The organism is Micromonospora sp. NPDC023633 (genome assembly GCF_040640035.1).
Classification (GTDB): domain Bacteria; phylum Actinomycetota; class Actinomycetes; order Mycobacteriales; family Micromonosporaceae; genus Micromonospora.
Map to the genome: position 1 here is coordinate 1 of NZ_JBFABB010000024.1, position 57,446 is coordinate 57,446.

Annotated in this window: 50 protein-coding genes and 3 pseudogenes (1 of these 53 running past the window's edge); 26 read left to right on the top strand and 27 right to left on the bottom strand. The window is 71.5% G+C overall.

The genetic code is table 11. The annotated features are described in order from the left end of the window. From AB0G13_RS10170 to AB0G13_RS10240, 15 genes are all read right to left on the bottom strand, one after another. Positions 1–1,854: hypothetical protein (locus AB0G13_RS10170; RefSeq protein WP_357871703.1), on the bottom strand; the 1,854-nt coding region annotated here is incomplete at its 3' end. Positions 1,855–2,362: 508 nt separating this feature from the next. After that, positions 2,363–2,617 (bottom strand): hypothetical protein, encoded by a 255-nt coding sequence (locus AB0G13_RS10175; protein WP_357871875.1) that lies wholly within the window; start codon positions 2,615–2,617, stop codon positions 2,363–2,365. A 5-nt stretch (positions 2,618–2,622) separates the two neighbouring features. Continuing rightward, positions 2,623–3,363 carry a hypothetical protein gene (locus tag AB0G13_RS10180; RefSeq protein WP_357871706.1) on the bottom strand — a complete coding sequence of 247 codons (741 nt, stop codon included), beginning with the start codon at positions 3,361–3,363 and terminating at the stop codon, positions 2,623–2,625. A gap of 88 nt (positions 3,364–3,451) precedes the next feature. Further along, complete coding sequence (locus AB0G13_RS10185) at positions 3,452–3,883, bottom strand: hypothetical protein (protein WP_357871709.1); 432 nt, start codon at positions 3,881–3,883, stop codon at positions 3,452–3,454. Positions 3,884–3,969: 86 nt separating this feature from the next. Beyond that, positions 3,970–4,308, bottom strand: coding sequence for a hypothetical protein (locus AB0G13_RS10190; RefSeq protein WP_357871712.1), 339 nt, complete (start codon positions 4,306–4,308; stop codon positions 3,970–3,972). Next, positions 4,308–4,964 (bottom strand): hypothetical protein, encoded by a 657-nt coding sequence (locus AB0G13_RS10195; protein ID WP_357871715.1) that lies wholly within the window; start codon positions 4,962–4,964, stop codon positions 4,308–4,310. The genes AB0G13_RS10190 and AB0G13_RS10195 overlap by 1 nt, the downstream gene beginning before the upstream one ends. 119 nt (positions 4,965–5,083) lie before the next feature. Next, on the bottom strand, positions 5,084–7,306 hold the full coding sequence (locus AB0G13_RS10200) for a hypothetical protein (RefSeq protein ID WP_357871719.1): 2,223 nt from the start codon (positions 7,304–7,306) through the stop codon (positions 5,084–5,086). Between the two features lie 98 nt (positions 7,307–7,404). Then, complete coding sequence (locus AB0G13_RS10205) at positions 7,405–9,075, bottom strand: hypothetical protein (protein WP_357871722.1); 1,671 nt, start codon at positions 9,073–9,075, stop codon at positions 7,405–7,407. Positions 9,076–9,181: 106 nt separating this feature from the next. Next, positions 9,182–10,543 (bottom strand): hypothetical protein, encoded by a 1,362-nt coding sequence (locus AB0G13_RS10210; RefSeq protein WP_357871725.1) that lies wholly within the window; start codon positions 10,541–10,543, stop codon positions 9,182–9,184. Continuing rightward, on the bottom strand, positions 10,540–10,917 hold the full coding sequence (locus AB0G13_RS10215) for an RRQRL motif-containing zinc-binding protein (RefSeq protein WP_357871728.1): 378 nt from the start codon (positions 10,915–10,917) through the stop codon (positions 10,540–10,542). Before AB0G13_RS10215 ends, AB0G13_RS10210 begins: the two co-directional genes overlap by 4 nt. Then, a complete protein-coding gene (locus tag AB0G13_RS10220) occupies positions 10,914–11,405 on the bottom strand; it encodes a hypothetical protein (RefSeq protein ID WP_357871731.1) in 492 nt (163 codons plus the stop codon). The genes AB0G13_RS10215 and AB0G13_RS10220 overlap by 4 nt, the downstream gene beginning before the upstream one ends. Beyond that, positions 11,405–11,899, bottom strand: a complete 495-nt coding sequence (locus AB0G13_RS10225; protein ID WP_357871734.1) for a hypothetical protein — start codon at positions 11,897–11,899, stop codon at positions 11,405–11,407. Before AB0G13_RS10225 ends, AB0G13_RS10220 begins: the two co-directional genes overlap by 1 nt. Next, complete coding sequence (locus AB0G13_RS10230) at positions 11,896–12,561, bottom strand: GGDEF domain-containing protein (protein WP_357871878.1); 666 nt, start codon at positions 12,559–12,561, stop codon at positions 11,896–11,898. Before AB0G13_RS10230 ends, AB0G13_RS10225 begins: the two co-directional genes overlap by 4 nt. An 11-nt stretch (positions 12,562–12,572) precedes the next feature. Continuing rightward, positions 12,573–13,148: a histone-like nucleoid-structuring protein Lsr2 gene (locus AB0G13_RS10235; protein WP_357871737.1), complete on the bottom strand. Its 576-nt coding sequence runs from the start codon at positions 13,146–13,148 to the stop codon at positions 12,573–12,575. Beyond that, positions 13,145–13,693: a sigma-70 family RNA polymerase sigma factor gene (locus tag AB0G13_RS10240; protein WP_357871740.1), complete on the bottom strand. Its 549-nt coding sequence runs from the start codon at positions 13,691–13,693 to the stop codon at positions 13,145–13,147. The genes AB0G13_RS10235 and AB0G13_RS10240 overlap by 4 nt, the downstream gene beginning before the upstream one ends. Positions 13,694–13,964: 271 nt before the next feature. Between AB0G13_RS10240 and AB0G13_RS10245 the strand changes: the two genes are divergently transcribed. Beyond that, complete coding sequence (locus AB0G13_RS10245) at positions 13,965–14,735, top strand: GntR family transcriptional regulator (RefSeq protein WP_357871743.1); 771 nt, start codon at positions 13,965–13,967, stop codon at positions 14,733–14,735. Positions 14,736–14,743: 8 nt separating this feature from the next. Continuing rightward, positions 14,744–15,538, top strand: a complete 795-nt coding sequence (locus tag AB0G13_RS10250) for a protein phosphatase 2C domain-containing protein (protein ID WP_357871746.1) — start codon at positions 14,744–14,746, stop codon at positions 15,536–15,538. 108 nt (positions 15,539–15,646) lie between these two features. Here the strand turns inward: AB0G13_RS10250 and AB0G13_RS10255 are convergent, their stop codons facing one another. Together AB0G13_RS10255 and AB0G13_RS10260 are read right to left on the bottom strand one after the other, a co-directional pair. Further along, a complete protein-coding gene (locus AB0G13_RS10255) occupies positions 15,647–16,153 on the bottom strand; it encodes a hypothetical protein (RefSeq protein WP_357871750.1) in 507 nt (168 codons plus the stop codon). 74 nt (positions 16,154–16,227) lie between these two features. After that, positions 16,228–17,100 carry a hypothetical protein gene (locus AB0G13_RS10260; protein ID WP_357871753.1) on the bottom strand — a complete coding sequence of 291 codons (873 nt, stop codon included), beginning with the start codon at positions 17,098–17,100 and terminating at the stop codon, positions 16,228–16,230. 158 nt (positions 17,101–17,258) lie between these two features. On the opposite strand from AB0G13_RS10260, the gene AB0G13_RS10265 reads away from it, so the two are divergent. From AB0G13_RS10265 to AB0G13_RS10285, 5 genes and pseudogenes are all read left to right on the top strand, one after another. Then, a complete protein-coding gene (locus tag AB0G13_RS10265) occupies positions 17,259–17,531 on the top strand; it encodes a recombinase family protein (protein ID WP_357871756.1) in 273 nt (90 codons plus the stop codon). 297 nt (positions 17,532–17,828) lie between these two features. After that, on the top strand, positions 17,829–18,128 hold the full coding sequence (locus AB0G13_RS10270) for a hypothetical protein (protein WP_357871758.1): 300 nt from the start codon (positions 17,829–17,831) through the stop codon (positions 18,126–18,128). After that, positions 18,128–18,664, top strand: a pseudogene (locus AB0G13_RS10275) (hypothetical protein); the annotation flags it as partial. The gene AB0G13_RS10270 and the pseudogene AB0G13_RS10275, both read left to right, overlap by 1 nt. Before the next feature lie 685 nt (positions 18,665–19,349). Beyond that, a complete protein-coding gene (locus AB0G13_RS10280) occupies positions 19,350–19,763 on the top strand; it encodes a hypothetical protein (RefSeq protein ID WP_357871881.1) in 414 nt (137 codons plus the stop codon). Between the two features lie 95 nt (positions 19,764–19,858). Beyond that, on the top strand, positions 19,859–25,627 hold the full coding sequence (locus AB0G13_RS10285) for a helicase-related protein (protein ID WP_357871884.1): 5,769 nt from the start codon (positions 19,859–19,861) through the stop codon (positions 25,625–25,627). Between the two features lie 1,003 nt (positions 25,628–26,630). On the opposite strand, the gene AB0G13_RS10290 is transcribed toward AB0G13_RS10285, so the two are convergent. Next, complete coding sequence (locus AB0G13_RS10290; RefSeq protein ID WP_357871761.1) at positions 26,631–27,911, bottom strand: hypothetical protein; 1,281 nt, start codon at positions 27,909–27,911, stop codon at positions 26,631–26,633. 65 nt (positions 27,912–27,976) lie between these two features. Between AB0G13_RS10290 and AB0G13_RS10295 the strand changes: the two genes are divergently transcribed. Then, a complete protein-coding gene (locus tag AB0G13_RS10295; RefSeq protein ID WP_357871764.1) occupies positions 27,977–29,401 on the top strand; it encodes a hypothetical protein in 1,425 nt (474 codons plus the stop codon). Between the two features lie 212 nt (positions 29,402–29,613). Here AB0G13_RS10295 and AB0G13_RS10300 read toward each other — a convergent pair whose 3' ends face one another. From AB0G13_RS10300 to mobC, 3 genes are read right to left on the bottom strand one after another with little or no spacing between them, the layout of a single operon-like run. Next, the gene (locus AB0G13_RS10300; RefSeq protein ID WP_357871767.1) at positions 29,614–30,570 is read right to left on the bottom strand and encodes a hypothetical protein; all 957 of its coding nucleotides are present in this window, start codon (positions 30,568–30,570) and stop codon (positions 29,614–29,616) included. A 16-nt stretch (positions 30,571–30,586) separates the two neighbouring features. After that, positions 30,587–32,080 carry a relaxase gene (locus tag AB0G13_RS10305; RefSeq protein ID WP_357871770.1) on the bottom strand — a complete coding sequence of 498 codons (1,494 nt, stop codon included), beginning with the start codon at positions 32,078–32,080 and terminating at the stop codon, positions 30,587–30,589. Continuing rightward, positions 32,080–32,439 carry a plasmid mobilization relaxosome protein MobC gene (mobC, locus tag AB0G13_RS10310; protein WP_357871773.1) on the bottom strand — a complete coding sequence of 120 codons (360 nt, stop codon included), beginning with the start codon at positions 32,437–32,439 and terminating at the stop codon, positions 32,080–32,082. The genes AB0G13_RS10305 and mobC overlap by 1 nt, the downstream gene beginning before the upstream one ends. 499 nt (positions 32,440–32,938) lie before the next feature. Here mobC and AB0G13_RS10315 point away from each other — a divergent pair, with 499 nt between their 5' ends. Continuing rightward, positions 32,939–33,277, top strand: coding sequence for a hypothetical protein (locus AB0G13_RS10315; RefSeq protein WP_357871775.1), 339 nt, complete (start codon positions 32,939–32,941; stop codon positions 33,275–33,277). A 71-nt stretch (positions 33,278–33,348) separates the two neighbouring features. On the opposite strand, the gene AB0G13_RS10320 is transcribed toward AB0G13_RS10315, so the two are convergent. Together AB0G13_RS10320 and AB0G13_RS10325 are read right to left on the bottom strand one after the other, a co-directional pair. Then, positions 33,349–34,488, bottom strand: coding sequence for a M23 family metallopeptidase (locus tag AB0G13_RS10320; RefSeq protein WP_357871778.1), 1,140 nt, complete (start codon positions 34,486–34,488; stop codon positions 33,349–33,351). Next, a complete protein-coding gene (locus AB0G13_RS10325; protein ID WP_357871780.1) occupies positions 34,485–34,967 on the bottom strand; it encodes a hypothetical protein in 483 nt (160 codons plus the stop codon). Before AB0G13_RS10325 ends, AB0G13_RS10320 begins: the two co-directional genes overlap by 4 nt. 453 nt (positions 34,968–35,420) lie before the next feature. On the opposite strand from AB0G13_RS10325, the gene AB0G13_RS10330 reads away from it, so the two are divergent. From AB0G13_RS10330 to AB0G13_RS10370, 9 genes are all read left to right on the top strand, one after another. Beyond that, positions 35,421–35,762, top strand: coding sequence for a hypothetical protein (locus tag AB0G13_RS10330; RefSeq protein ID WP_357871783.1), 342 nt, complete (start codon positions 35,421–35,423; stop codon positions 35,760–35,762). Further along, positions 35,759–36,073: a hypothetical protein gene (locus AB0G13_RS10335; protein WP_357871786.1), complete on the top strand. Its 315-nt coding sequence runs from the start codon at positions 35,759–35,761 to the stop codon at positions 36,071–36,073. The genes AB0G13_RS10330 and AB0G13_RS10335 overlap by 4 nt, the downstream gene beginning before the upstream one ends. Positions 36,074–36,090: 17 nt before the next feature. Next, positions 36,091–36,840 (top strand): hypothetical protein, encoded by a 750-nt coding sequence (locus tag AB0G13_RS10340; RefSeq protein WP_357871788.1) that lies wholly within the window; start codon positions 36,091–36,093, stop codon positions 36,838–36,840. 41 nt (positions 36,841–36,881) lie between these two features. After that, positions 36,882–38,117 (top strand): hypothetical protein, encoded by a 1,236-nt coding sequence (locus tag AB0G13_RS10345; protein ID WP_357871791.1) that lies wholly within the window; start codon positions 36,882–36,884, stop codon positions 38,115–38,117. Further along, positions 38,114–39,583: an SCO6880 family protein gene (locus tag AB0G13_RS10350; RefSeq protein ID WP_357871793.1), complete on the top strand. Its 1,470-nt coding sequence runs from the start codon at positions 38,114–38,116 to the stop codon at positions 39,581–39,583. The genes AB0G13_RS10345 and AB0G13_RS10350 overlap by 4 nt, the downstream gene beginning before the upstream one ends. Before the next feature lie 10 nt (positions 39,584–39,593). After that, the gene (locus AB0G13_RS10355; protein ID WP_357871796.1) at positions 39,594–41,072 is read left to right on the top strand and encodes an ATP/GTP-binding protein; all 1,479 of its coding nucleotides are present in this window, start codon (positions 39,594–39,596) and stop codon (positions 41,070–41,072) included. Next, positions 41,069–42,850 carry a TraM recognition domain-containing protein gene (locus AB0G13_RS10360; RefSeq protein ID WP_357871799.1) on the top strand — a complete coding sequence of 594 codons (1,782 nt, stop codon included), beginning with the start codon at positions 41,069–41,071 and terminating at the stop codon, positions 42,848–42,850. Before AB0G13_RS10355 ends, AB0G13_RS10360 begins: the two co-directional genes overlap by 4 nt. Continuing rightward, positions 42,847–43,344: a DUF4913 domain-containing protein gene (locus tag AB0G13_RS10365; protein ID WP_357871802.1), complete on the top strand. Its 498-nt coding sequence runs from the start codon at positions 42,847–42,849 to the stop codon at positions 43,342–43,344. Before AB0G13_RS10360 ends, AB0G13_RS10365 begins: the two co-directional genes overlap by 4 nt. A gap of 677 nt (positions 43,345–44,021) precedes the next feature. Then, the gene (locus AB0G13_RS10370; RefSeq protein ID WP_357871805.1) at positions 44,022–45,071 is read left to right on the top strand and encodes a HupE/UreJ family protein; all 1,050 of its coding nucleotides are present in this window, start codon (positions 44,022–44,024) and stop codon (positions 45,069–45,071) included. Between the two features lie 18 nt (positions 45,072–45,089). On the opposite strand, the gene AB0G13_RS10375 is transcribed toward AB0G13_RS10370, so the two are convergent. Then, positions 45,090–45,449, bottom strand: coding sequence for a metalloregulator ArsR/SmtB family transcription factor (locus tag AB0G13_RS10375; RefSeq protein ID WP_357871808.1), 360 nt, complete (start codon positions 45,447–45,449; stop codon positions 45,090–45,092). Between the two features lie 99 nt (positions 45,450–45,548). Here AB0G13_RS10375 and AB0G13_RS10380 point away from each other — a divergent pair, with 99 nt between their 5' ends. Together AB0G13_RS10380 and AB0G13_RS10385 are read left to right on the top strand one after the other, a co-directional pair. Continuing rightward, positions 45,549–46,976 (top strand): MFS transporter, encoded by a 1,428-nt coding sequence (locus tag AB0G13_RS10380; RefSeq protein WP_357871812.1) that lies wholly within the window; start codon positions 45,549–45,551, stop codon positions 46,974–46,976. Positions 46,977–47,357: 381 nt separating this feature from the next. Further along, positions 47,358–48,566, top strand: a pseudogene (locus tag AB0G13_RS10385) (IS110 family transposase); the annotation flags it as partial. Between the two features lie 203 nt (positions 48,567–48,769). Here the strand turns inward: AB0G13_RS10385 and AB0G13_RS10390 are convergent. After that, positions 48,770–49,204, bottom strand: coding sequence for a recombinase family protein (locus AB0G13_RS10390; protein WP_357871815.1), 435 nt, complete (start codon positions 49,202–49,204; stop codon positions 48,770–48,772). Between AB0G13_RS10390 and AB0G13_RS10395 the strand changes: the two are divergent. The 3 genes and pseudogenes from AB0G13_RS10395 to AB0G13_RS10405 all read left to right on the top strand — a co-directional run bounded on the left by AB0G13_RS10395 (position 49,143) and on the right by AB0G13_RS10405 (position 52,837). Then, positions 49,143–50,414: pseudogene (locus tag AB0G13_RS10395) on the top strand (DUF4913 domain-containing protein). The gene AB0G13_RS10390 and the pseudogene AB0G13_RS10395 sit on opposite strands and share 62 nt — an antisense overlap. Positions 50,415–50,844: 430 nt before the next feature. Beyond that, positions 50,845–52,176 (top strand): potassium transporter TrkG, encoded by a 1,332-nt coding sequence (locus AB0G13_RS10400; protein WP_357871887.1) that lies wholly within the window; start codon positions 50,845–50,847, stop codon positions 52,174–52,176. Then, the gene (locus tag AB0G13_RS10405) at positions 52,169–52,837 is read left to right on the top strand and encodes a TrkA family potassium uptake protein (RefSeq protein ID WP_357871818.1); all 669 of its coding nucleotides are present in this window, start codon (positions 52,169–52,171) and stop codon (positions 52,835–52,837) included. The genes AB0G13_RS10400 and AB0G13_RS10405 overlap by 8 nt, the downstream gene beginning before the upstream one ends. A 68-nt stretch (positions 52,838–52,905) precedes the next feature. Here AB0G13_RS10405 and AB0G13_RS10410 read toward each other — a convergent pair whose 3' ends face one another. Next, positions 52,906–53,865, bottom strand: a complete 960-nt coding sequence (locus tag AB0G13_RS10410) for a tyrosine-type recombinase/integrase (protein ID WP_357871820.1) — start codon at positions 53,863–53,865, stop codon at positions 52,906–52,908. 155 nt (positions 53,866–54,020) lie between these two features. Between AB0G13_RS10410 and AB0G13_RS10415 the strand changes: the two genes are divergently transcribed. The 3 genes from AB0G13_RS10415 (at position 54,021) to AB0G13_RS10425 (ending at position 57,273) form a co-directional block, all read left to right on the top strand. Continuing rightward, positions 54,021–55,883, top strand: coding sequence for an AAA family ATPase (locus AB0G13_RS10415; protein ID WP_357871823.1), 1,863 nt, complete (start codon positions 54,021–54,023; stop codon positions 55,881–55,883). A gap of 314 nt (positions 55,884–56,197) precedes the next feature. After that, positions 56,198–56,368, top strand: coding sequence for an Rmf/CrpP fold protein (locus AB0G13_RS10420; RefSeq protein WP_357871827.1), 171 nt, complete (start codon positions 56,198–56,200; stop codon positions 56,366–56,368). A 134-nt stretch (positions 56,369–56,502) separates the two neighbouring features. Beyond that, positions 56,503–57,273 (top strand): hypothetical protein, encoded by a 771-nt coding sequence (locus tag AB0G13_RS10425; RefSeq protein WP_357871830.1) that lies wholly within the window; start codon positions 56,503–56,505, stop codon positions 57,271–57,273. 16 nt (positions 57,274–57,289) lie between these two features. Here the strand turns inward: AB0G13_RS10425 and AB0G13_RS10430 are convergent, their stop codons facing one another. Further along, positions 57,290–57,446, bottom strand: the final stretch of a protein-coding gene (locus AB0G13_RS10430; RefSeq protein ID WP_357871832.1) for an ATP-dependent DNA ligase. The gene runs 911 nt beyond the window's last position; the window shows 157 of its 1,068 coding nt (coding positions 912–1,068); its start codon lies off the right edge, out of view; its stop codon occupies positions 57,290–57,292.

Genomic DNA, 57,446 nt, shown 5'->3' on the forward strand with positions numbered 1-57,446 from the left:
GCGGCTGTCCCACTCGGCGCGGGCGGCGTCGCGGGCGGCGGCCGCCGCGGCGGCCTGGTCGACGACGTCGCGCCGCCGCGCGGCGGCGACCTGGGCGCGGTGCTCGTCGTAGCGGCGGGCCGGGTGCGGCGGCTCGACGTTGCCGGTCAGCGACTCGTCGAGCAGCGACCGCAGGTAGCCCAGCGGCTGCTTCGGCGCGTCGAGCAGCTCACGGCCGCCACGGCTGCGCTCGATCCAGTCGAGCAGCACCGGCATCGTCCAGCCCGGACCGAGCCGGGACCCGAGCGTGGCTGCCACCCGAGGCAGGGGCACGTTCTCCAGCCACGGCCAGGCCCGCTGTGCGGCTCGTGCCAGGTCGTACGCGCCCCACTGCATCCAATCTGGACGGCGCGGTGCTCGTGACGGTGCACAAGCCCTCTCGATCGGCCTAGGACGCCGTACGGATCGTGGCACCCCCTTCGTTGGTGAGCGCGAAGCGCCATTCTCCCGCCGACTCGGCCCCACCGACTGAGGGTGAGTGATCGTCGGAGGTTGGGAACCCCGAACCACGAGCCAGGAGTAAACACTCATACCTGTAGACGCTGCGCGGGGGTGGCAGATATTCAGCGCGTGCCGGGCGAGGTCCTCGGCGCCCTCGATGGCGGTGTCCCGGGCGGTCGCCACGGCCTGGCGAAGCTGGGCACGCCGGGCCATCGCCTGCATGTCCATCACCGCGCCGGTGCGGGCGTGCAGCGCGTCAACGTCGTCCTGGGCGGCCTCCAGCAGCGCCACGGCGTGCGCGAGTAGCCCCTCGATCACCAGCAGCGCCACCGGCAGGTACGGCTCCCGCGCGACGGCACGCTCCCGGCCGCCCAGGGGCGCCAGGTCAAATTCCGCCCGGTCGTACGTGCGGCCCAGCCGGGTCCGCTCCTCCATCGACAGGCGGCGGCCCTGAGCGGTGCGCTCCATCCACTCCAGGGCCTCCGCGCGGGCCCAGCAGCCGGTGACGGTGCGCGGCTGGCAGTCGGCCAGCTCGGCGGTACGCAGCCGACCCGGCCGGGTGATCCGGGCGTTGGCGTCCACGGCCAGCACGCCGGCGACGCGGGCCAGCACCGACGGGCGACCACGCTTCGACGCCTTCGCCGACGCCTGGCGGGCCAGCAGATCGGCCAGGTGCACCACCGCACGGCCACGGCGACGGCCGGCGGCGAACGCCTCGATGACCTCCCGCAGCCGCTCCACCCACGCGGTCAGCTCCGCCACCCGCTGCTCAGCCTCGGTGATCTCGGCGAGCTGGCCGAAGCGGACCTCCACCGCGACCCGCTCCGCATGGACGACGGCCGCTGCGGTGGCCTGCTCGGTCTCCTGCTCTAGGGCGACCTCCTCGCGGATGGCCGCCAGCCACGAGTAGCCACACAGCCAGCACGCCGGCGACGGCTCCCACTCACCACACGCCGCACAGCCCTCCATGACGTCGTCGACGTCGTCGAGTACCCCGGCGCGCAGCTCGACTGCCTGGCGGCGCTGCTCCCGCTCCGTGCGGCTGCGCCAGCACGGAATACACAGCGGTTCCGACCCGTCACCGTCACGGGGCAGGCCCTGCGTGTCCCGGCCCGCACTGGCACAGGACACGCACGGCGTCTGCACACCGGTCGGATACACCGGCCGTCGGCGAGCACCCGCCGGAGCGACCAGTCGGGCCTGCCCGGTGCGGGTCGTCTCCACCAACAGAGCGGGCCGGGCCAGGTGCACCGTGCAGCGGTCGCGGCCGGGAGCGGCCAGCACCGCCCGACCGACGGCGGCGCAGACTGGGCAGTGCCCGGTCGCGGCCACCCGGTCGGCCGACAGCGTGGTCAAGTTCGGTGCCGTGATCATCGCGGCACCGCTGCAGGCCGATCAGGGGTACGCCCTGAGCCAAGGTGATCTGCCGCAAGGGCGGCAGAGACATGCGAGGGGACTGGGCGCGCAAAGGCGTTGCCGCGACACGCAGAAAAGGTGTCGAGAGACAAGAGTGCACCCAGCCCGGAGGTGGGTGCTATGGTGTCCTCCGAGCTTGTTGGAGCCTCAGACCCTCTCCTCGCCGCCAAGCAAAAAGGAGGGTGTGGGGCTCTCTTGCTGTCTGCAGTTAGGGGTTGAGCGCGGGCGCTCCCTCTCAAGATCAGATCGGGGTTATAACCCGTGGATCTTACGGCGACGGCCAGCCGTGCAGGGGGCCCAACACGCACCGAAACCAGGCGTCCCCGAGTATCCTGTGTGGATTCCCCGGGAAAATCTGGACATACCGTCACGAGCCGGGCGGCATTTGTAACCAAGGAAATTTGAATACATGCAGCCGAATGGGCGGCCCGGTCAATTGGGCCGCCCATTCGGGTCCTTTGAATGGTCACTCGGGCCGGTGAATGGTGTCGCAGTAGACGGCGGTGCCATCGCCGTCGTGGGCGTACAGCTCGCCGTAGCGGTCGGCCGGGCCGTCGACCGCGTCGAGCAGCCGCTGCGCCTGGCGGCACGCGGCGTCGAGGTCGACGGCGGTGAAGAAGGTGACGAACTGCGGGGTGTCGGGCTCGGGGTCGGTGACGACGTCAAGGCGGTACTCGTCGGTGGTGCCGAGCACGAGCAGCTCGAACGGGCGGCCGGTCATGGTGCTCACCGGGCCCAGATCGCCAGGGCGGCGGTAACGGTGGCACCGGCGTACCCGGCCAGCAGCAGCGGCACCGCGCGGGAGATGGCCCGATACCTGGCGCGCAGGGTGCGGGAGCGCCACCACAGCTCGCGGGCGCGGGCCAGCGGAGTCATCTGCGCGACCTGCTCGGCGTCGCCGGTGACGAGGCGGGCGAGCACGTCCTGGGCGCCGTCGCAGTCGGCGTAGACGGGAAACCCGAAGTCACCGCCGAGACGGGGCCAGGAGACCGTCAGCAGCAGCACCACGGCGGCCAGCACCACCGCGGCGGTTCCCGCGCCGGCCCACAGGGCGGCGGTGGGCAGGCGGCCGACGGCTCCGGCGCCGCCGAGCACGGCCAGGCCGGCGCCGAGCAGCACCCCGGCCATCTGGAGGTAGCCGGCGGCCTTGGGGTCGACGCGCAACATCTCGGCGCGCACGGTGGCGATCTCGGCGTCCAGAGCGGCGGTGGCGGTGCCCCGGCCGCAGGCGGAGGCGTGCGCGCCGGCACGGGCGAGGATCTCCAGCTCGCTGAAGTCCGCGTCGGTGGTGCCGCAGCCGGTGCAGCGAGAGGTGCTGTTGGCGAGGCTGGTGGAAATCTCGACCAGCACCGCGAAGGCACCGGCGGTCGGGATGCAGAAGTGGCGACGCGGGCCATGTGGGCCGCGCGGCTCGTAGGTGCTGGCGTACGCGATGCCGAGGTAGGTCGGGTCTCCGGGATCAGGCACGATGAGGGTGCTCCTCTGGCTCGATGCGGGCTGGGTGGGGTGGCGGGCGGCCCCGGGCTTGGTAGGCAGGGGGGCCGCCCGCGCGGCGTTATCGGCTGGTCGGGTTGTAGGTGGGGGAGTCGGGGCGCGGGTACGCCTCGGGTCGGCAGGCGTCGTCGTAGCCGCACCAGTCCCAGACCGCGAGGCCGGGGCGCAGCGAGACGGTGCGCTCGTCGGCGACGATCTGCTCGGCGTCGTCGGTCCAGTCGACGCCGGTGGCGATCGCGGCGACGGCGGCCTGGTCGACGTGGCGGGCGCACAGCTTCTGGGCGATGGCCTGGCCGCTGGGCAGGTGGGTCAGGCTGTAGCGGCCGTCGAGGCGCTGTCCGTCGTCGTCGACGGTGACGTTGACGGCCAGGCCGGGCGCGACCGGCCAGCCGGTCACGACCCGCGCGACGATGCGGGGGGCCTCGGGGTCGTTGTCGCTCAGGTACAGCCGCACCGGGGTGGTGGTCGGCGCGGCGGTGGTCGTGGTGGTCATGAATCCTCCTCAGCGAGTGCTATCGACGGGCGGGCGGAAAAGGGTGGGCGGCGGTTCTCCTTTCGGTGGGTTCGAGCGGACGGTGGTCAGCGGCGGGCGGCGAGCATGGCGGCCAGCCACGCGCCGGCGGTGCCGGCGGTCGCGGTGAGCGCCTGGGTCCATCCGCCGGGGGCGGCGATGCCCATCAGCACGGCGGCTGCGGCGGCGGCGTGCAGCACGTACAGGGCGGTGCGGGAGCGGCGGCGGGCGAGCACGCCCTGGCCCACGGCGGCGAGGGATCCGGCGGCCCAGCCCGTCCACAGCGCCCAGCCCCAGATGCCGTGGGCGCCGGCCCAGGCGGTGGTGGCCGGCAGCAGCAGCGCGTGCACGGCGACGACGGCGGCCAGGGCGAGCAGGAGCCAGGCGGTGTAGCTGGCGGTGTGCATCAGGCGGCGGCGGTCGGCGAGGACGGTGCCGACGGTCGTGACGCGGTTGGCGGGCGGCCAGCGGTCGCAGCAGCGGCGGGGCCAGAGGCCGGAGTCGTGCTGATGGCGGTGGACCGGCTCGTTGCCGGGAGCTGCGGGCTGGCGCATGACGTCTCCTGGTGGTGGATGGCAAGAGGGCGGACCGGGGTGATCGCGCGGGCGTGGCTGGCCACGACAGCGGCGTACTGGTGCTGGGCGGCGTGCATGTCCGCCTCGGCGGCGGCAGCCTCGCGGGCGTCGTGGGCACGCTCCGCGGCGGTCAGCGCCAGCGCCGCCGCCGCCGCGGTGAGCAGCACCCCGCCGATCAGGGGCGGGCCGCCGGCGTCGGCGGCGAGGTGCCCGGCGGTGGCCACGCCGCCGAGCAGACCGCTCGCGCCGGCGACGGCCGGCCAGCGGCGGCGGCCGGTCTGGGCGCGGTGGCGGCGGCGGCCGGCGGCTCGGATGGCGTCCTCGGCGGCGCGCATCCGAGCGGCGTCGAGCTGCCACGCGATCAACTCGACCGACAGCACGTCGATGCGCTGCTGGTGGGTCAGCGCGTAGAGGGTGTCCGGCGGCTGCGCGTCGCGCTGGCGCGTCAGGCGGCGGATCTCGGACTCCAGTTCGGCGACCCGGGACATGGGGCTCTCCTATACGGACGGTGACCTAACAGGCGGGCTCATAACAGGCGTGAGGGAGGGGGGTCGGCCCCTGCATAGGGGCCCCTCGCTGGGGGGAGGGGCCCCACGGTTATGAGGAGTTATGCGTTACTGGCCGTGACGGCGGTGGTGGCGGCCTCGGGCGGCAGGTACTGCCCCGTCACCGGCCGCCCGTCCGGGTTCGACGGCCGCACGACCCGCCCCTGCTGGCCCAGCTGCGTCAGCGCGTTGGACACCAACTGCGGGGTCGCGGTGTCGTCGCCGCCCTCCACCAGCACGGCGAGGATGTCCTTCGGCGTGGCCGCCTTGCTCTTGGTGCGCCAGATCAGGCGCACCGCCGCCTCGACCCGGTCGGCGCGGGTCCGGTACCCGGCCAGCGGCGTCGGCTCCACCGGCTCGGCGGCCGGGGCCTCGCTGGCGGCCGGCGCGGGGGCGGCCGGCGCGAGGGGCTTGCCGCCGAGCTTGCTGAAGATCGAGGCGACGGCCGAGGACATGGCCTGGGCGGCGTCACGCTCCGGGGTGCTGGCCTGCGCCTTCTTGCTGCGGGCGCGGGCGCTGCGCAGGTCGGCCAGGTAGTCGTCGGTGACGAGCTGGTGCCGGCTGGCGTAGATCGGGCCGGCGGCCTGCGCCGATCCGGCGTCCAGCTCACGCTGGTGGAAGCGGCGATTCCACGAAATCTCGTCGACCTTCGGACCGTCGTGCAGGACCGGCTTGCTGGGGTCGCAGGTCTGGACGTACTCGATCTTCGCGCGGACCGGGTCGCCGTCGCCGAGGCGGGCGTAGCACTCGCCGCGGTGGCGCAGCGGGGGCAGCTTGTAGTTGCCGGTGACCCGGCCGGCCTCCTGCTCGTCACCGGACATCAGCACGATCTCGCGGCCGATGTTGGCGCTGGCGTCGCCGCCGGCGTCGCCGAACTGGTGGTGCACCCCGCGCTGGGTGGCCGCGATCAGGTAGATCCCGGCGGAGGCGACGGCCTTGGTGCACTCGGCGTACATGTCGCCGGCGGTGACCTCGGCCCCGTCGTAGCGCACCTTGGCCTTGGTGTTCAGGGCAAACGACGCCTCATCGATGTAGATCAGAATCCGCTTGAAGCCGTGGCGAGCGGAGAAGGGCTGGTCCTGGCGCCAGCGGGCGATCTCCATCGCGGCGATGAGCATCTGCAGCACGCCCTCGGCGTCGGCGCGGACCCAGTCCAGCGGCGGGCGCACATCGGTGCCGAGGTAGGGCTCCAGCCACTGTCCGACCAGGTCGTAGAGCTTGCGGGTGCCGGCTACCCAGATCAGGGCGTCCTCGCAGCGGGTCACGTCGGCCCACTCGCGGTGGATGTAGGCGCTCTTGCCGCCGGTCGACGCGCCGAGGATCCAGGCGTGGCGGGCGACGTCGACGCCGATGGGCATGCCGTCCATGCCCCACAGCGCGTACGAGGGCTCGGCGAGGCGCCGCCAGATCGGCCGGCCGGCAGCGTCGACCAGCTCGTCGACGCGCTCTCGGTAGGGGCGGATCCGCTTCATGACGTCTTCGGTGTTGGCCTGGATCGTGTAGACGCCGACGCGGCCGGGGTCCTCGCTGATGGACACCCAGTCAGGGGCGATGTCGCGGCGGGTGATGTCGCGCAGGGCCAGGGCGATGCGCCGGGCGTCGTGGTCGTCCAGTCGCGGGGCCTGCTCGACGCGGACCTTGCCGTTGATCACACGGCGCAGCTCGATGGGCGCCCACGCCTCGATCTTCGCTCCGAACGGCGCATCGGTCGGGCCGACCATCTGCGGGTTGGACACGCGCAGCCACTCCAGCCCGGCGCGGCGCACCGCCAGGCGCAGCAGCCACGCCAGGTGCGGCTCACCCTCACGCGGCCCCGCCAGGTCCTCGGCGCTCACCGCGAGGTGACCCTGTGCGGTCGCAGTCAGCGCCACCTGCGCCGGGGCGGCCGGCGGCGGCGCGTACCGCAGCAGGTACTCGTGCGCCCGCGCCATCACCCACGTGATGCCGCCCAGCGCCGGCAGGACCAGGGCCCACACCGGCCACATCTCCGGCACCGACACCGCCAGGGTCGACCAGGCGGCGTAGACGGTCACCGCCGCCACCAGCCAGCCCACAACCCTCGCCTTCGACGCCGAGCTGAGGCGGCTGAACATCGGGCTGATCCGCACCAACGTCTTCGCGCCGAACGCGGCTGCCGCCGCCAGCAGCGCCGTGGCCAGCCCCGCGATCCACACCTGCGCGCCGGTGACCAGCCACACCGCCACCCACACCGCCGACAAGAACGGCGCGACCACGGCCCAGAACGTCTTCCACTCGATGCCTACCGCTGCTCGCCGCTTCGTCACGACGCTGCTCCTTCGCTTGCCGTCTTGCCTGGTCCTGTGGGTTCCGGAGGGGGGGTGGGGGCCGCACCAGGTGCGGCGCGGCCCCCGCGGTGAATCGGTCAGAAACCGATGGCGCGGGCCTGCGCCTCGTACTCCTCGGCCTGCTCCTCGTAGTAGCGGGCCGCGAGGATCTCCCGCGCCGCCTCCGCCTCCGCGTCACGCGCCGCCACGGCGTGCTCGTGGGCGACGTTGGCGTCGCGGATCGTGCGGGCGGCCATCTTGTGGTTCTCGGCCGACTCCTGGTTGGCGCGGGCGTCACGGCGGTACTGGTCAGCGGCGTCGCGGCAGGCCCGTCCCCGCTCCTGCAGCGTCTGCGCCTTCTCGATCAGCCCGGCGTAGCGGTTCGCCACCCGCATCGCGTCTTGGTCGATGTCTCCGCTGGTCGTGGTGCTCATTTCTGGTCCTCCAAGGTGGTTGGTTACAGGGGTCTGGTGGTGCGCGGTGCTGTGCAGCGGCATCGGTGCAGGCCGGTCCATCCACTCGCTGCCAGCGGTAGGACCGGGGTCAAAGAACGGATCGGTACGCGGCGCCGAGCGGTGAGCAGACGCCGTCGGGCCGCTCGACGAGCTGCTCGACCGGCCGCCCGGCACGGTGATGTCGTCCAGGTCGACGTCGATCACCGTCTCCGGCCGATGCCCACCCGGCGCCGGCCGCGCCTGAGCCGTCGCCGCCGCCGGCTCGGCTTTGTCGGCCGGCTTGTCGCTCTCCGCCGCCTTGTCGTCCGTGGTCTTGCTCTTGTTCTTCGCGCCTCGGGCCAGCCCGAGCAGGCCCAGCAGCGCCGCTCCGCCCGCCGTCTTGGCCTTGCGTCCCGCGTCGCTGCGCGGCTTCGTGCCGCCGTCGCTGCGCGGCTTCGCGCCGCCGTTGGGGGCCTTTCCGCTGGCCGGAGGCTTGCCGCCACCGCCAGGGGTCCTGGTGTCGCCAGGAGTCTTGGTGCGGCCGAACGGCCACCGTCCCGTCTTGTCGCCGGCCTTCTTCCCGCCGTCGCTGGTCGGCTTTCCACCGCCGCCGGGGGTCGTCCCGCCCTTGGGGGCCTTCCCGCCCGGGGTCTTCCCGGCACCAGGGGTCTTGCCGCCTCCGCCCGGGGTCTTGTCACGGCCGAACGGCCACCAACTCCCGGACTTGGCGCCAGCCGGCTTCCCACCGCCGCCGGGGGCCGTCCCGCCCTTGGGGGCCTTCCCGCCCGGGGCCTTCCCGCCCGGGGTCTTACCGCCCGGGGCCTTACCGCCCCCACCAGGGGTTTTGCCGCCCCCACCAGGGGTTTTGCCGCCCCCACCAGGGGTCTTGCTGCGGCCAAACGGCCACCAGCCGTCCCCCTTACCCCGGCCGTTGGGCGACTTGCCGGGCCGGTCGCCCCGTCCGGCGCCGTCCCTGCCCGAGCGGTCCTTGCCGGTCTTGCTCCGGCGGGTGTACTTGCGCCAGGCCAGCCAGCCGGCGCCGGCCAGCACCGCGACCACGATCAGCCCGGTGCCCAGCAGCAGCGCCATCAGCGGCGACACCATCCACATCGCCACCACCACGGCGGCGACGATCGACACCACCACCAGCGCCACCACCAGGCCCACCGACGCCGGCGACGTCTCCGTCAGCTCCTGCGGCTTGACCTTGTCGTCCTTGCCCTGTTCCACCGGCGGCTGCTGCTCGGTCAGCACCGACAGGTCCGGAGCCGGCATCGCCGTCTCGGTCGCCTCACCCTCGATCGTCGGGGCCACGGCCATCGTCTCCGTCTGCATCGCGTTACCTCCCATCAAGCGTTTTGGCTGCTCACGCCCCACGGTTATGAGCTGTTATGAGGCGCTGCACGGGCCGACCCGACCCGAAGACCGGGTCGGCCCCCGGTCACGCGACGCGACCGCTGGTGAGTTCGAGGACCTGGTCGACGATTTCCGCCGGCACGGCGTTGAGGACCTTGCGGATCGTGCGGTCGGAAATCCCGGTGATCACCGCCAGCTCGGCCTGCTTCGCGTCCGGGTTTTCCGCCCGGGCCAGCAGCACGGCCGCCACCTTTTCCGGCTTCACCGTTTCCACCTCGGGCAGGTTGGCCGGCAACTGCGCTGGCACAGCGGCCAGAGATTTCCGGGCGGTGGACCGCACGATTTCCGGCTGCCGCCCCCCACTGGTTTCCGCTTTCTCCTGCGCCCTGGCGAGGGCCCGGCGGGTGCGCTCCAGCTCGTTGACGAGACCCTCGCGGGCCTCGGTGATCGCCTGGCTCTCCTGTTCGGCGCGAGCCCGCGCGACCGCCTGGCTCTCGGCGAAGCGGTGCGCCTGGTCGAGCTGCGCCCGCAACGCCCGCACCGTCTCGTCCAGCTCGGCGACACGGTCCTGGGCGGCCTGGCCGGTGTAGCGGGCCTCCGCCAGGGCGTGCTGGTAGTCGCGTTCGGCCTGCTCAGCAGCCTCGGTGAGCACCCGCACCTGCTCGGCGGTGGCCTGCTCGGTCAGGGCCCGAGCGGTAGCGGCGCGGTCTGCGGTGTCGCGGGCCTCGGCCAGCCGGCCCTCAGCCACCCGCGCCGCCTCGATCGCGGCGGCGGCCCGCTGCTCGGCCACCCGCACCGCCTCACGAGCCTCGGCGGCGGCCTGCTCGTGCTCGGCGATTTCCGCCTGCGTCGCCGCCTGGATTTCCGCCCGCGTTTCCGCCTCCGAGCGCGCCCGCGTTTCCGCATCGGCCGCCCGGGTTTCCGCCTCGGCACGAGCGGCGGTTTCCGCATCGGCCCGCGCCGTTTCCGCCCGCGCCTTCGCCTCGGCTTCCGCCTGCGCCGCTCGCGCGGCGGCCGTTTCCGCCCGTGCTGCCCGAAGCTCTTCCGCCCGCTGCGCCGCCTCCTGCTCGGCCGCGATCTCCTTTCCGGTGCGGCCGGTCAGGATCTTGACGCGGACGACCACGATCGGCGCGATGCACGCGACCGCCACCACCAGACCCCACGGCACCTCCTCGCCGGCCTCGGTGTCGATGAAGACCGGCAGGAGGTGCACCGCGACCTGGCAGAAGATCATCAGCAGCATGCCGACGACCATGTCCTTCCACCGGCGACGGTGGAACGCGGTGATCACGTACACGTCGAGCATCACCGGGAACATCCACGCGATGGACGCGTGGAAGTGAGCCAGCACCGCCAAGTCGAACTCACCCTTGGCCGTGAGAATCACCGCGGCGGCCATGGCGATCCACGGCCCTACCGTCGCCGCGTCGCGCAGCTTCTCTTTCATCGAGCTGCCCCCATCGCCTGCTCGGCGCAGTCCAGGCACTCCCCGAGGGAGCGCGGGATGTAGTAGGGCTGCTGGACCAGGCAGGTCGGGCAGGTGCGGCGGGCGGTCAGCGCCTTGTCGATCGCGGCGAGCTGCGCCGTCGTGGCCGTGCGCTTCTTCGCCGCCTGGTCGACCTTGTAGAGGTAGGCGACGCGGTCGCCGCCCACCCCGCGCCACATCACCTGCGCCGCGACCGGCTGGCCGCCCGGGCGCAGGCCCTGCGCCCGCAGCTGGCGCGCCGTGGCGTAGCCGGCCGGCGCACCCCGCCACCAGTAGGTGGGGATGCCGTAGCGGGTGCCCTCCGGGTCGTAGAACGCGGCACGGATCCGGCTCACCGCGATACCTCCCACTCGTAGGAGGCCGTCACGGCCAGGTTCTCGGCCAGCGTGAGCAGCGTCGACGTGGCCGCCGAGATGGTCAGCCGCCCCAGGTCATCGACGTCGGCTGGCGCCTGCTCGAACACCGCCGACCGAGCCACCTTGATGCCCGCGACGATGTCGCTCAGCGGCAGCCCCGCCGGCCCGAACTGCTCGAACCAGGAGTCGAGGATCTGCACCGCCGTCGCGTAGGCCGCGCACACGCCCTTGGCCCAGGCGTGCCCAGCAGGGTCGCTGTGCTCGGTGCGGTCCGCCTCCCGCAGGGCCGTCTCGCCCCGCGCGGCCCAATCGGCGCGCACCTGCTCCGGCGAGAGCACCTCACGGCCGTTGAGAATCAGACGGCCGGTGTACGACACCACCGTGCCGCGCCGGTCGCTGCTGATGTTCGACCGGCCGGTCGCGCGGATGCTGACACCCGCCAGCGTCGGAATCCGAAGGGTCGGCATCAGCTCTCACCACCGACCGCGCGACGGGCCCGGACCTGCGCGAGCAGCTCCCGACCGAGAGGGTTGAGGTCGGCCTCGTCGACGTCCACGGCCAAGCCGTGACGGCGCTCGTCGAGCCACCGCCCCAGCCGGCCGCCACCAACCACCGCGCCGACCAAGCCGACCGCGACAGCCGGGGAGTACAGCAGGACCTGCGGCACCTGCTCGGCGTGCTCGGCCAGCAGCCGGCCCGCGACCACCGCGATCGGGACTCCCGCGACCGCCGCCGCACCGGCAGCGACCTTCGGCGTCCGCGACGGCTTCGGCCGGTCCGCGAGCCGGCGGGACTCACGCTCGTCGCTGATCGCCTGGCGCAGCTCGCCGGCGAACCAGCCCGGCAGCGCCGCGACCGACGCCGCTCGGTGCTCCAGCTCGACGTCCGACGCCTTACGCAGGCTGGTCCGGTAGCTGGCCAGCGCGGCGGCCAGGTCCAGAGCCTTGATCAGGGCCGTCATGCCGCCACCCCCAGCGCGTTCGTCAGGGCGGCCAGCTCCCGCAGCCGCAGCAGCGGACGCTGCTCCACCTCCGGCAGCCCGTTCAGAGGGTTGTGCTCGACCAGGCCGTCACCGCCGCGCAGCTTGGCCTCGTACGCGGCGGCGTCGGCCGCCGCCATCACCCGGTTGCGGTCCTCGTTAGCGGTCGCGTGGATCGCGCCGACGCTGGCCGTCACCGACACCGGCACACCGTCGGCGACCTCGATCGGCTCCCGCAGGGCGCTGATGACCTCCGCGCCCAGGTAGTGCGCCAGCGGCACCGACGACGGCGCGACGAGCACGAACTCGTCGCCGCCGATGCGAGCCACCACGGCGTCCTCGACGTCCTCCAGCGACGCCCGCAGCCGGCGGGCGATCTCCACCAACAGCCGGTCACCAGCGGCGTGGCCCCAGGTGTCGTTGACCGGCTTGAACTTGTCCAGGTCCACCAGGACCAGGTCGTAGGGCTCGCCGTCCAGCTCGTCGAGCGTCCGCGTCAGGCCGGTCCGGTTGGCGCAGCCGGTCAGCGGATCGGTCGTCGCGTCCCGACGGGCCTGCGCCAGCCGAGACCGCTGGGCGCGGGCCACCTGCGCGGCCCACACGTGCCCCGCCAGCGACAACGCGGCGGCGGCCGGGAGCAACATCTTCAACGCCCTCACTGGGCCACCTCCGACGCGTTCGCGGCGGCGTACGCCTCGCAGATCTCGCGCGAGATCCGGCCCCGCTCCTTGACCTCGTAGCCGTTTGCCACGGCCCACTGGCGCATCGCCGCCCGCTGGGCGGCGCCCTCACGGCGGTTACGCGGCGGCGAGTCCACGGAATCGCGGCGGCCGGTCGCCCGCAGCTTCTGGCGCACCTCGGCGAGTTGGCCCGCCAACTTCTCCGCAGCCTCGGCCAGCTCGCGGCGTCGCTTCTCGGCGGCCTCGCGCTCCTGGCGCGTTGCCTCCTCCGCCTTGACCCGCTCGGTCAGCTCCTGCACCAGTCGGTTGATCCGCTCGGCCATCTTGCGGGTCCGCGCGGCGCTGCTGCCGGCGGCGATGCGCAGCACGTCCTCCACGCCCCGAGGGGTCGCCGGCGTGGCCGAGGTGGTCTCCGAGGCGGCCGGAGCCGGCGTGGTGGGGCTCTTGACCCGGATGCCCATCGGCATCCGCTGAGCGGGAGCCGGCTGTCCCTGAGCAGCCCGCAGAGCGGCGGCCCGGTCCATGCTGTTCAGCGGCGTCATCGTGCTCATGCCGGCATCACCGCCGTCGTCGACAGCAGACCGCGCAGCGCCCGCAGCGCCTTGTGCTGCATCGACTTGACCGCCGCCGGGGTCTTGCCCAGCGCCTCGGCGGTCTCCTCGATCGACAGCTCCCGCAGGTACCGCAGCGTGATGCACCGCCGCTGGTCCGGGTTGAGCTGCTCGATTCCCGCGAGGATCGTCTCCCGGGTCAGGCTCGCCATCGCGGCGGCCTCCGGGGTCGGAGCCTGGTCGACCGGAGCCGCGTCACGCAGCTCCGCCACCGGCCGCTCGCGACGCTGGTGCGACGCCTGGTAGTTGGTCACCAGGTTCCGGGCGATCGTGGCCACCCAGGCGCCGAAGTCGCCGCCCGGTCGCCGAAAGCTGGCCAGGTTGCGCAGCGCCCGCAGGAACGTCTCCGAGGTCAGGTCCTCGGCGGCCTGTCGGTCCGAGACCCGCCGGTAGATCGATCGGAACACCTGGTCGACGTACCGGTCGTAGACCAGACCGAACGCCTCCGCGTCACCGGCCTGCGCCCGCGCTACCAGCACAGACACGTCGCCGGCCATCGATCGGGTTGGGGTCTGCTCCGGATTGCTCCGGGCAGCACGTACCCTCATTGCTGGCATCTGAGCCTCCTTGGGTGTGATGCCGCAGCCTCGGCGGGGCCCAATCCCGCCGGGGCCTTTTCTTTGGTCACCGCAGTGGCCAAAGAAAGGTCCGAGGTCTGTATGCAGACCTATCAACGTGCGGACCACGTTAAGTCGCCCATCGGTCACAGGTCAAGCTTTTCTGTATGCAGACCTTCAGACGGTCTAGTCTGTGTCCATGAGTACGGGCCCCACAGACGCTCGACCCCTACAAGTCCGCGTCGCTGACGACATTCGGCTGAAGATCGAAACGGGCGTCCACAGCCCGGGAGACCGGTTGCCCACGCTCGACGAGCTGGCGGCAGACAACCTCGTCAGCCTTGCTGTGGCCCGCAAAGCGATCGACCTGCTGAAGCAGCAAGGGCTGGTCATCACCGTTCAGGGCAAGGGCACCTTCGTCCGAGAACGTCCGTCTGCCCGTCGGCATGGCATCGACAGGTACGCCAAGAGTCGCTGGAGGTCAGGGCAGGCGATCCTGACTGCCGAGGCAACGGCTCAAGGACACACCGCTGGTCAGATGCTGCGTGAGCTAGCCGAGACGCCAGCACCCGCTGCGGTCGCCGAACGTTTCAAGATCCCGACGGGCACCCCGGTCTGGGTGAGACGGCGCACCACCCTCGTTGACGACAGGCCCAACCAGCTCGCCGACTCGTACTTCGAGCTCGGCGTGGTCAAGGGCACGCAGATCCAGGACGAAGACACCGGCCCCGGCGGCAGCTTCGCGCGGCTGGAGGAGGCGGGCTACGAGCTGGACGAGATCACGGAGGAGTGGGCGATCCGCATGCCCACCGGCCCAGAAAGTGCTGCGCTGCGCCTGCCAGCGGGAACTCCGGTCGTGGACCTGACCCGCACCACGTACGACGTCACCGGCCGCCCCGTCGAAGTCATGCTTGCCGTCATCGCCGGCGATATGGTCGAGATGTCGTACCGGTTCAAGATCCCCGACTAAGGCGGCACGTGCACATCACCTATACGGCCGCCACTACAGCGGCGCCGAACAGCACCAACGAAGACCACCTTGCCGTCGGCGACGGGTGGGCCTTGGTCTTGGACGGTGCCGGCCGATACCCCGGTGAGACAGGCGGCTGCATCCACCCGGTCACATGGGTCGTTGCCCGACTCGGCATCCACCTCAGCAGTTGCTTAAACCAGCAGCCTGAGCAGCCACTCACCACGATCGTCCGGTCTGCTGTAGAGGCCACCATGGCCGACCATGGCTCCACCTGTGACCTCAGCGACCCGCTCTCACCAGGAGCAACGGGGGCGATCGTCCGGGTCCGCGAAGACCGGATCGACTGGCTGGTGGTCGGAGACTGCGCAGTGGTTATTGACCAAGGCCAGGACAACTACACGACCGTCATCGACGACCGGGTTGACCACTTACCGGATGCACCGATCGTCGAGGGCCGAATACGCACCTACTCACCGGCCTATGTCGCCACCGTCCGCAACCAGCCGGGCGGCTTCTGGGTGCTGGGGTCGTCGCCTGCTGCGGCTGAGCATGCCCTGGTCGGCACGCTGCCCCAGCGTGCAGCAACCCGAGTCCTTCTTTGCTCTGATGGCATCTCCCGCCTCACGGAGCGCTACGGGTGGAGTTGGCAAACTGTCATGGCCTTGCACGAGTCCGATGGTCCCGAGTCGCTCATCCGTGCGGTGCGGGAGTCCGAACACAGCGATCCAAATCCGGAGCGCTGGCGAGGCAAGCGTCATGACGACGCGACCGTAGTCGTCATGCGGGTAACAGGTGCGTGATCATGACTAGGCCGGCTGGATAACGGCGGCCGCCCGGGCGCGGACCGACTCACGTTCGGCCGGTCCGCGCCCGGGTCGCAGCTTCCGTCCGTTCTGGTACGGCTGGCCTCAGCTCTCCGTGCTCTCCGTGCCTGCGACGGCGAACAGGTCGAGTTGCTCGCCGGGGTCGGCTGGCCGGCACGCTGCCCATACGGCGTCTCCGGCGCGGCCGCAGGCGTCGACGACGTCGTTCCAGCCGATTCCCCGGAATCCGCCCGGGTGGTCGCGCCAGGCGATGACGGCCTGCTCGCAGCGGCGGATCAGGTCATCGGCGACTCGGCCGCTGTCGAGCACGTTGCCGAGGTCGGTCCAGGTCAGTCGCAGTGGCTGGTGGAGGTTGCCGTCGCTGATCTCGATGCGTGTCCGGTCGAGCCGGAGCATCCGGCCGGCGGGCAGTGTCTGCCCCTCGTACTCCGGGGCGAGTCGTCGGGCGTCTCGGGTGCGCCAGTAGGTCAGCGGGTGGATGGCGTGACTGCGGGCGAGGGTTCCGACGGCCCAGGCCAGCAGTGGGCGGTGGGTGGTCGGGGTGGCGGTGGCGAGGATGGTGCGGGCGTCGGTCCGGTGGCTGGTGGTCATGGTGGTCTCCCCGTCGTTGCTGGTCGGGCGGCGTCCCCGTGCCCGGGCCGGTGGCGGCCCGGGCACGGGTGCGGTCAGCCGAGGTCCTGGTCGACGTCGACGACGTCGGGCAGGCGGGTCCAGCCGGTGGGGGTCCAGATCTGCCAGTGCTGGCCGGGGCCGGCGGGGGAGTCGCGGTGCAGGGCGCGGGCTACCGCGCGGTGCCAGGTGGGGTCGGTGGTCAGCGGTGCGTTGGCGCTGGCGTAGGTGGTCGGGTACGGGGCCCCGGCGGGCTGGCCGTCGCCGTCGCGGATGTGCTGCATGAGCCGGACCGGGGTGCGGGAGGCGGCCAGCCGCTCGGCGACGGCTGCCGCGGTGATGTGCTCGCGGACCAGCTCAGCCAGCACGTCGGCGACGGTGGCGGGCTCGCCGTTGAACAGCCGGCACTGCTGGGCGTACTCGTCGAGTTCCCTTCCTCCGAGGGAGTTCGTCTGGTAGGTGGTGCTGCGGTGCGGGTGGCGCGGGTAGGTGGTGATCCAGCCGACGAAGCGGGCACCGAGGTACAGCCGGTTCTGCTCCGCACGGCCGGGGCCGGGCTGGGTGGGGCCGTCGACGCGGAGCTGGGTGTGCGGCACGGTCAGTCCGGTGTGCGGCAGGGTCACCGGCTCGCTGGTCGCCGCGATCACCGTGGCGTTGATCCAGGCCACGCGGACCGGGTTGGAGCGCGTGCAGGTGCGGCAGTCGATCGGCGCGGTGACGGCGGCACCGACCGAAACGTTGTCGCCTCGGGTGCTGGCCCCGCACGAGCCGGCGACGTAGCGGGGCTCGCCGGCCGGGCCCGTGATGCTGCTCAGGTTGCCGAGGTGGACGACGCGGCCTCGGCCGATGCGGACCGGTGCGAGCTGGGCAGGCCGGGTGTGGGTGCTGGTCATGGTCTCCCGGGCCGGGATCGTCGTACGCTGGGTCATGGAACTCCCTTTCGCAGAGGGGTTGTTCTTCCTGGTCCGGCCGGGTGAGCCACCACCTGGCCGGACCGTTCCTTGCCTCTCTATCGTACAGGAAAAGGTACAGGAAAAGCTGCTTCAGGGGGTCTTTTTCTGTACCTTTTTGCCGTACGCTGTGGGGCATGAGCAGCGAATCTGAGACGCGCCGGCCCGAGGTGTCGGCGGGGATGGCAGCGGCCCGGGACCGGGGTGTGCGGCTGGGCCGGCCGCCGGCACCGGTGCCGCCCTCGGCCACCCGGGTGGCGGAACTACGCGGTGAAGGGCTGTCGCTGGCGGCCATCGCCGAGAGGCTGAACGCCGAGCAGGTGCCGACCCCGTCGGGCAAGGGCAAGTGGGCCAAGAGCAGCGTCAGCTACGTGCTGACCCGGTATGACGCGGCGCAAGAGTCGGCGTAGGGCGGGGTTGCGGGCTTGCCCGCGCGCGGTGCCGGGGGTGGGGTGGGATCTCCTCGTGTCGGCCGATCTCCGATCGACCGGGCCGGCTCCGGGACGGCCAGGCTCGGCGTAGCCGACCGCGAAGCGGCTTGGCCTGGTCGTCCCGGAGACGGTCTGGTAGCCCTCTGGGCGGCCGGCGCGAGGGGATCCCACCCTTGGGTGACCACTCACCCACCTGGCGCCGGCGGTCCTCCCCCGGGCATCTCCGAGAGAGGCCCCGCCGGAGGCGTCGTTCTTCCGCCGGTCTACCGGCGGGAATTGACCCGCACCGACGCGCGGGCGCTGCCCCGGTGCGCCCACCGGCGGCGCGGCAACGGGGGTGCGGCGTATGCGCCGGCCGGCTACCTTGATGTGCTCGGAAACGATCATGCCGGGGGAATCGTGAGCGAGCCGCACAGCCAGGCCACGCCAGAGCGCGACGTCGACGCGGCGTTGACCGGGTTGCAGGACCAGATTGACGCGATCGTGCGGGTGCTGGGCGATCACCAGCGGGTGTTCGAGGCACTGCGTGCGGCGGGGCTGCTGCCAGATGGTGGTGGCGCGGGCCAGGGCCGGTGATGGCTGCGCCTCGTGACACGACGGTCGAGCGGATCGTCGCGTCGACGGACCGGGTCGATGATCTGGCGAGTCGGGCGGAGTCCCTGGCGGCGCAGGTAGCCGGCCCCGCCCCGGCGCCGCCCGTGGACCAGGCTGTCCGGCAGCGGTTGCTCGCTGCTCAGGCCGTCGCCGCCGAGGTCTACCGACAGCAGCTCGACGACGCGCCAGGGCCATCGCGGTGGCTGACGGCACAGGGCGTGCCGACTGACGGGCGTTGGACGGTGGGATACGCCCCGGACCGGCCGGCAGCGGTCGTCAACGAACTGCGGCGGCGCGGGTTCTCTGACGCCGAGATCGTGGCCAGTGGCCTGGCCGCGACCAGCCGCGGCGGGCAGTTGGTCGACCGGTTCCGCAACCGGGTGATGGTCGGGGTGCGCGACCACCGTGCTGCCGGGGCACCGGTCGTCGGGTGGGTCGGCTACGCCCCGCCTGGCGCGGCGACCGACGCGGCGCCGGTGCTGCACAGCCCCACCACGGCGGTCTACCGGCCGGCTGACTGCCTCATCGGCCTGGCGGAGCAGCCCGAGCGGGCCGGCCGGGCCGTCGTGGCCCGCAGCGCGTTGGAGGCCATCGCTCTGGCCGAGCGCGCCGGCGAGCTGGGTGAGGACGCGCCGCTGGTGGTGGCGCCCGCCGGGCCCACGCTGACCGGCTCGCAGGTCGCCGCGCTCACCGCGCACGCCGACACGGCGGCCGGCGTCACCGTCGTGCTCGACAACGAGCACGACCGGCAGGCCGAGCGGGCCTACCAACTGCTCGCCCCTGCCGTGGCCCGCCACCCGAGCAGGCCAGGGCCGCTCGGGTACGCCTACTCCGGCGCCAGCGCCGTCGTGGAGTCCCACCCGCTGGTGGAGGCTGCGGTTACCAGCCGGGTCGCCCGGGCCGCCCGAGGGTTCGTCACGCCGAAGGGGCGGGCGGTGGCCGCCGACTCCATCCGCGCCATGCTCGACGGGCAGCCCGCCGATCTCGTCGACCGGTGGGCCTCGTACGCCGCTGAACGGCTGGGCGTGCCCGTCATGCCCACGCCACCGGCACCTGCGACCACGACCCCGGACACCGCCGTCGACGCGCCGGCACCGGTGATGCTCAGCGGCGCCGCCGCCACGAACGGCCCTCCATCCGCTCCTGGTGACCAGCCGCCCACAGCAGCACCGGAGCAGCAGCGAGCAGAGACGGAGACGCGGGATGAACCGGTACGGGGCTCAGGCCCAGAGGCACTGGCAGACGTACCTGCCCCAGCGGTACGCGACCATCGAGGACCCGAACAGCTTCTTCTCGACTTTGGGGGAGCAAGCGGCGGAGCAGATCGAGCAGCGGGCGAGGGAACTGGCGGGCCCGGACCTGCCGGACGAGGGCTACCTCGGCAAGCTAGGCCGGCTGAACGCGGCGCAGCGGACGGCGGAGGAGGAGATCCTGCCCGAGCTGATCCTGATCGACCCGGCGACGGACGGCCCGCCGGGCGAGACGCCGAGCGCGTCGACGACGCCGGCGAGCCCGACGTGGACGCCGCTGGTGGAGGACCCGAACGACCCGTGGTGGCAGCGGGTCGCGCAGGAAGAGGCCGACCAGAACGACGAACCGGTGCCACCGACCCGGTAGCCGATCCGGTCGACGACGTCGGCGCGGCCGGCCCCGATACCACCGGGCCGGCCGCCGACGACCCGGCGCCCGACGACCCGGCGCCCGACGCCGCGGTGGTTGATGCCACGGAATCGTTCCGGCCGAGCGGCCAGCAGGACCTGGCGCCCGCCGGCGAGATGGCCAAGCTCCGGGCGAACCTGGCCGCTCTGCGAACCCTGCGGGAGGTGCAGGCCGCCGGGCGGCCGGCGACCGCCCAGGAGCAGACCGTGCTGGCCCGCTGGTCCGGGTGGGGTGCGGTGGCGGGGGTGTTCGAGGCCCGCACCAACCACCCCAACTACGCCCGCTTCGCCGAGCAGCGAGCCGAGTTGCGGGAGCTGCTGTCGCCGGCGGAGTACGCCGCAGCGGAACGCACCGTCCTCAACGCGCACTACACCGACGTCGCCTATGTGCAGGCGATCTGGGACGCGGTGCGGGAGCTGGGCTTCGACGGCGGCGCGGTGCTGGAGCCGGGCTGCGGGTCCGGCAACTTCATCGGCCTGGCCCCGGCCTCGGCGCGGATGGTCGGCGTGGAGCTGGACCCGGTGACCGCCGGCATCGCCGCCGCCCTGTACCCGCACGCGGAGATCCGCACCGAGAGCTTCGCTGAGACCCGCGCCCCGTCCGGGGCGTTCGATCTGGCGGTGGGCAATGTGCCGTTCGCGCGGCTGCCCCTGGTCGACCGGCGGCACAACCCGGGCCGGCATTCGCTGCACAACCACTTCATCATCAAGAGCTTGCATTTGACCCGGCCCGGTGGGCTGGTCGCGGTGCTGACCTCCCGTTTCACGATGGACGCCCGGCACCCGACGGCCCGGCGGGAGATGGCCGCGCTGGCCGACCTGGTTGCCGCGGTGCGTCTGCCCTCGGGCGCGCACCAGGCCACCGCCGGTACGCAGGCCATCACCGACCTGCTGATCCTGCGGCGCCGCGAGCCGGACCGTGAGCCTGCTGCGATGACCTGGGAGCAGACCCGTCCCCTGGACCTCGACACGGACGCCGAGCAGCCTGAGCACGTCAACGGCTACTTCCTCGATCGGCCGGAGCGGGTGCTCGGGGAGATGGTGCTGGGGCGGGGCATGAACCGCGACGGCGAGCTGATCGTGCGTGCGGGCGGCGACACGGCCGAGGACCTGGCGCGGGTACTGCGCGACGTCGTCGACGAGGCCCGCCGCGACGGGCTGGCCATGACGCCCCGCGACGACGCCGACCGGCCTGCCGAACCGCTGGCGGTGCTCGCGCCGACCGATCGCGCCGAGGGCCACATCGAGGCCCTGGACGACGGCACCTTCACCACAGTCGCCGATGGTCAGGTCGTGCCCCACGAGGTGCCCGCCACGCAGGCCGACGAGCTGCGGGCGCTGCTCGGGCTGCGTGACACCGTGACCGCCCTGCTGTCCGCTGAGGCGGCCACTCTCGACGACGGTGACGAGCACGGCGGCCCGGCCGCCGAGGGCACGCCGGCGGCGCTGCGCGCGCAGCTCAACGACCGCTACGACGCCTACGTGGCCGTCTACGGGCCACTCAACCGGTACACCCGGCGCCCGACCGGCCGCACGGACCCGGAGACCGGCGAGCCGAAGATGGCCCGGATCAACCCGCCGATGGGCAAGTTCCGGCAGACCGACCCGCACGCCGCCACCGTGTACGCCCTCGAACACTTCGACGATCCGACCCAGCGCGCCACCAAGGCCGACATCTTCACCCGGCGCGTCATCCTGCCCCGGGCACCGCAGCTCGGCGCCGACACCCCCCAGGACGCCCTCGCGATCTGCGTCGACACCCACGGCGAGGTCCGGCTGCCGGAGGTGGCCCGGCTGCTGGGTGTCAGCGAGCCGGAGGCCCGCGCCGCGCTCGGCGAGCTGGTCTACGACGAACCCGACACGGGGCGGCTCGTGGAGGCCCCGGAGTACCTGTCGGGCAACGTGCGCGTCAAGCTGCGTGCCGCCCAGGCCGCCGCCGAGGAAGACCCGCGTTTCGAGGCCAACGTGCGGGCGCTGCACCGTGTCGTGCCCCGCGACCTCGGGCCGGGCGAGATCGACGCGGCGTTCGGTGCGCCGTTCCTGCCCGCCGCCCTCGTCGAGCAGTTCCTGCGGGAAACGCTGCGGGACCCGGGGCTGCGGGTGGAGCACGTCGGCGGATCCGACTGGCGCGTCCGCGGCTTGCGCGCCGGCGTGCTGGCCTGCTCGACCTGGGGCACGTCGGGCATGGCCGCGCCGGACCTGGCGCAGCGGCTGCTGACCAAGACCCCGATCCGGGTGTTCGTAGAGGTGGAAGAGGGCAAGCGGGCCCTCGACGTGGAGGCCACCGCAGCGGCGCAGGCCAAGGCGATCGAGCTGGAGGAACGCTTCGGCGCCTGGGTGTGGGAGGACCCGGACCGGGCCGCCGAGGTCGCCACCCGCTACAACGAGCTGTTCAACGCCACCGTGCCGCGCTCCTACGTCGGGGTGACCCGGTCGCTGCCGGGCATCGCGGTGGGCTTCGTGCCCCGCCCGCACCAGGTGGAGGCGGTGGCCCGCATCGTCGCCGAACCGGCGGTCGGCCTGTTCCACGCCGTCGGCGCCGGCAAGACCGCCGTGATGGCCATCTCCGCGATGGAGCAGCGCCGCCTCGGCCTGGTCAACAAGCCGGCGATCGTGGTGCCCAACCACATGCTGGAGCAGTTCACCCGCGAGTTCCTCCAGATCTACCCCCGGGCCCGGCTGCTGGCCGCCGGCCGCGACGACATGAGCACCCAGCGGCGGCGCCGCTTCGTCGCCCGGGCCGCGACCGGCGACTGGGACGCGATCATCATGGCCGCCTCGTTCTTCGAGCGGCTGTCGCTGTCCCCGGACGAGCAGCGCGCCTTCCTCGACGAGGAACTGGCAGAGCTGCGCGAGAAGATCGTCCGCGCCGGTGAGCAGGCCATCGAAAACGGCGAGAGCCCCAAGCGGAACAGCACCGTCAAGCGGCTGCAGAACACCCTCGCGCGCAAAGAGGAACGGATCAAGGAGAAGCTGAGCAAGGCCCGGGATCCGGGTGTCACGTTCGAGCAGACCGGCATCGACTTCATCTACCGCGACGAGCTGCACGAGCTGAAGAACGACACCATCAACAGCGCCATCCCCGACGCCGGCCACGAGGGCTCCGACCGGGCGGTCGACTTCCGGATGAAGCTGAGCTACCTGCGCCGCAAGCAGGGCCTACGGGTGGTGTGTGGCGCCACCGCCACCCCGATCGCCAACAGCGTGCGAGAGCTGTACGTGGTGACCCGCCAACTCCGGCCGGACCTGCTGGCGGCCACCGGCACCAGCGACTTCGACACCTGGGCGGCCACCTTCGCCAAGGTCGTCACCGCGATCGAGGTGTCGCCGACCGGGCAGGGCTTCCAGATGCGCGCCCGGCTGGCCAAGTACACCAACGTGCCCGAGCTGTCGCTGATGATGCGGACCTACGGCGACGTCCGTACGCCCGAGGACCTGGCGCTGCCCACGCCGCTGCTGACCCAACGCGACGACGGCGAACGCGCCCCGCACATCGTCACGCTCGACCCGTCACCCGAGCTGGAGGAATTCATCTCCAGCCTCGACGAGCGCGTCGACGACATCCGCAACCGCCGCGTCGAGCCGGAGCAGGACAACATGCTCAAGGTCTCCGGGGAGGCCCGCGCCGCCTCCCTGGACATGCGCCTGATCGGCGGCGAGCAGAACACCCCCGGCAAGATCGACGCCGCCGCCGACCGCATCGCGGCGATCTGGCGCGACACCAGCGACACCGTCTACCTGCTCAACCCCGACGCTGCCACGCCGGTGCCGCACCCCACCCCGGGCGCCCTGCAGATCGTCTTCTGCGACCAGTCGACACCCAACCCGGAGAAGTGGAACGTCTACGACGCCCTCGCCGACCTGCTGGTCGAGCGGGGGATGCCCCGGGAGAAGATCCGCTACATCCACGAGGCCGACACCGACGCCAAGAAGGCCAGCCTGTTCAACGCCTGCCGCTCCGGCGACGTCGCCGTGCTCATCGGCTCCACCGCCAAGATGGGTGTCGGCACCAACGTCCAGGCCCGCGCGGTCGCGCTGCACCACCTCGACTGCCCGTGGCGGCCGGCTGACGTGACCCAACGCGAGGGCCGCATCCTGCGTCAGGGCAACCAGAACCCCGAGGTCAGCATCTACCGCTACGTCGTCGCCGGCAGCTTCGACGCCTTCTCCTGGCAGACCGTGGCCCGCAAGGGCACCTTCATCGACCAGCTCATGCGCGGCACCTCCGCCCGCGAGATCGAGGACGTCAGCGACGAGACGTTGCAGGCGCACCAGATCAAGGCCATCGCCACCGGCAACCCGCTGCTGATGGACCGCGAGCAGGTCGCCCAGGACCTCACCCGCCTGGACCGCGCCGACCGCGCCCACCACAACACCCAGGCGGCGCTGCGCCGACAGATCGGCGACCTCAAGGCGTGGATCGTCAAGGACACCCGCCGCGTCGACGTCCTCGACGACGCGATCAGCCGCCGCCAGGACACCCGCGGCGACAAGTTCGCGGCCACCGTCGCCGGACACCGGTTCACCAAACGCGCCGAGGCCGGCCGGGCCCTGCAACACGCCCTGACCGCCCACTCCCAGGGCCTCGCCTCCACCGACCAGCGCGAAGCCGACGGCGTGGCAGAGCTCGGCGGCTTCCGCGTCGACGCGGTGTTCTGGACCGGCCGCGACGGCATGCTCGTCGCGCTGAAATTCCACGGAATCCCCGACTCCTCCACCACCATCAGCCTCACCGCCGCGATCGAGGGTGATCCGACCGGCCTGGTCCGCCGCCTGGAGAACCAGCTCACCGACCTCGACAGCACCCGGGCCACCGTGCAGGCGCGCATCGATCAGCAACAGGACGAGATCGACCGGGCCGTCGAGCAACTCGACCAGCCCTTCCCGCGCCGCGCCGAACTGCTGGACACCCGCCGCCGGCTCCGCGCCATCAACGCCGTCATCGACCTGATGGCCGCCCCACCACCACCCACGCCGAGCGCGCCGCCGGCCGTGCCAGTCACGGTCACCGACTGGATGCCGGCCGAGCTGCGCGAGGGCTTGACCCCCGACGAACAGAGCTGGCTCGAACGCCGGGTGCAGAACGTCGCCGGCGACAGAGCCATCCAGGAAGCCGCCCGCACCACCGATCTGCCCACCTTCGCCGCCACGTTCGACACCGCGCTCAGCCACGCGCTGGCCGACCCCGGCAACACGGAGATGGCCGTGGCCGTGATGCTCCGGTGCGACGAGCCGGACTGGCGCCACGCCCTCTACAGCGCCGCCGGGCAGGCAGTGCACCAGGTCGTCCGCGCTGCCCCGCCACCGGCGCCGGCGGCCCCCACCGCGCCGCCGCAGCGTGACGTCGAGCCGGACCAACCGCAGCCGGTGAGCCCGATGACGCCGGCCGCCATCGTCGCGGCCACCACTCAGGCGGACCGGGCCCTGCTCGATGCCTGCACCCGGCAGGCCGTGCGCGTCGACCACGTCCAGGCCGCCGCTCGATCCGGTGACGAGCCGGCCTTCGCCGCCGCCTTCACCACCGCGATGACGGCGGCTATCGGTCAGCTCGACGACCCTGCCGATGTCGGGCGCCTCACCGAACTCCACGGCAACGAGGCGTTCCGTGACGGCCTGGCCCAACTCGTGTGGAGCAAACTCACCCCACTGCCCCGCATCGACCAGGACACCGTGCCCGACTCGCGGCCGGCCGATGCCGCGGCGGTCGCGGCCACCGCGTTCCCGGCCGCCACCACCGCCGTGCCGTCGCCGGCGTCGACACGGCCCGCAGCATCGGCGGCGCGCAGCCCCGCCCCGGCGGCGGAACCGGAATCCGCCCGGTAGGAGGTAGGCGCGGTCAGAGAAGGTGCTGCCGCGCCGCTTCCGGTCCTCGCGCCGTGGCCGGCGCTGCGGTCCGGGTCGGCTTGCCACCGATCTACCCCCGGTCGCCATGCGAGGGATGCGGCAGATTGAAACAGGCGTACTAGGTCCGCCATCAGCTCAAACAGTCCGCTGTGGCGGTTTTGCACGGAATCCGGTGACGCGCCGGACACACCGGCCAACTTGACCTAGCCAGTGAAAACAACTGCAATGTGAGGCGTACATGCAGTAGTCACACGGGCGTAAGTCGCCTACAGGTTGGGTTCGACTACCGGGATGCTCTCCGGTCGAGATCAACCAACGTAGGGGGCCCGCCCGGCGTCACGACACGCCGCCCTTCGGTTCGGAGTGTCGGTCGTGTCGTGTTCGCAAAGTAGGCTTCGCGAGGCAAGCCGCTACGGCCTCCAGTGTGGAACTGATCGTCCCTGAACGCGCGCGGGGGACGAAAGATCCACAGATCGATGGAGGTGGTTGGTGGCGAAGCACAGGGCACGGCCTTCGGGCCACGGTCCGCGAACGGGCACCGGTTGGTGGCGGGACGCGGGCGAGGGGACAGCGACTGCGCTGAAGATCCTCTACTACCTGGTGATGTTGGTCAGCACCCTGACCGGCTCCACCGCAGGTGGGCCCACCTGACCCATAAGGCCAGGTGAACCACCAACGGAACCAGCCATCGCTCGGGCCTGGAAACTCGGAGCGATCGGCCTCGTGTACCGCTCTGTATCGTTCTGTAGCGCACAGTGCGCTACGGAACGATACGAGCCGAGCATACGGTGAGACTGCTCCAGGGGCGAGAATGAGTCAACGCAGTGTCGTGGATTTCTCGTCCGAGGGGTAGTCAGCCGGGCCGGGGACGGCGGCAGCTCGCCGTCCCCGGCACCCATCGCATAGAGGTCCGCCGGCTGGACCGAGCAGGACATCGGCGCCGCATAAGCAACCCGAGGTTCGCCGTCAGCGCGGTGCGGAATCAGGCCTCGCTGTCGGCCAGGTAACCGTGGGCGGCGAGCAGCCGGACGAAGTACCGGTGCAGCATCGTGCCGGCCTGCTTCGCCGACTGGAACTCGGCACCGCCGAAGCGCACAATCTCGTACCCGGCCAGGTGCAGTTCCCGGTCGGCGGCGACCATCTGGGCATAAAGACGAGGACTGGCCTGCCCGCGGCTATCGGCGTAGTGCTGCTTGCCGTCACATTCCAGGACTAGGCGCCGGCGCCCGCGCATCAGCATCAGGAAGTCCATCCGCTGCCGGGGCAACGGCCCCGCCGCCCGCTGCTGGCTACGGGTGTACGGGTCATAGTGCAGGTAGACCTGGGGAATCAGCGCCGGGAGATGGTCGCCGTACTTGGCGAGTACTTCCCCGTAGACCCGGAACATTTGCCGCTCAGGACCGGGGTCCGCCTCGGGGTCCCTGTCGCGGTCCAGGGAGCGCCACAGCCGACGCCACAACTGCCGGGCAGCCTCCTGCCCGGAGGCGCCCTGTCCGGCCGGGGAGGCCGCCCACCATGTCACCAGATCCGCCCACGTCAACTCATCACCGGTGAGTGGACGGTCGTAGACCAGGCAGAACTCCGCGTTCCTGGTGATCTCGATGGTGTTGCTGACGGCGTCGACCAGCCTCAGCTCGGGCTTGGGCCCATCCGCCGCAAAGATCAAATTCTTGAACGCCGGTATGACGCCGGTCCGGCTGCCCGCGGACACCTGCAGCAGGCCCCACAGAAACGGCAGGTAGTGCTGCTCGACGACGGCATTGCCCAGCCGCAGCAGCTGGTCGAGCGACCAGTCGCTGATGCGGTGGCGCACATAGGCGCGCTTGCTGCCCATCGCCTCATCACTGTCGCCGTCGGCGAGACCGAAAGAGCGGCAGACGTCCGGCAGCTTGTACGCGCTCACCGGGTGCAGGGCCTCGGCGATCGCGTCGCACAGCTGCATGGTCTCCGTCCCGCTGCCCAGACCCATCGGCGCGAACGGATCCGCCAGCGCCGGCGCGACCGTGACCCGGTGCTCGTCGTTCTGCCGTCCGAAGACCTTCAGCTGGCTGAACCCCGCCGCGATCGCGTCGAGGTCAGCAGGACGGAACAGCCCCAGGAACAACGGACGAACACGCAGCACGACTGAAGTGGGATCCCAGGGCTCCCCCGTGCCGATCTCCACCTCGTCCACCAGTGACAACAGCCGAGCCCCGTGCTGATTGCCCGCCTTCAGCAGCAGCTGAGAAACGGTTTCGATCTTCTGCCTCGCCGCGGCATCCATGCCGCCATGTTCCGGTACACCGTCACCGCACGCGACTCCCGCCCTCATACCGACAGCAACGGCGGATGCCGCAGATGGTGAGATGGCTTCCTCGGTTTCTGGGCAGGCGGCGGAGGCAATTGATGGCGGACCTGGACACGCTGGTCAATCAGGTATGGAACCCGGAGACCCGGCGCCTGGCCGGGGAGGCACTGCGCTGCTACAACGCGGGCGCGTACCGGGCCAGCATCGCCGCCACGTGGACGGCCGTCACCGCCGACATCATCACGAAGGTGATCGGGCTGGCCGACGACGGCGACGCGACCGCCATTCCGTTCCGGACGGCCGTCGCCAACGCTCAGGCTCACGGGCTCAACCGCGAAGGCGTCAAAGCCATGCAGGCCATCGAGGCCGACCTGCTCGCCAACGCGGAGACCTTTGAACTGATCGACGCGATCGACTCCCATGAGCTCAGCCGGATCCAGGAGGACCGCAACCTATGCGTACACCCCTCCCTGCGGCTGCACGGCGGCACCTACGAGCCCCACGCTGAAGTGGCGCGCGGGCATCTCGTCGTCGCGCTCACCGCCCTGCTCACCCATCCACCGACGCAGGGCAGCCGGGCACTGGAGGAGTTCAAGAGCTATATCTGCGATTCCAGCTTCTCCCCGACGCCGGCGCACCTGCAGGCAGCGTTCTTCGACCGGGTCCGCGCCGCCGCCCAGCGCCGCATCATCCAGCTCGCCGCCAAGAGCGCCCTGCTTGAGTTGGACCCGGGTGGCCTGCTGCCAGCGATCGAGCACGCCGACCGGATGGCCGCCGCGCTGGAGGCGTTCGCCGCCCGCAACCGGGCCCTGGTCCGGGAAGCCATGATCGGGCAGCGCGACAGATTCCGCACCGTCGACGGTCAGGCCCAGATGCGGGCGCTCATTCGCTTTGTCAACGCGGACTACTTCTGGGACCTCGTCGACGACGGCCTAACCAACCGGCTGCAGGACCTGGTCGTGCAGGTGCCCGTCAGCGCCCCGGGGCGGTTGACCGCGGTTGAGGCGATCACACCCCTGGGTCTCGTGCGCAGCCCGCTGGTCCGGGAGCGGCTGCCCAAGCTGGAGGCGCACTTACTCGCCCACAGCTGGTGGGACCAGATGACGGTTGCCGCGGCGTACCCGGACCGGTACTTCGCCGAGCTGATCCCGGGCTACCTGACGCAGGCCGGTGGCTGGCGAGTGGGCGAGACGGTGGGGCAACTTTTGGTCAAGCACGCGCCGTTTCTGACCCTCGACATCCTGAGCGCGGCGCTCACCGCCTGGGTCGAGAACTACGAGTGCCGGACCGCGCACCTGATGGAGACCATCGCCGTCGACCTGTGGAATCAGACCGCCCACCTGGGGCCGGCCCGTACCGAGGTCTTCCAGCGGTTCCTCACCCGCGCCCGCGAGCACGAGAGCTTTGCCGCCACGGGCTCCTACACCTACCGGGCACTGGAGCTCGCGCTCACCACTACCCCCTAGCGCCGGAGGCCGGCGGACACCAGCGATCACCCCCGCTCCCGCTCCGCCTGCTCCAGCCGCCACGCAGCGCGCGTCACCCGCACCAACACCCACCGCCGGCGCCGCCACTCAGCCATCCGCTCTCGGACATTCGCCACGGAACCACCCTGGCGGAGCCGTTCAGCAAACTGAACACCTAAGCGCTGTTCGTCGCTCCGTTGTCGCCGACGGGCCTACCGGCTGGGCGAGTCAAGGCCGGCCTCCGCAGCTTTCACCGCAGGCGCCTGCCCGGCTGCGTCGCTGCCGGTCTTCGTCCCCGCCACAGCATCTCGGGTCGAAACGGGGTACGCCCGAGCGGCCGTCACCGCCCGTTCACTGCTGGTTGCGACGCTCTCCCCCGGATCGGCACGGACCGCCTGGTTCTCGGCGGTCTCCTGGCTGCGGTCTCGACGTACCGTGCCGAGATCGATGCGGCCGTCGAGCTTGTCCTGCACCACCCGACACGCGAACGCCCCTGGGGTCCGGGCCCGGTCAACAAAGCTGGGCACACCGCGAAGAAGCTGCTGCACGTCGTGGCCAGCTTGCTCCGCCTGGTCCAGCGTGTACGCCAGCGCACCCCACGCCTCACACCCGATCACCCTGTCGGCCCGCTGCCCAGACGGCCACGCCCTGCGTACCTCGGCGGCCATCCGCTCCTGCCTGTCCCGCACCGCCTCGGCGGACATCGCCGGCCGCCGCGACCGGTCCGTGGCTTCGCGCACCGCTCGGTCGACGGCGTCGGACAGCACCTCGATGTCGTCCGGCTCGCGCACCGGCTCGGGCTTCTCGGCCGCCCGGCCCGCCCTCTTGGCGAGCTGGTCGACGACCACCTGCCGGGCCTGCTGCGCCCGGGGGTCGACGTGCTGCCACGTCGACGCGGCACGCCACACCCGAGCGATGTCCTCCGTCCCCGCAGTGCGCCACCACCCCGGGCGCATCGCCGGCCGCCACACCGCCGCGTCGGCCTGCTGTGCCGCGCGAGCCTGCGCGCGGATCTGCCGGGCCTGCTCCTCGCTGGCCCGCGCGGCGCGTTGCAGCTGCGCGATGCGGGCGTCGATCAGCACCTGGGCCAGTTGGCCGGCGGCCTGGATCGCGGCGGTCATCGCCGCGGTGGCCCGCTGGTGGATCTCGGCCATCTCGGTGTCGGCCACTACCGTCCCCCGTCTCTCATCGCTGCGTCTGCTGATCCACCGCCGGGTCAACGCGGGCCCGTGCCCGTGCCGCATCCGGCTCCTTCCGCGCCACGCGCGGGCCCGGAACATCCCGCTCGACGTGCACCGCGCCCTGCGCGAGCAGCGGCATCAGGTGCGCCGCCGCCCTGGCCGCCGCGCCGGCCGCGTGCGCCTGCTGCTCGGCCGCGCGCAGCTCGGCCAACGCCACCACCAACCGGGCCGCCTGCACCACCACGGCGAGCAGCACCGCCGCCTCACCGCCGTCGCGGGCGGGTCCGGTGACCATCAGCGCGTTGGCAACCCGGCCCAGCTCGGCGGCGATCGTCGACGCCGCCGGTGCCGGCGCGCGACGCGGTGGTGCTGCCGCGCGGGCCAGTGCGTCAGCCGCCCGCGTCACCGGACCCCGCCCGGACGGCTCGGTGACGGCCGCGACCCGCGCCAGCAGTTCGGCGCTGGCCCGGGCTGCCGCCGGCCACTGCGGCGAGCCTGGCGCGACGCCGGCCAGCCGCCCGCTGATCGCCTCCAGGGCGGCGGCCGACGACCGCCACACCGCCATCCGGTCCTCACCGCGCAGCGTGGTCGATTCTGCGGAATCCGCCGTCTTCCACTGCGATGCCGGCGGTGGCGCGTCGGGCCACCGTTTGCGGATCTGGGGCAGGCTCAGGTCGCCGTCCAGGCTGCGCCCGGCATACCAGCGCGGCTTGCTGGCACCGGCCGGCCGTAGCGCCACGGCGTATCCGACCACCTGGTCCCGGTCGGTCGCCGCGGTGCGCGCAGCGACCAGCAGGCCGGCGGTCCTCATCCGTGCGACCCACTCGGCCTCGTTGCCGGCACCCGCGAGCGCGGCCCGGACCTGGCGGCGCAGCAGTTCTCGGTCTGGTGCCTGGTCGACGCGCCGGGCCCGCTCGATTTCGGGCCGGGTCAGCTCCGGCCGTCGGGTCGCGCCGGCCCGACCGGGTGTCCATTTGCCCAGCCCGAACTCGTCCTCGATGAGGTCGGCGACCTGCTGGCTGCGCCGTTTGTCCTGCCGTAGCCACACCGGCGCCCCGTCCTCGGTGGCGAGGGTGACGACCAGGTGCACGTGGTCGTTGCCGCGCGCCGACAGCCCGTGCCGTACCGCAATCCACCGGCACCCGGCCCGATCAGGGCTGCCGGTGAAGCCCATCTCGGCCACGAACCGGGCCGCGATGCGGCCCCACGTCGCGTCGTCGAGCTGCCCCTCATGGGCCGGCAGGCTCAGCGAGCACTGCCACACGTACTGCTTCACTCCGCGCTCGCCGGCGGCGATCTGCGGCGCGTCCAACCGTGCCGCCAGCTCGTCCAGCGACCATCGCTCGCCGTCGCGGTCGTGCCGGCCGGGAGCCAGCAGCGACACGTCGTCGTACCCGGCGACCAGGTGCGGGTTGACGTGCTCCTCGACCTTCCCCGGGCCCCACAGGTACTCCAACAGGCCCCGGACCCGGGTGCCGTAGGTGACCTTCGGGATCATCAGCGTCGGCCGGTCTGGGCGGCGGCGATCGCGGTAACGAGGTCGTCGACGCGGGCCGCGATCCGTGCCAGATATGCCGCCGTGGCGGCCAGGTCCCCGGCCGGCTCCCCGGTGGAGTGCAGCCGCGTCACCGCCTGGTTGAGGTTGGTCGCAGCGCCTCGCACCTGCCGGTGCACACCCATCAACTCGACCAGCAATGGGCCCGTCTCCCCGCCCCCTCCCGGGCCCGTTGGGGCGGGCACGAGCGGCGCCGAACCGGCCTCCGCCAGGTACGCCGAGGTGGCCATCCGGGCCGCCGCCGCATTCGCCTCGACCGCCGCCAGCTCCGCCTCGGACAGCCGCACAGTCACCCGGTGCACGCGCGGATCATCGTCGTTGTGAGCACGCCGCCGGCGCTCACTGGCACCGAAGCGAACCACACCGACCTGCGGCGACTCAGCCACGTCGACCACCCTCCCGGCGGGCCGACGCCGCCCTGATCTGCCCGGCCGCCACGCGGCCCGTCTGACCAAAAGTCAGACTTTTATTCCAACTTGCTCCGGCGAGGCCGGTGGGTCGCGCGTGCGCGACCTGGCCGCGTGGTCGCGGACCCGAGCACACCGGACGGCGCGCACCACCAGACAACCTCGTGGCGATCCGGCACGGCCGGTCGCCAGCACTTACCGCCGACGACGCGGCGCTGTGCTGTGCGACGTACCGGTGCCATGTCCGTGCTCCTGGTCGACGTCCTCGCCGAGCGCTGCCGGCGTCTCCGGCGGTCACCAGTGGTGCCGCGAGGGTGGGCCCACGAGGATCGATCTTGGCCGTTAGGCTCGGCGTCCACAGCCACCAGACCGGAGCATCCAGGGGGAGGATCCCATGGCCGAACAGTCCGCCAAGGCCGTCCGTACCGAGACCGAGAAGGCCGCGCTGCAACTGCTGCGCGAGCGCGCGGCCCTGGTCGGCGAAGCCGCTACCGCCCGGCACGACCGCGACCAGCTCGTCGACGCGCTGCGCGAGGCCAACGCCCGCTACGCCACCCGATACGCCGACGCCCTCGCCGGCGGCTGGACGGCAGACGAACTGGCCAAGCTCGGCCTGGACACGCCGGAGTCGTCCAGCACGTCCAGGCGGCGCCGCCCACCCCGCCAGGCGCAGCCCGCACAGGGCCAGCCGGACGAGCTGGTGACGCCGGCCGACGTCCCGGCGCAGACGTAGCGGCACGGCCCACGTCACGATGACGGCCTTCCCTGATGCGGCAGGGGAGGCCATCATCGTGTTGGTGCCGGTCACGACCTGGTCCCGAGCGGCACGCCGCGGGACCGCATCCACGGCTCGGGGTCGACCGCGTTGCTGCTGTTGGCGTGGAACGGGCCAGGACGCACGTTGACGTGAACCTCGAAGTGCAGGTGCGGGCCCGAGCTGCCACCCGAGTTGCCGACGTGTCCGATGACCGCTCCGGCCGCGACGCGCTGACCGATAGACACCTCGGGCCGCTCGATCATGTGGCAGTAGCGGGTCACGACGTTGCCCGCGTGGCGGATGTCGACGTACCAGCCGCAACCGCGCGCACCGGTGTGCCCGTCACGATCGCAGGTGGTGTACCAGTCACACTTGACCTGCTCCACCACCCCCGCCGACGCCGCACGGATCGGGTCGCCCCGCACGTCCGAGGTCGACATGTCGACGCCCGCGTGCAAGCGGCCATTGCGCGGCCCGAACGGGCTGGTGACCACCGCCCGCAGCGGCTGCACCCACCCGCCCGGACCAACCGGGACCGGGCCCAAGTCGTCGACGCCGCACGGGGCCGTCGGCGCACCACCGCCGATATCGTCGATGCTCGGCAGACCGAGCACCCGCGCGGCGAGCTGCTCCGCGTCGGGCTCCCACTTCTGGTACGCCTCCGGCAGGCCCGAACGCTGCACCGCCTGCGCGGCATCGGTCAGCCGCATCCGCTGCCACCCGTCGACGCGCACCAGCGCCTCGTAGAACTTCCCGGCCGCGTAGCTGGGCGTCATCCGCTCCCGCACACTGCCCCACCCCGGACGCTGCTGGAACAGCCCCACCGAGTCGTGGTCGCGCCCCACACCCTCGTGCGGCAGCGACAGCGACTCGGGCACGGTGGAGTTGGCGAGGTTGCGCAGTGTGGACTCCTGCATCGCGGTGGCCAGCGCGATGACGTACCCGCGCGGCGGCACCTGACGCTGGCGTCCGACCGCCACGATCGTCGCCGCGTGCGTGCTCTGGGCGCTGCTCCACCCGCCACCACCCGGCACCGGCGACGCGCCAGGTATCGACGGCACCTCGCACGCCGCCGCCTCGGCCTGCGCCTGGCCGAACATCATCAAGGGCAGGCCCACCGTTCCGCCGCACACCAGCATCACCACGGCGGCCACCGCCGCGATCAGCGCGACCGGTCGCCGCGTCACTGGACCGCCCGGACGAAGTCGTTACCGGTGACCATCCAACGACCGTTCACGGCGGCGAGGGTGACGGTCAGCGTGCCGGCGTCGGTGGGCACCTCGTACACCGCAGCCCCGGCCTTCGGCGCCTGCTTCACCGCCGGCCGGCCCGTCACCTGGGTCGCCGGAACCTGCGCCGGGTCGACGGTACGCAGCGCACGAGCAAAGCCGTCCTCGCAGTGCGGCGCGACCCGCTTCCACCACACATCCGCCGGCAGATCCGGACGCGCCCACGCCACCGCAAACGCCTCCACCACCCTCGGCGCCTGGGCCGCCGGCGGCAGCACGGCCGGTGCCCGCTCGTCGCCGTGGTCGTCGCTGCCCGGTGCCTCGCGGGACGACGTCGGCGACACCTCGACCGCGCTGACGGTCGGATACACCGGGCCGCTGACGTCCGGTGCCGGTGTGCCCGGCTCTGCCGCCGTGCCGCACCCTGTCAACGCCACCGCCGTACCCACAGCAGCCAACGCCGCCCGAACCTGCCATTCGCCGTCTTTGATGCGCGCGGATGCGGCTGCTCTGCGTGCCATATGACGCCTCCCCCGTGCTTTCATTCGCGTCCCTGTCGCGGCAGAGCAATCACCATAGATCCATTGAGAAACGCGGTGCTACTGTCGGCTACTCGTCGGTGACCTTGTTACACGGGGGAGGCATCAGATGGCGGGGAGCATCTGCGCGCGGCGGGGCCGCCGGTGAAAACGTCGGCTGTCGCCGCGCACCGCACACGCCTCGGAAGCGCACCTCACCTACCGGCTGCGGTGATTCCAGAGAACCTCCAGAATGGATGGCCGCCGATCTGGTGGGTCGGATGCCACGGCGGCGCGGGTACAAGCACCCTGGCCCGGCTAGTCGGCGTTGGGGTCGACTTCGGTCGAGCGTGGCCACTGACGACGCCGGTGATGCCGCCTGCCCAGGTGGTGCTGATCTGCCGCCTGTCCGCCTACGGCACCTGGGCGGCCACCGGCGCGATCGAGCAGTGGCGTCGCCGCGCGGGCATGGCCGGCACGACGAGCGTGCTGGGCGTGGTCGCCGTCGCGGCCTCCCCACGGCGGCCCCCGCGCATCGCCACCGAACGACTGCAACTGCTCGGCGGATGGGCGCCGCAGGTGTGGCGCGTCGGCTGGATCGACGCGCTCCTGGCCGCCGACGACCCCCGCGACGTCGGCACACCCCCCGACGTCGAGACGCTCCGCCACGCCCTCGCACAAAAGATCCACACGACACCGAAAGTGACCCGATGACGCTCGCAGACCTACCCGCTCGCCTGGGGCTGTACCTGGCAGCCCCCACCCCTCCCCCCGGTGGGGTGCCGAACCCGGGCGGCGGCGTGGCACCCCCCGGAGTGGTGCAGAGCAACGTCCTGGAAATCCTCCAGTGGATCGCGTGGCTCGCCACCGCCGCGTGCGTCGGCGGACTCCTCTACAGCGCCGCAAAAATGGCCATCGCGCACCGCCGCGGTGACGACACCAACGTCGCCCAGCTCGGCTGGGTAGCCGCAGCCTGCATCCTGATCGGCAGCGCATCCACCATCGTCGGCGCCCTGATCGCCTAGCAGGCCGGGAGGCTGCCATGTCATCGCCTGACTTCGCCCAGCGCCCGCCATGGACGCGCCCCGGCTTCATCGCCGCCGCCGCGCTGCTCCTGGCCGTCATCCTCATCGGGGTCCTGGTGGCCGTGTTCGCCATCGCGAACAACACCCGCGACAACCTCAGCGGCGGTGGCGCTGCAACCAGCACGCCGACGCCCGGTTCCACACCGGCTGAAAGCAGCACTACGGCACCAGGAGCGCCGCAGGCTGTGCCAACGGCTCCGCCGGCCGATGTGCGGTGGGAGCTGTTCGGCCAGACGGCTGTACCGGTCAGCGCCTCCGCTGGCCCGAGCCGGACCGGCGAGACCGCGTCCGGCTACGCACACACCCCCGAGGGCGCACTGATCGCCGCCGCGCAGATCAGCAAGCGGGCCGCCCACTCCGCCGGCCGCCAGTCGTGGGAACCGACGATCCAGCAACAGTTCGAGCCGAACGCCGACCGGGACCGGCTGCTGGCAGCGCTACGTGAAGCAGGCGACACCCCGGCAGAGCCCGGCGAGCTGAGCCAGCTCGTCGGCTACCAGTACCAGTCCTACACCCCGGACACCGCCGTGATCGGTCTGGTGTACCGCGCCCCGGCCGCCGGCACACCGCGCTACCACGTGTTGTCGCTGACGCTGGTCTGGCGCGACGGCGACTGGCGGATGGTGCCACCCCCTGGCGGGGCCTGGACCTCGATCAACCGGATGACCTCCGACCTCACCGGCGTCATCGAATGGGGTGCACGGTAGTGCCGTGCACACCCATCATCGACCCAGAATGCGTCCCGGGGATGATCTCGGAAAGCTTTGCCGGCCGGTTCCTCGACGAACTGTCCGAGCAGGCATCCGAGGCCGCTGCGGAGATGCTCAAGGCCTTGGTCGCCGGATGGTTGTCGATCCCTACGACGAAGGTGTCCCAGGGCTCCTGCCACACCGACACATCGGGGAAGCTCGTCTGCGACGGCACCGTCGACTACCTGAGCGCCTACACCAACTGGGCGGTAGCCGCGCTCGCGGTGGGCGCGGTCCTCATCGGCGCGATCCGGCTCGCCTGGGAACGCAACGGCCGCGACGCCGGCACCCTGACCAAGGGCCTGGTGACCATGGTCGTGCTCGCCGGCGCCGGCGTGCCCGCCGTGCAACTGCTCATCGGCATCGGCGACGCCTACTCCGACTGGATCCTCAAGGCCTCCGCCGACGGTGACCTCGGTGCCCGGCTGCGTGCCTTCGCCCCAGCCGCCGCCGCCAGTGGCCCATCCGCGCTGATGACCATCGGTATCTCGATCATGATGTTCCTGGCCACCATGGTGCAGTTGCTGCTGCTGCTGGCCCGGGGCGCCGGCCTGGTGCTGCTGGCCGGGCTGCTCCCGCTGGCCGCCGCGTCGGGCATCGCCGGGTCCGGCCGCGCGATCCGCGACCGGTACCTGACGTGGCTGCTCGCCCTGGTGCTCTACAAGCCTGCGGCGGCCACGATCTACGCAGCGGTGTTCTGGATGCTCGGCAAGGGCCAGGACCTCACGACGCTGCTCACCGGCCTGGTGATGTTCTGTATGGCGATCGTGGCGTTGCCGGCGTTAATGCGGCTGATCGCGCCGGCCGTGTCGGTGCTGTCCTCCGGTGGGGCCGGCGGTGTGGCCGTCGCGGCGACGTCGGCGGTCGGGCAGGTTGCCTCGGGGGCGATCCGGCTCAACGCCAGCAGGGGCGCAAGCGGCGGCCCCGGCACGCGAACCGGTGGCAGTGATCCTGGCCGGCCCGGCGGCGCCACCCCATCCTCGCCGATGCCGGCGCCCCGCCCCTCAGGTGGAAGCGCCAGAACCGGCTCGCCGACCCCGACCCCTGCCGGCTCGTCGACGGCCACGACCGCCCAGACGGCGACCAGCACGGCACAGACGACGAGCGCGGCGGGAGCCGCCACCTCGGCGGCCGGGCCAGCCGGCATCGCGGTCACGGCGGCGCAAGCAGGGCCCGCCACCGTCCGCAAGATCGGCGGCACAGCATCCGGAGCGACAGGCGGTGAGGGCGCATGAGCACCGACGTACAACCCCGCTCCAGCGAGCAGCAGCGCACCTACGGCAACTGGCGCGTCGGGCGTGGCGCCGGCCTGTTCGGCCTCGGCCCGGCTGGCACGATCGCCGCGTTCCTGGTCATGGTGCTGTCCGCAGCGATGCTGCCGGTCTCCGCCCTGGCCGCACTGGTCACCGCCGTCATCGGGCTACTCGTGCTCGCCCCCCTGGCGATCCGGATCGGCGGGCGCACTGGATTCCAAGTAATCACCGCGCGGGTGGCGTGGTGGCTGGCGCGGGCCCGCCGCCACCACGTGTACGTGTCCGGGGTGGCGTCCCGGGTCACCGCCGCGCACCAGTTGCCCGGGGTGCTGGCCCGCTCCGAGGTGTACGAGGTGGAGACCGGCCGCTCGGGGCTCGTCGCCGTCGTCGTGGTGCCGCAGAGCCGGCTCTACACCGTCACCCTGCGGTGCGCGCCCGAGGGCATGGACCTGGTCGACCAGGCCGTCATCGACGCCCGCGTCAGTCACCTGGCGTCGTGGCTGGCGGCCCTGTCGCGTGAGCCGCAGCTCGTGCAGGCACAGGTCACCGTCGAGACCACCCCGGACCCGGGCACCCGGCTGGCCGCCGAGGTCACCGCCACGTCCCGGCCCGACGCCCCGGCGCTGGCCCTGCAGGTCCTCGACGACGTCGTACGGTCCTACCCGGCCGGGTCGGCGGCCGTCGACACCCGCGTGTCGCTGACCTACACCGCCCCGCCAGGCCGGTCGATGTCGCACGAGGACGTCTGCCGGGAGGTCGCCGCCCGGCTGCCGCACCTGCACTCCGGGCTGACCGGCGCCACCGGCGCCGGCATCGTGCCGATGTCCGCCCGTAGCCTCGCCGGCGTGGTGCGCGCCGCCTACGACCCGGACGCCGCCCTGGACCTCGCCCGCGACCCGCAGCTCACCCCCGACTGGACGCAGGCCGGACCGGTGGCCACCCGCGAAAGTTGGGACTCCTACCGCCACGACTCCGGCGTCTCGCGCACCTGGTGCATGGTCGAGGCCCCACGCGGGGTGGTGTACTCGCGGCTGTTCGCCCGCCTCACCGACCCGGACCCGCAACTACTGCGCAAGCGGGTGAGCATGATCTACCGGCCGTACTCCCCCGCCGACGCGGCGCGGCTGGTGGAGGCCGACAAGCGCGACGCGAGGTTCATGGCCGCCAAGAAGCCGCGGCCCAGCGCCCGAGACCTCACCGACCTGGCCGCCGCCGACCAGGCCGCCCAGGAAGAGGCCACCGGCGCGGGCGTCGTCCGCTTCACCGTGCTGGTCACCGCCACCGTCGCCGACGACGGCAAGCTCGACGAGGCCACCGGCATCATCCGGGCCCGCGCCGGCGAGGCCCGCCTGACGATCCGGCCGATGTACGGCTGTCAGGCCGCCGGGTTCGCCGCCGGCCTGCCCGCCGGCGTGGTCTTGCCCACCCACGCCACGATCCCCTTCTAGGACGGCGGCGATGACCAGCCCTCGAACCAACCCACCGCCACGGCGTCGACCGGCCGGGCGTCGGCCTGGCCGCCTCGGCTACGGCGCACCCGGGGGCGGCCGGTGGTCGTGGATCGAGCCCTCGACGGAGTACCGGGGCACCACCGTGCAGGTCTGCGGCCTGTTTCCGTTCGGCACCGGCGCGTCGACGCCGATGATCGGCGTGCCGGTCGGCCGGCACCTCTACACCGGCTCGGCGGTGTGCTTCGACCCGATCTCCTGGTACACGAGAGCGAGGTTGATCTCCAACCCGTCGGTGTGGATCGAGGGCGAGCCCGGCATGGGCAAGAGCACGGCGGTGCGGCGGATGGTCCTCGGGCTCACTGCCCAGGGCGTCACCCCGCTGATCCTCGGCGACCTCAAACCGGACTACGCCGAGCTGGTCCGCGCCCTCGGCGGGCAGGTGCTGCGCGTCGGGCCCGGCCTGGACCGGATCAACCCCCTGGACGCCGGTCCGTGGCGGCAGGTCCTCGACCGCGTCGACGAGCGCACCGGCGCCGTCGTGCGCGCCGCGGTGACCGACCGGAGATTGAACATGCTCGTCGCCCTGGCCACCCTCATCAGGCGCGGGCCCGTTACCTCGGACGAGACCACCGTCCTGGCCGCCGCGCTGCGCTACCTCGCCGAGCGGGAGACCACCACCCCGCCGGTGCTTTCCGACGTCCTGAACGTCATCCGCGACGCCCCGGCCGAGGTCCGCGCGGTCACCCTCTGGCAGGAGGAGGGAGACGTCCCACGGTTCCGAGAAGAGGTCGCCGGCCTGCACCGCACCCTGCTGGCGCTGCTGCACGGCCCGCTCGGCACGACCTTCGAGGGGCAGACCACCACGCCGATCCGCCTCGACACCCCGGCCGTGTGCGTCGACATCTCCAGCATCGACGACACCGACGAGCTGCGCACCGCCGCGACCCTGCTGTCGACCTGGTCCTACGGCTTCGCCCAGGTGGAGGCCGCGCACCTGATGGCCGACCTCAACCTGGCTCCCGCACGGACCTTCTTCACGGTGCTCGACGAGTTGTGGCGGGCGCTGCGCGTCGGGCACGGCCTGGTCGACCGCGCCGACGGCCTCACCCGGTTGAACAGACAGAAAGGCACGGGCACGGCGTTCATCACCCACTCGTTGGCCGACCTGGAGGCGCTGCCCACCGCCCACGACCGGGCCAAGGCCCGCGGCTTCGCCGAGAGAAGCGCTGTGCTGATGATCGGCCCGTGCTCCGAGCAGGAACTCGACGCCGTCAGCCGCGTTCGGCCGCTGTCGCAAGCGGAGCGGCGCGAGGTGCTGTCCTGGTCGGCGCCGCCGTCCTGGACAGCGACTGAGGGCAGCGGCACCGTCGGCCGTGGAAACTTCCTGATCAAGGTCGGAAGCAGACCCGGTATCCCGGTGCACCTGGAACCCACCGAGACCGAGATGCGGCTCGGCAACACCGACGCCCGCTGGACGATGACGTGAGCCGCCCGGCTGGCCCGCGCGGTGGCCACGACGACGCTGGCCTGATCGTCGGTGGCATCGCTGCCCTGGTCCTGGTCCTCGCCAGCGGCGCGTGGCTGCCCGTCGTGCTGGCCCGCCCGCCCGGATACACCGGCGGCGGGCCGATCCAGGTCGCCGCCGCGGTGCTGCGCGGTGACATCACCTGGACCACCACCTGCACCCTAATCGCCGTCGCCGAGGTGAGCGTCCTGGTGCTGCTGGCCGTCGGCAGCACCGCCGCCTGGCGGTGGGCACGCCGACGCCGTACCCGCGTCGACCCGGCCGCCCGCCGCATGGCCAGCCGCCGAGACCTCGCCCACCTCGGCCCGAAGGGCGCCGCCGACAGCGGGCGGCGGCTGCGGCCCAGCCTCGCCGACGTCGACCGGCCCGACCCCGACCAGCTCGGCGTGCTGATCGCCCACACCGTCGCCGGCGGGATGCCGCTGCGCCAGTCCTGGGAGGACATGGCCGTCGACATCTGGGGCCCGCGAACCGGCAAGACCACCTGCCGGGCGATCCCCGCCATCGTCGCCGCCCCCGGCCCCACCCTGGTCACCAGCGTCAAAGGCGACATCGTCGACGCCACCCGCGACATCCGCGCCGCACGCGGCACCGTGTGGGCGTTCGACCCGCAGCACATCCTCGGCCCCGAGCAGACCATGTGGTGGAACCCCCTGCGCGCCGTGGCCACCATCACCGACGCCCGCCGCCTGGCCGAGCACTTCGCCTCCGCCGAACGGGAACCCGGCGTCAGCCGCGACGCCTTCTTCGACCCCAGCTCGGAAGAGCTGGTGGCGAACCTGCTCCTCGCGGCCGCCGTGGCCGGCCGGGACATCCTCGCCGCGTACCGGTGGGCCGTCAGTCCCCGCGATGACGAGCCGGCGGAGCTGCTGCGCGAGCGCGGCTACGGCCTGCCCGCCGATGCGGTCGCCGGGGTGGTCAACATGCCCGACAAGACGAGGGGCGGCATCTACGCGGGCGCGCAGAAGATGCTCATGTGCCTCACCGAGCCGACGGTCACCGCCTGGGTCACCCCACCCACGCGCGGCGGGATCCTCGAGTTCGACCCGGCCGCCTTCGTCGCCTCCACCGACGTGCTGTACCTGCTGTCCCAGGGTGGCCCCGGCTCCCCCGCCCCGCTGGTCGCCGCGCTCACTGACGCTGTCCTGCGTGCCGGCGAGCTGCGGGCCCGCACCTGCCCCGGCCGGCGCCTCGACCCGCCGCTTCTGAGCGTCCTCGACGAGGCCGCCAACATCTGCCGGCTACGCCAGCTCCCGGCCCTCTACTCCTTCTACGGTTCCCACGGCCTGCCCATCATCACGATCCTGCAGTCCTATCCCCAGGGCGTCGACGTGTGGGGACGCGAGGGCATGCGCAAGCTGTGGTCCGCAGCGAACGTCCGCACCTACGGCGGCGGCGTCGCCGACCCCGACTGGCTGGAAGAGCTGTCCAAGTTGATCGGTGAGCACGACGTGACGACCAGGTCGACCAGCAGCAGCGGGTCCGGGTGGGGCCAACGGTCGGTCTCGCACGCCACCCGCCGCCAGCGGATCCTCGACGTCGCCGACCTGCACGCCCTGCCCCGGGGCCGGATGGTCGTCTACGCCTCCGGCGCCCCGCCCGCGCTCGCCCGCACCGCCCCCTGGCAGAACGGCCCGCACGCCGAGGCGATCCGCGCCTCGATCGCCCGCTGGGACCCCCACGGCCGCACCGACTGGACCCTCACCCCCGACGACGCCCCGCCGGAGCCAACCCCATGACCCTGCCCCAGCCCGGACCGGCCGGCGACCCGATCGCCGACCTCAGCGCCCTGCTCGGCCAACTCGCCGGTGACCCGGACGTGACGCCGCCGGCCGCCACACCGCCAGCCGGCGACGACGCCGCACCGGAGCCGGCCTACCGCAACGTCGAGGCGTTCGTCGCCGACTACCTCGCCCACGTCGTCGAGCGGCGCCTCGCCACTGGGCCGACCTCTGGGGTGAACTGGTGTCCCCGGTGGTGGGCGCACCCGGAGGCGATCTCCCGTCTGTACGCACTGTGGCGAGCCTGGGAGACCCTGCGCGTCAGCGACCCACAAACCGGAATGAGCATCTGGTGGCGCGACCACCTCGACCCTCACCTCACCGCGCTGGCCGCCGAGTACGGGCCGTTTAGCCGGTGCAGCCCGGACAAGCACACCGAACCCCGGCCCCTGCCCGTCGAGCTTGCGCCGCCAGAGGTTCTCGCCCAACTCCCCGACGCCGACGCTCCCTGATTCCGTGGCGTCGCCCGTCACAGCCTCATCCACGCCGTCAAGGAGCCGGTCCAGGTCGTGGAAGACGGTGGGACGCTGGTCATCATGCCGCCGACCGGCTCTCCGCGACGGACTGGGGCAGACCGGGTCGACCACGTCGTCGACGTCCGCCTCGTGGCAAGAGGCCCACCCATCCCGGCCGAGGGACTCGGGGTTGCCAAAGGTCGCGGCGATGGTGGGACACGTCGGAGTGGTGGTGGGTGCCGGGTCGGTGTCCGGGTCCGGTGGAAGGTCGCGTGGATCAGCCGGGGAACGACATGCGTGAGCTGAGTGCTCGGCGTCGATGGCGATCTCGTGAGCCGCCACCAGGCTCAGGTTCGCGTCGCCGACCAGCTCGGCTTCGGCGTGCAAGCGATGACCGATCCACCACAGCCGCACGGTGGCACCGTCACGGACTCCGTGCATGGCCCGCAAGCAAATCTCCGTCTGGTCGACGAGGGCCGGGCCGACGGCGCCCATCAGACGTGGGTACACCTCCCGGGCGGCGTCCTTGAGCACGATGCGCCATCCGGGTGGACTGCTCGTTGCGTCGGTCACTGCGGGAACTAACCGGCGCTGCGGCGCGACTACCAGGGCGACCCGCAGAGTTCCGGCTTGCGGTCGACCATGAGGGAAGGGCGAGACGAATGCTCGCTGCGGTGCGACAGGGCGCGATCGTCGCTGGCGTGGTGGCAGCCACGGTGCTGGCGCTGCCAGGGGCGGCCTGGGCTCACGGTGTCGGTGGATCAAGCGAGACCGTCGGCGGTTTCGTGTGGCTCGGCACGAAGCACATGCTCGCCGGTTGGGATCACCTGCTATTCGTCGGCGGCATCCTGCTCCTGGCCGGTGAGATGCGGCGGGCGGCCAAGCTGATCTCCCTGTTCGCGCTCGGGCACAGCGTCACCCTGTTCACCGCCACCGTCGCCGACTGGCACGTCAACCCGGTCCTGGTCGACATCGTGGTCGCGTTGAGCCTGGTGTTCGTCGGTGTGGTCGGCCTGCGTGGCAGGCCGAAGAACTGGGCCTGGTTCGCCGCCGCGGTGCTCGCCTTCGGTCTTGTGCACGGTTTGGGCCTGGCCACCCGGTTGCAGGAGGTGGGCCTGCCCTCGGACGGGCTGATCCCCCGGGTGCTGGCCTTCAACCTGGGCGTGGAGATCGGGCAGCTCATTGCGGTCGTGGCCATGTTCATGATCGGCGACGTGCTGCGCCACTACCTGCCCCGCCTGCGCGATGTCCGGCTGTCTCACGGCACGCTGATCGTCGCCGGGGTCATCGCCGCCGCGGTCCTGGTCATCTCCTCCGGTCCTGACGCGTGGCGACCGGTCCAGGCGGCCAGCGACCCGGAGAGCAGCTGCGAGGTACGCAATCGCACCGAGACGTTCCCCGGCGGCGGCGGACACCCGATGAAGAGCTTCTTCGAACCGGGCGAGACGGTGCCGGCCACGTCGTTCGGGCACGTCATCGGCGACGGGTACGTCATCGTCACCTACCGGCCCGACCTGCCCGCCGATCAGCTCGCCCAGGTGCGCGGCTTCGTCAACGACCCCGCCGTCGGCCGGGTCGTCGGCGGCTCCGCCACGGACCAGACCGAAGCGGTCAAGGCCGTGCACGCCTACCGCACGGTCGCCTGCGACACCGTCGACGTCGAGGCGGTCCGCGAGTTCACCCGGGAGTGGTTCGCCGACCCCCGATCCAAGCCCATCGAGTAGCGTCCCGCCCCCGGGCGGTCAGTCGTGCTCGGGGATGCCGGCCACCCGGTGCGACGCGGCGTGCATCACCTCAGTCACAAGCCGGCGCACATGACCTCCCCGGGCGCTGTACAACGCACGCCGGCCGTCGCGCCGCACCGTGACCAGTCCTGCCAGCCGGAGCTTGCCCAGGTGCTGTGACACCGCCGGCCGTGCCACTCCCAGCGCCGCCACCAGCGCGGTGACGTCGTGCTCCCCGTCGACGAGCAGCCACATCAACCGCAGCCGAGTGCCGTCCGCGAGCATCCGCAAGATCTCCGTTGCCGCCTCGACGTGGCTATTGACAGGTATGAGTTGTTGCAGGTCACTGGCACCTGCAACATTGTCGCGTGCGTACATGAGCACATATTATCGCGGCCATCGGGGATATCGACCGTCCTGCAGTAACGGCTGAACCCTTCCCGATCCTGACCGACCTCCACCGGCAAGGGGACAGCGATGCTGGACGTACTTCGCCATCGGGCTTACCGCCGTCTGTTCACCGCTCAGGTCATCGCTCTGCTCGGCACAGGCCTGGCCACCGTGGCTCTCGCCCTGCTGGCCTACCGTCTCGCTGGACCGCGCGCGGGCGCGGTCCTCGGCACCGCGCTGGGGATCAAGATGACCGCCAACGTCATCGTCGCCCCGGTAGCTTCCGCGCTGCTCGCCCGTCTGCCCCGTCGCGCGGTCCTGGTCGCCCTGGACCTGGTCCGCGCGGGGGTCGCGGTTCTACTACCGTGGGTGGACCAGGTCTGGCAGGTCTACCTACTGGTGTTCGTCCTGCAAGCGGCGTCGGCCGCGTTCACCCCGACCTTCCAGGCCACCATCACGGACCTACTGCCCGACGAAGACGACTACACCCACGCCCTGTCGCTGTCCCGGCTGGCCTACGACCTCGAGATGCTGCTCAGCCCCGCCCTGGCTGCCGCTGCTCTGACCCTGCTCAGCTTCGACGACCTGTTCCTGGGCACCGCCGCCGGGTTCACCGCCTCCGCGCTGCTGGTCACCTGCACCCTGATACCCCGCCCCCGCCCCACCCACCACAGCGGCAACCTGTACCGCCGCACAACCCTCGGCGTGCGGCGATACCTGGCCGTGCCCCGGCTGCGCGGCCTGCTCGCGTTGCATCTGGCCGTAGCCGCCGCCGGAGCGATGGTGCTGGTCAACACCGTCATCGCGGTCCGCGACGACCTCGGACGAGACGAATCCGACGTAGCCCTGGCCCTGGGTGCCTACGGCACCGGCTCGCTACTGGTCGCCCTCGCCCTACCTACCCTGCTGCGCCACCACGCCGACCGGCTGCTCATGCTCGTCGGCAGCGCCACAGGTGCCGTCATCCTCCTCGCCACCACCACCGTTTCCGCTAGCGCGGGTGCCTGGCGCTGGCCCGCCCTGCTCACCGCGTGGGCACTGCTCGGCGCCGCAGGATCACTGGTCCTCACCCCCAGCGGCCGACTGCTGCGCCGCAGCGCCGACGACGGCCACCGCCCCGCCATGTTCGCCGCCGACTACGCCCTGTCCCACGCCTGCTGGCTACTGACCTATCCACTGGCCGGCTGGCTCGCCGCCACCGCCGGAACCACCTGGGCTCTCATCGTGCTCAGCGCACTCGCCGCCACAGCCACCGCCCTGGCCGCCCACTCCTGGCCCACCCACGACCCTGACGAACTCGAACACGAACACCGTGACCTTGACGCCAGTCACGAGCATCTCCACGATGCCCACCCTGTCGGCGCGGGCGGCTCCTGGCGCCACACCCATCACTACCGCCTGGATGAGCACCACCACACCTGGCCCGGCCGACCAGCCACCACGCGGTCCGATGCCGCTCGGCTGCGAACCAGGAAGGATCCGCGCCGACGTCGTGCCCGCCAGCGCACACGCTGATAGCGCCTTACAGGCGTCACACCTAATAGGGCCTGAACGGCTGGCCCGCTAATAGGGCCTTGGCCGGGTGGCCCACCCGCCGAGATGCCTGCATTCCCTTGGACCCGGCGAGGCCTCGTAGAAGACCGGCGCGTGGGGGTGGGCCACCCACCTATCCATGCGCGTGGTTACCTCGGTCGTGGTTTGAGCCCGCCAGCACGACGCACACCTCGCAATCGAGAGCCGAGAGCTCTGGACGAAGACCGGGGACGTGCTGGTCGCTGGGATCGCGACACGGCTAATCGGAGGGTAGGCCATGAGCCTCGCTATTAGGGCGCCGCGCGTTCCCGCCAGGGATCTGACCTGGGACAACGTAGATCACTTGAGCGCGCGGGAGAGATCTTGAGCAAGGTGTTCTGCGGGATCGACTGGGCCGAACGGCACCACGACATCGCGCTGGTCGACGAGCACGGCAAGCTCGTCGCCAAGAAACGAATCCACGAGTCGGTAGAAGGCTGGCAGCAGCTGCTCGACATGCTGGCCGACGCCGGCGACACGCCCGACGCCCCAATCCCGGTGGCTATCGAAACACCCCGTGGGCTCCTGGTCTCGGCGCTGCGCGCTACCGGCCGCCCGGTCTACGCCATCAACCCGATGGCGGTGGCCCGCTACCGCGACCGGCACACCGTGGCGCGGAGCAAGTCCGACCACGCCGACGCCATGATTCTCGCGAACATCCTGCGCACCGACGCCCACGTCCACCGGCCGCTGCCGGCCGACACCGAACTCGCCCGCGCCATCGCGGTACTGGCTCGTGCTCACCAGGACGCCACCTGGCGGCGCACCAAGGCCTCCAACGAACTGCGGTCCTTGCTGCGCGAGTACTACCCGGCGTTCCTTGACACCTTCGTCAACCGCAAGGACTTCCTGGCCAGCGCCGACGCCAGGGCAGTGCTGGCTATCGCGCCCACACCGGCCGCCGCTGCCAAACTGACCAAGGCCCGCATCGCCGCCGCCCTGCGCCGCGGCGGACGCAAGCGCGGCATCGACGATCTCGCCTCCCAGCTCCAGCAGGCACTGCGAGTGCCACACCTGCGGCAGCAGCCGCTCGTCGAAGACGCGATGGGCGCCGCCGCCCTCGCCCTGCTCACCACGCTCAACGCCGTCTGCGCCACCGTCGACCAACTCGGCCAGGCATGCGCCGAGGCGTTCGCCCAGCACCCCGACTACGAGATCATCACCAGCTTCCCCGGCCTCGGTGACCTGACCGGCGCCCGCGTGCTAGCCGAACTCGGCGACGACCGCACCCGCTTCGCCGACGCCCGCGCGGTCAAGGCCTACGCCGGCTCCGCGCCAGTCACCCGCGCCTCCGGCCGCAGCATCTCCATCACCCACCGCCGCATCAAGAACGACCGCCTCGCCGCCGCCGGCTTCGTCTGGGCCTTCATCGCCACCAGCAACTCACCCGCCGCCCGACAGCACTACGACCGACGACGACAGACGCACGCAGACCGCCACGCCGCAGCACTACGGCACCTGTTCAACCGCCTTCTCGGCTGCCTGCACCAGTGCCTGACCACACATCAGCCCTACGACGAAGCCAAGGCCTTCCCGACCGCGCACAGGCTTCAACTTGACTCGCTACGGAGATCGGAGGTCTTGCACTCTCGGCCGTCCGCAACGTCAGTGATGTATCCGGGTATCACGTCCGCCGGCGCGACGCAGCGGGCTCGGACAGAGTCCCGTACCAGCCTGTGCCCCGCTGATACCCGCCTCCGGGCAGGTCAGCCCGACCAGGTGCTGACCTCCGGCGGCTAGGTTGGCCGGTCTTGCAGGGCGGCCTGGTCGTCGCGTTGGGCCGGAACGAGGCCAGGCAGCGCGCTGTACAGGGTGCTGCGCGAGACGCCGAGAAGCTTGGCGATCGAGGTCATCGTGCGGTTCGGCTCGGCGAGCAGTTGCAGCGCGTACGCGACCTTCTCCGGGGTCATCGCCGGTGGCCGGCCGAGGCGTTGCCCGCGGGCGCGAGCGGCGGCCAGGCCCTCGTTGGTGTTGGCCACGATGATGGTGCGTAGGAACTCGGCCAGCGCGGCGAAGACGTGGAAGACGAACATCCCGCCTGCGGTGGTGGTGTCGAGCTTCTCGTGCAGGGACTGGAAACCGACGCCGTGGCGCTTGAGCCGGCCGACGATGCCGATCAGGAGTACAGCTTCGAGGGCCGCACTCTGTCCAGCGGTTCGACAGCAGTTCACGCCGCCCGGCGATACGGCTCTGACCAGCGCTGCCGTTGATTTCTCGCTGATTACTACGGCTGGCCTCAAGCGCCCGGTAGGAGAGCGGGCAAGGTCAAGAAATGCTGCCGCGCCGCTTCCGGTCCTCGCGCCGTGCCGGCGCTGCGGTCCGGGTCGGCTTGCCACCGGCCTGTGCCCCGGCGATGTCCGTATCGGTCGATCACACGGCTTCGGCCCCTCACCGACAGGTGAGGGGCCGCGTCGTGGTCACCGGTCCACGGGCCTACCGGCTGGGCGAGTCAAGGCCGGCCTCCACGGCTTTCACCGCAGGCGCCTGCCCGGCTACGTCGCTGTCGGTTTTCGCCCTCGCCACAGCGTCTCGCGTCGAGACGGGATACGCCCGGGCTGCCGTCACTGGCTGGAGGAGCTGTCCAAGCTCATCGGCGAGCACGACGTGACGACCAGGTCGACGAGCAGCAGCGGATCTGGGTGGGGCCAGCGGTCGGTCTCGCACGCCACCCGTCGCCAGCGGATCCTCGACGTCGCCGACCTGCACGCCCTGCCCCGGGGCCGGATGGTCGTCTACGCCTCCGGCGCCCGCGCTCGCCCGCACCGCCCCCTGGCAGGCCGGCCCCTACGCGTCGGCGATCCGCGCGTCGATCGCCCGCTGGGACCCCCACGGCCGCACCGACTGGACCCTCACCCCCGACGACGCCCCGCCGGAGCCAACCCCATGACCCTGCCCCAGCCCGGACCGGCCGGCGACCCGATCGCCGACCTCAGCGCCCTGCTCGGCCAACTCGCCGGCGACCCGAGCGACACTGTGCCGCCGGCCGCGACGCCGCCGGCCGAGCCCACCACGCCGGAGCCGGCCTACCGCAACGTCGAGGCGTTCGTCGCCGACTACCTCGCCCACGTCGTCGAGCGACGCCTCGCCACCGGGCCGACCTCGGGGGTGAACTGGTGCCCCCGGTGGTGGGCGCACCCGGAGGCGATCTCCCGCCTGTACGCGCTCTGACGCGCATGGGAAACGCTACAGGTCAGCGACCCACAGACCGGCATGAGCATCTGGTGGCGCGACCACCTCGATCCCCACCTCGCCGCACTCGCCGCCGAGTACGGGCCGTTCAGCCGGTGCAGCCCGGACAAGCACACCGAACCCCGGCCCCTGCCCGTCGAGCTTGCGCCGCCAGAGGTTCTTGCCCAACTCCCCGACGCTGATGCCCTCTGATTCCGTGGCATCGCCCGTAACAGCCGGTCCGCAGCAAGCTTGACGAAGTCCTCGCTGACGCCTGGGGAGCACGCCGGCGGCGGCATGGCGGGGGTGCTTGGTGTGGCCTGGGCGACGGTCCACCGGGCGGCGCCCGCGCGATGTGGAGGCCCGCAGCGGGCGGCGCGCCCAGAGGGTGAATCATGACGGGGTGGAGTCGACCTGGGTGCAGTTGCTGGTGGGGCTGCTTGCGGTCGTTGCGGTCTTTGTCGCGGCGGTGCTGGGTGCGGCGCTGTTGGCCTGGGCGCCGATGCCCGGCCGCGATCCAGCGAAAGCGCACGGCCGGTGGCGCTCGATGGCACGTGGCGTGCGCGAAGGTGTGCGACGGCTGGCGGCCCTCGTAGGGGCCGGGGTACGTCGGTTCCGCGTGTCGTCGGCGGTGACCACGCGGCTGACCGATACGGTGCGGCATCCGGCTCGGCTGGTGGTGCTGGGCTTTGCGGTGGCGGTGCTGGCCGGTTCCGCCCTGTTGTCGCTGCCGTTCGCCACCGAGAGCGGCCGCAGCGCGCCGCTGGTGACGGCGGTGTTCACCGCGACGTCGGCGGTGTGCGTGACCGGGCTGGTCATCGAGGACACCGGCACCTTCTGGTCGGGGTTCGGCGAGGCGGTGATCCTGGGCCTGATCCAGGTCGGCGGATTCGGGATCATGACGCTGGCGTCGTTACTCGGCCTGCTGGTGGCGCGCCGGCTGCGGATGCGCCTGCAGTTGGGTACCCAGGCGGAGACGAAGGCGATCGGGGTCGGTGAGGTCCGCCGGGTCGTGCTGGGTGTCATGCGGGTCAGTCTCATCGTCGAGGCGGTCGTGGCGGCCGTGCTGGCCTGGCGGTTCGCCGACGGCTACGGCCACAGCACGGGTCGAGCGCTGTACCTGGGGGTGTTCCATGCGATCTCGGCGTTCAACAACGCCGGCTTCGGCCTGTACGCCGACAGCCTCATGCAGTTCGTCGACGACCCGCTGATCTGCCTGCCCATCGCCGCCGCGGTGATCATCGGCGGACTCGGCTTCCCGGTGCTGTTCGAGCTGCGCCGCGAGTTCCGCACGCCGCGCCGCTGGTCGATCCACACCAAGATCACGGTGGGGATGACGGTCGTGCTGCTCGCCGGCGGCTGGTTGGCGATCAGCGTCGCGGAGTGGTCGAACCCCGGCACGCTGGGCGGCCTCGGGATCGGCGGCAAGCTGCTCGCCGGATTCGTCACCGCGGTGATGCCGCGCACCGCCGGGTTCAACAGCCTCAACGTGGCCGAGTTCAACGACGTCACGCTGCTCATCCACGACGTGCTGATGTTCATCGGCGCCGGCAGCGCCAGCACCGCCGGCGGCATCAAGGTCACCACGTTCGCGCTGCTCGGCTTCGTCATCCTCGCCGAGATCCGCGGCGAGCCGAGCGTGCACGCCCTCGGCCGAAGGCTACCCGCCGGAGTGCAGCGTCAGGCACTGACCATCGCGCTGCTCAGCGTCGCCGCCGTCGCCGCGTCGACCGCCGCCCTGCTGGTGCTGACCCCGTTTCGACTCGACGAGGTGCTCTTCGAGGTCACCTCGGCGTTCGCCACCGTCGGGATGTCCACCGGCATCACCGCCCAGGTGGGCACCGCGGGACATGTCATCCTGATCATGCTGATGTTCGTCGGCCGGTTGGGTCCGATCACCGCCGCGACCGCGCTGGCGCTGCGCGAGCGCACCCGCCGCTACGAACTACCTGAGGAGCGACCAATCGTTGGCTAGGAAATCCGCGACCAGCAACCGCATCGCCGTACTCGGCCTGGGCCGCTTCGGCGGTTCCATGGCGATCGAGCTCATCCGCCAAAACTGGGAGGTCGTCGGCATCGACGCCGCCCCCACTGTGGTGCAAACCTACGCCGACCAGCTCACCCACACCGCCGTCACCAACACCACCGACGAGGTCGCCCTGCGGCAGCTCGGCGTGCACGAGATGACCCACGCCGTCGTCGGCATCGGCACCGACCTCGAAGCAAGCATCCTCACCACCGCCCTGCTGGCCGACTTCGGCGTACCGAACATCTGGGCGAAGGCCGTCAGCCGGCAGCACGCCCGCATCCTCGAGCGCGTCGGCGCTCACCACGTCGTGCTTCCCGAGCACGAGATGGGCGAACGCGTCGCCCATCTCGTCACCGGCAAGATCCTCAACTTCATCGAATTCGAGGACGACTACGCCATCGCCAAGACTCGCGCCCCCGAGGAGGCCTTCGACAAGACCCTCGCCGACTCGGGGCTTCGCTCCAAGCACGGCGTCACGGTGGTGTCGATCAAGCGACCGGGTGAAGACTTCACCCACACCACCGCCGGCACGGTCATCTATGCCGGCGACATCCTCGTCATCGCCGGCAAAACCCGCAACGTCGAATCGTTCGCCAACCTGAGCTGAAACAGTCCGGCGGCGTGCACCACCGTGAATGCCCGGCGGCCTGGACGGTTGTGGGGTTCACGACGGGGTCAGTCGAAGATGCGTTCGACGACGGCGGCCTGCTCGGCGGTGCCGGCGCGGAAGTAGCGGGCGGTGGTGTCGAGGGAGGCGTGGCCGAGCAGGGCCTGGACCTGGGCCGGGTCAGCGCCGCCTTGGCGCAGCCGGGTGGCGTAGGTGTGACGGAGCCGGTGCGGGCGTAGGCCGGGCAGGCCGGCGTCGGCACCGGTGGCCAGGACGACTTGGGTGATGCCGGAGTCGCTGAGCGGGCCGCGTTGGCCGGTCCACAGCCGTCCCGGCTCGGTGCCGCGGTGGCGGATCCAGGCGGTGAGCCGCTCGCGTGCGCGTGCCGGGACGGGCACTTGGCGAACCTCGTCGCCCTTGCCGTGCAGGCGGATCGTGCCGGTGCGGGCGGTGATGGCGAGGTCGTCGACGTCGAGGCGGGCGCATTCCTGGGCGCGGGCGCCGGTGTAGAACAGCAGGGCGATGATGGCGGCGTCGCGGACTCCGCGGCGGTCGGCGGCCCGCTCGACCGCGCCCTGCTCCTTCGGGGTGAGCGCGTCCGGTTCGCCGGGGCGGGGCACGCGGGCCCGCTTGACCTTCAGTCGCAGGCCGGCGCCGGTCTCGTAGAGCAGGTCGACGGCGGCGAGGGCCTGGTTGACGGTGGACGGGCTGGCCTTGGTGGCGATGAGGTGCCGGCGCCAGGCGGTGACGGCGGCCTCGGCGCCGATCTGGTCGACGAAGGCGTCCGGGTGGTCGCCGGCGTGCGCGGCGAGCCATACGCCGTACGCGCGGGCGCGGGCCCGGTACGCCTTGGTGGTGTTGGCGGACAGGGCGCACCGGTCGAGGTGCCGGTGCAGTGCCACGAGGGCCCGGTTGACCGCCGGCTCCGGGTGAGCGGGGCGCAGCGGGACGACCTTCGCGGTCGCGGTGCGGGCCATCCGGTCCACCGTCCTTCTTATCCACTGAGTTTGGGCCGGACTTTCAGCCACGCCTTAAAGACGTTATCCGCTGAGATGACAAGAGCGCTCAGCGGATAAGGATCATTATGGCCTGAGTAGCCGCAAGACGCTTGGAGGTGGTGTCGGCGCTGCCCATTACTCTGCGCATACACGTCGAAACATGAAGATCAATCTAGGATGGGCAGATGCGCGTAACCAAGGCGCAGGTCGTCAAGTACAAGAGCGTCACCGACTCCGGCGAGTTCCTCGTCGATGACCATCTGACGGCGCTGGTGGGCAAGAACGAGGCGGGCAAGACCGCCGTGCTGGAGGCGATCTACCGCTTCAATCCACTCCCCAGCGGCCATCCGACCACGTTCGAGCCTCTTCGGGACTACCCGCGCAGCAGCTACAGCCGAGACAAGGGGACGATCAGCTCGGTGGAACCCATCGAGTTGACCTTTGCGCTCGACCCAGGCGATGTGGCGGCGGTGGAGGCGAAGTTCGGCAAGGGCTCCGTGACGGACACCCATGTCAAGGTCGCTCGTCGCTACGGCAGCGCGACGAAGTGGTGGTCTGGGCCGGTCATCGCTGAAGCTACGGCGGTTGGGCACCTCGTGGAGAAGGCGGGGCTCGACCGAGGCAAGTACGCCAAGAGGACGCTGGCCGAGACGATCAACGCGCTGCGCGCTGAGGAAGAGCCACCAACGGCCGCCACCACGCTTGCGGACGACCTGGAGGAGCGCGACTTGGGAGCTGAGGCTCGGGGGATCCTCGCGAGGCGGCTTCCGAAGGTCCAGTACTTCGACGAGTACAGCGTGCTGCCCGGCAGTGTCTCCATTGAACGCCTGCAGAACACCGACGAGGACGAGCTGACGCCCGGAGAGCGCACCGCGCTGGCGCTGCTGCGGCTGGCTGGCGTCGCCAGTGAGGAGTTTGCCGAGGCTGACTACGAGGCCCGCAAGGCGTCGCTGGAGGCCGCCGCAAACCAGCTCACCGACGAGCTATTCGAATACTGGACGCAGAACCAGGACCTGTCCGTCGAGCTGGACATCGAGTCCCGCCCCGTGCCACACCGACCGAATCAGCCGGAGCCATGGCTGCAGATCCGAGTCCGCAACGCCACCCACCGGGTCACCCTCAACATGGCGGAGCGCTCCAAGGGCTTCATCTGGTTCTTCTCCTTCCTCGCCGCCTTCTCTGAGTACGCCGAGGAGGCCCGCAGGGTGATCCTGCTGGACGAGCCGGGCCTAAACCTGCACGCCAAGGCGCAGAGCGACCTGCTGCGCTACATCGACGACCGGCTGGCGCGTGATCACCAGGTCATCTACACCACCCACTCCCTATTCATGATCCAGCCCCGTCACCTAGAGCGCTGCCGCACCGTCGAAGACATCCCACGCCAAGGCACCCAGGTCAGCAACGACGTATGGGCTGCCCGGCCTGAGACCGTCTTCCCGCTGCTCGGTGCCCTGGGCGTGGACATGTCCCAGGCGCTGATCGTCGGCCCCGATCAGCTTGCCGTCGAAGGGCCGGCCGACGTTGCCTACCTCACCGTCATGAGTGACCTGGTCCGCGAGAAGGGCAAGACCCCTCTCGACCCTCGGTGGACCATCACTCCGGTTGGTGGCCTCGACAAGATCCCCACGTTCATCGCGCTGCTCGGAGCCAGCGACCTGAACGTCGCCGTCATCATGGATGTTGCCGCCGGCGGCAACCAGAAGATCACCAACATGGTCCAACGCGGGCTGCTACCCAAGGACCACCTCATCCCGCTCACTGACATCACCGAAACGTCCGAGGCGGACATCGAGGACCTGTTCGAGCCGGGCTGGTACCTGAAGCTGCTGAAGGAGAGCAAGGTCGGCGCCGTAACGAAGAGCAAACTCACCGGCGGCGGCCGGATCGTCAAGCAGGCCGAGGCAGCCCTCGGCAGCCGGTTCGACCACTACCAGCCCGCCAGCTACCTAATGCGCTCCGCCACTGCCCTGCGCAACGAGGTCGACGACGCCGTCATCGACCGTTTCTCCCAGCTCTTCACCAGAATCAACAGTCTGCTCCGAGGGTAGAAGCTGCACGCCTTGCCGACGCGGCGTCCACTGCGTCGGCAAGGCGCTTACCGGTCACCCGGCTATGACTGGGGTCAGCCGCATCCCTTGTGGAGGCGGCTGAGCTCAAAGCCGGTCGTCGATCATGTAATCGTTGAGACCGCTGCTGAACAACCCGTCGTCGCGTTGTTGGACACGCCGTCCTCTCGGGCGGGTTTTCCGGACGCGATTACCCGGCCCGTCCACCTATATTGATCTTGTCCGGAAAACGATCGTTCCTGGACAGCGGCCCGGGTGGCAGAAGGCGCCCGTGTCGATTGAGAATTCTCGGTTCGATGTCAGCGCTCCGCCACGGCCGCCTCGCCAGCCGCGCCCGCCAGCCCGCCACCGCCTGCCCGCACAAGCCCGGCGACGGCCCAGCCGAGAAGGTGCTCGCCGCGGTCTGGGTGCGGACGTATCTGAAGGCCAACCCGGACACCGCCGGGAAGATCAGCTACGACGGCTGACCCGAGCCCGCCGAATTGCCGGTCAGCAGGATGCCGCGATAGAGGTATGGTCTCTGGCCGTGACCGCTAGGGAATGGACGAAGCTAAGCCGTCGGCGCCAGGGTCTTGGACCTGAGGATTCGCCATTCGAGGGCGTGCCTGACTTCATGGAAGGCGCCCTGGGCCGCTGGCTGGACGACTACCTGTACGAGCATCTGGAGGAAGAGCTCGGTCTCCACCTCCGGACGTCTGCGGACCTTCGTTCGGTCTCCGGGGAAGACCTGCTTGATGTCATCGACGCAATGCTGTACTGGCACCCAGATCGGTCAACACCTGAGGATGGGGAGGAGCCGTCCCGGGACGACAAGCAGTGGGCAGAGATCGTCCGACAGCTTGCCTTCGTGCTGCACAACGGCGGCTCAGCGTGGCGCGTGAACGAGCAGCTCGACGGCCTCGAACGGCGAATCGGGCAGACGGTCACGGCTGCCATGAAGGAGGCCAAGTCGTCAGCCCGAGAGGACGCACGGGATCACCTCGAAACGGCGTGGCGGGCCGCCTATGGCCGCGAGCCAGACCCGGACAAGGCGTACAGCGAAGCCGTCAAGGCGGTCGAGGCTGTGGCGTGTCCGATGGTGTGTCCGAACAACCCCCGGCGATCTCTCGGCACCGTCATTCGGGACCTGCGGAGCCAGAGTGCGCAGTGGGAGTTGGCCATCGGCGACGGGACTGGCGATGCATCCGAGATCGGCCGCCTGGTCGAGATGCTTGCACTGCTGTGGCAGGGGCAGTCCCGACACGCGGGGAGCCCAAACTCCAGGAGGCACACCCAGATCGAAGGCGAGTCGACGGTCCACCTGGCGGTCACGATCGTGCAGTGGCTCAACAGCGGTGTGCTCCGACGGAAGGCCGACGGTGTAGCTCCGTAGTCCGCCCTGGGCAGCCTCACGGCTCGCCGTGGTAGCCCTCGACCTCGCCGAGTAGCAACGGCACGTCGTACACCGACATGCCCGGCCGCGCACGCATGGCCCTGACTCGGTGGCGCCACCTTTGGTGCTCGAAGGCCACGTCCGCCTCGATCTCCATCACCACCGTCGGCTCG

What these genes read in the sequence shown, in the direction of transcription:
- AB0G13_RS10330 (WP_357871783.1), top strand. Translation starts at nt 35,421, where the DNA reads ATGCCGCCTGCCCAGGTGGTGCTGATCTGCCGCCTGTCCGCCTACGGC.
- AB0G13_RS10355 (WP_357871796.1), top strand. Translation starts at nt 39,594, where the DNA reads ATGACCAGCCCTCGAACCAACCCACCGCCACGGCGTCGACCGGCCGGG.
- AB0G13_RS10295 (WP_357871764.1), top strand. Translation starts at nt 27,977, where the DNA reads ATGCCGCAGATGGTGAGATGGCTTCCTCGGTTTCTGGGCAGGCGGCGG.
- AB0G13_RS10175 (WP_357871875.1), bottom strand. Translation starts at nt 2,617, where the DNA reads ATGACCGGCCGCCCGTTCGAGCTGCTCGTGCTCGGCACCACCGACGAG.
- AB0G13_RS10225 (WP_357871734.1), bottom strand. Translation starts at nt 11,899, where the DNA reads ATGACGGCCCTGATCAAGGCTCTGGACCTGGCCGCCGCGCTGGCCAGC.
- AB0G13_RS10375 (WP_357871808.1), bottom strand. Translation starts at nt 45,449, where the DNA reads ATGTACGCACGCGACAATGTTGCAGGTGCCAGTGACCTGCAACAACTC.
- AB0G13_RS10340 (WP_357871788.1), top strand. Translation starts at nt 36,091, where the DNA reads ATGTCATCGCCTGACTTCGCCCAGCGCCCGCCATGGACGCGCCCCGGC.
- AB0G13_RS10265 (WP_357871756.1), top strand. Translation starts at nt 17,259, where the DNA reads ATGAGCAGCGAATCTGAGACGCGCCGGCCCGAGGTGTCGGCGGGGATG.
- AB0G13_RS10280 (WP_357871881.1), top strand. Translation starts at nt 19,350, where the DNA reads ATGAACCGGTACGGGGCTCAGGCCCAGAGGCACTGGCAGACGTACCTG.
- AB0G13_RS10210 (WP_357871725.1), bottom strand. Translation starts at nt 10,543, where the DNA reads ATGAAAGAGAAGCTGCGCGACGCGGCGACGGTAGGGCCGTGGATCGCC.
- AB0G13_RS10235 (WP_357871737.1), bottom strand. Translation starts at nt 13,148, where the DNA reads ATGAGCACGATGACGCCGCTGAACAGCATGGACCGGGCCGCCGCTCTG.
- AB0G13_RS10335 (WP_357871786.1), top strand. Translation starts at nt 35,759, where the DNA reads ATGACGCTCGCAGACCTACCCGCTCGCCTGGGGCTGTACCTGGCAGCC.
- AB0G13_RS10365 (WP_357871802.1), top strand. Translation starts at nt 42,847, where the DNA reads ATGACCCTGCCCCAGCCCGGACCGGCCGGCGACCCGATCGCCGACCTC.
- AB0G13_RS10230 (WP_357871878.1), bottom strand. Translation starts at nt 12,561, where the DNA reads ATGTTGCTCCCGGCCGCCGCCGCGTTGTCGCTGGCGGGGCACGTGTGG.
- AB0G13_RS10415 (WP_357871823.1), top strand. Translation starts at nt 54,021, where the DNA reads ATGCGCGTAACCAAGGCGCAGGTCGTCAAGTACAAGAGCGTCACCGAC.
- AB0G13_RS10350 (WP_357871793.1), top strand. Translation starts at nt 38,114, where the DNA reads ATGAGCACCGACGTACAACCCCGCTCCAGCGAGCAGCAGCGCACCTAC.
- AB0G13_RS10305 (WP_357871770.1), bottom strand. Translation starts at nt 32,080, where the DNA reads ATGATCCCGAAGGTCACCTACGGCACCCGGGTCCGGGGCCTGTTGGAG.
- AB0G13_RS10245 (WP_357871743.1), top strand. Translation starts at nt 13,965, where the DNA reads ATGAGTACGGGCCCCACAGACGCTCGACCCCTACAAGTCCGCGTCGCT.
- AB0G13_RS10345 (WP_357871791.1), top strand. Translation starts at nt 36,882, where the DNA reads ATGATCTCGGAAAGCTTTGCCGGCCGGTTCCTCGACGAACTGTCCGAG.
- AB0G13_RS10290 (WP_357871761.1), bottom strand. Translation starts at nt 27,911, where the DNA reads ATGGATGCCGCGGCGAGGCAGAAGATCGAAACCGTTTCTCAGCTGCTG.
- AB0G13_RS10255 (WP_357871750.1), bottom strand. Translation starts at nt 16,153, where the DNA reads ATGACCACCAGCCACCGGACCGACGCCCGCACCATCCTCGCCACCGCC.
- AB0G13_RS10205 (WP_357871722.1), bottom strand. Translation starts at nt 9,075, where the DNA reads ATGCAGACGGAGACGATGGCCGTGGCCCCGACGATCGAGGGTGAGGCG.
- AB0G13_RS10315 (WP_357871775.1), top strand. Translation starts at nt 32,939, where the DNA reads ATGGCCGAACAGTCCGCCAAGGCCGTCCGTACCGAGACCGAGAAGGCC.
- AB0G13_RS10220 (WP_357871731.1), bottom strand. Translation starts at nt 11,405, where the DNA reads ATGCCGACCCTTCGGATTCCGACGCTGGCGGGTGTCAGCATCCGCGCG.
- AB0G13_RS10380 (WP_357871812.1), top strand. Translation starts at nt 45,549, where the DNA reads ATGCTGGACGTACTTCGCCATCGGGCTTACCGCCGTCTGTTCACCGCT.
- AB0G13_RS10260 (WP_357871753.1), bottom strand. Translation starts at nt 17,100, where the DNA reads ATGACCCAGCGTACGACGATCCCGGCCCGGGAGACCATGACCAGCACC.
- AB0G13_RS10420 (WP_357871827.1), top strand. Translation starts at nt 56,198, where the DNA reads ATGTCAGCGCTCCGCCACGGCCGCCTCGCCAGCCGCGCCCGCCAGCCC.
- AB0G13_RS10190 (WP_357871712.1), bottom strand. Translation starts at nt 4,308, where the DNA reads ATGCACACCGCCAGCTACACCGCCTGGCTCCTGCTCGCCCTGGCCGCC.
- AB0G13_RS10185 (WP_357871709.1), bottom strand. Translation starts at nt 3,883, where the DNA reads ATGACCACCACGACCACCGCCGCGCCGACCACCACCCCGGTGCGGCTG.
- AB0G13_RS10195 (WP_357871715.1), bottom strand. Translation starts at nt 4,964, where the DNA reads ATGTCCCGGGTCGCCGAACTGGAGTCCGAGATCCGCCGCCTGACGCGC.